Here is a 55173-nt window from a genome sequence, read left to right as displayed (position 1 = left end):
TTGATCAACTGCGGCAGCTCGTCCAGCGAGCTCGCCCGCAGGAACCGGCCGAACGGGAAGACGCGCGGGTCCTGGCGGATCTTGAAGAGCATGCCGTCGGTCTCGTTCTGGTCGACCAGGGCGGCCAGGCGGTCCTCGGCGTCGACGTACATGGTGCGGAACTTCCACACCCGGAACGTGCGGCCCTCGTGGCCGACGCGCGGCTGCCGGAAGAAGACCGGGCCCTTGTCGGAGACCTTGATCGCGATCGCGATCATCAGGAGCAGGGGCGAGAGGACCACCAGGCCGAGTACGGCCACCAGGCGGTCGATCACGTTCTTGGCCAGCAGCGCCGGGCCGGACAGCGTCGGCTCTTCGACGTGCAGCAGGGGCAGCCCTTCGATGGGGCGGATGTGCACCCGGGGGCCGGCGATGTCGGTGAGCTGCGGCGCGACGACCAGGTCGACCCCGCTGCCTTCGAGCTGCCAGGCCAGCCGGCGCAGCTCACCGGGCTCGGCGCTGGCGGAGCCGCAGACCGCGATCGTGTCGGCGCCGAGCTCGCGGACCAGGCCGAGGACGTCGCGGCCGGCGTAGACCGGGACCGGGGTCTCGATGCCGCGGGCGGCCGCGTAGCCGTCGGTGATGTGGATGCCGACCGGCACCAGGCCGGCGGCGGGGTTGCGGGTGACCGCGGTGTAGACCTCGAGCGCCTCGGGCAGCGTGCCGACCAGGATCATCCGGTGCCCGGCCTGGCCGGCCCGGCGACGGACCAGGTGCAGCGCCTGCCGGGCGAGGTAGCGGACGATCAGGATCAGCAGCAGGGCGCCGAGCAGGACGCCGCCGACCGTCATACGCGACAGGTCGGTCTTGGTGGCGAAGACCAGGAACGAGACGGTGGCCGCGATCACGAGGGACGCGCGCACGCACCGCTTGAACTCGTCGGTGCCGAGCCCCAGATAGCGCCGGTCGTAGGCGCCGTTGGCCCAGAGCACGAACAGCCAGGCGCACGGCAGGAAGACGTAGGCGATGAGGTTGAACAGCGTCGGGCGGTCCTGGAAGCCGGCGCGGGCCTTCTCGAACTCGGTGACCGCGATGTAGCTCGCCAGTGTGGCGGCGGCGAAGTCGAGGACGAGCAGGATCAAGATGAAGGGGCGGTGCCAGCGGGACACCCGCCGTCGGGCCCGGGCCCAGGCCGAGCGCGGCACGCCGTTGGGTGGCGGCGGCGGAGCGACCTGGATCTCGAAGCTCTCGACGTGGCGCACGACGCCCCCGCGGCCATTGCTGGTTAGCGGGCGCTCGAGGCTGGTCGTCACCTCACCCACGTCCTCCCGGGTAACGCGTGCCGCCCACTCGCCGTACGGGCTCCGGTCGCCCACCGCATCAGTCTCCCATGTCAACGGTCGTGAACCGTGGACGGAAGGAAGACATTACGCCCGGAGCCGCCGGAGCGGACGTCCCCGCGCCGTCGGTGCGGGACCGGGTCACTATACCGATTGTGGCGCGCGGCGGAAGGAGCGAGATGTGCGTCGAAAAAGGTTCGTACGCTGGGCTTCCGCGCGCTCACTCAGCGCACCAACCGGGACAGCCGTCGATCCGCCAGGGGCTTCCCGCCGGTCTGGCAGGTCGGGCAGTATTGCAGGCTCGAGTCGGCGAACGAGACCTCCCGGACGGTGTCGCCGCACACGGGGCACGGGAGCCCGGTGCGCGCGTGCACCTTCATGCCGGATCGCTTCTCGCCCTTGAGCTCCGCGGCCTTCTGCCCCACGGACCGACCCACCGCGTCGTTGAGCACCGTCTGGGTCGTTTCGTAGAGAGTGGTCATCTGTGCGTCGGTCAGCCGGTCGCTCATCGCGAACGGCGAGAGCTTGGCGGCGTGCAGGATCTCGTCGGAGTACGCGTTGCCGATGCCGGCCAGCACCGCCTGGTCCTTGAGCACACCCTTGATCTGACCCCGCTTCCCGCGTACGGCGGCGGCGAAGGTGGCCTCGTCGGCGGTGAGCGGGTCGGGGCCGAGCTTGGCGATGCCGGGCACGAGCGCGGGATCGGTCACCAGGTACGCGGCGAGGCGTTTCTGCGTGCCGGCCTCGGTGAGGTCGAAACCGGACCCGTCGTCGAGCCGCACCCGCACCGCGATCGGGCCCTTGCCGGCGGGCTTGAGCGGGTTGGCGTTGGGGAACGCGTCGCGGTAGTGCAGCCAGCCCGCGCGGGACAGGTGTACGACCAGGTGCACGTCGCCTTCGCTCGGCTGGTCTGAACCGAAGCTGATGTCGAGGAACTTGCCGTGCCGACCGGCTCCGACGATCTCCTTGCCGGCGATCGCGGACGGCGGCGGGTCGTAGGTCTTCAGTGCGCTGATCGCGGCGACCTCGAGCCGCTGGACCCGGTGACCGACGGCACGGTCACGCAGGTATGCGGCGAGTGCTTCCACCTCGGGCAGTTCGGGCACGTCGACAACGGTAGCCTGACGCCACCATGAAGGTCGTCGTCGCGCACAACAGATATCGCGAGGCCCAGCCCTCGGGCGAGAACGTGATCGTCGATCAGGAGATCGACCAACTCGCCGCGGCGGGCGTCGAGGTGCTGCCGTTCCTGCGCAGCTCCGACGAGATCCCGTCGATGTCGCCGGCCGCCAAGGCGCTGCTGCCGATCTCGCCGATCTACGCGCCGAAGGCGCAACGGGACCTCGCCGACCTGATCCGGGCGCACCGGCCTGATGTCGTGCACCTGCACAACCCGTACCCGCTGATCTCGCCCTGGATCGTCCGGACCGCCCACCGGTTCGGGGTGCCGGTGCTGCAGACGGTGCACAACTACCGCCAGGTCTGCGCATCGGGGCTCTATTTCCGCGACGGCGGCATCTGCCACGACTGCCGGGGCCGGGCGCTGCCGCTGCCGGCGATCAAGCACCGGTGCTACCGGGGCTCGGCGGCGCAGAGCGCGGTGATGGCGACCGCGCTGACCCTGCACCGGCCGACCTGGCGCGCGGTCGACGGCTACCTGGCCCTGACCGACGCGATCAAGGACCATCTGCTCGGGTACGGCATTCCGGCGGACCGGATCACGGTCAAGCCGAACGCGATCCCCGACCCGGGGCAGCCGGCGCCGCTCGGTGACGGCTTTCTGTTCTTCTCCGGCCGGCTCTCCGAGGAGAAGGGCATCCGGCTGCTGCTGGACGCCTGGCGCCGGCATCCGGACGGTGCGCACGGCACGCTGCGGGTGGCCGGCGACGGCGACCTGCGCCCCTTGGTCGAGGAGGCCGCCGCGCAGCGGCGCGACGTCGAGTTCCTGGGCCGGCTGGACCGCCCGGCGATCGACGCCGCCCTGCGCGCCACCGCGGTCGTCCTGGCCACCCCGACCTGGCACGACGTGCTGCCGACGGTGGTGCTGGAGGCCCTGGCGGCCGGCCGGCCGGTGCTGGGCACCTCCTTGGGCGGGGTTCCCTACGAGGTGGGCGACGCGGGCTGGACGGTCCCCGCGGAGGCGGCGGCGCTGGCGGCCGCGCTACCGGTGGCGGCCGCCGAGGCGGCGGCGAAGGCGCCGTTGGCCCGGGCCCGCTACGAGCGCACGTTCCATCCCGACGTGGTCACGAAGCAACTCCTCGACACCTACGCCCGCGTAACGAAAGGAACGGTCCGTTACTAACGGTTTCCGCATAGGAACGGCCCGCTATTAACAGCGTGGTCGGCGCGGAGTTAACAACGGACCGTTCCTATAGCGAAAGCGTTAACAACGGACCGTTGCTTCGTCAGGAGCGGAGGGCGGTGCGGCCCGTGAAGGCGATGCTGGCCAGGAGGAAGCCGCCGTTGACGATCGTGAAGGCGACCAGCAGCCAGATGGTCCACTGTGGAACGAGCAGGAGCACCAGGCCGGCCAGGAAGATCACCGCGCCGTAGTCGCGGACCAGCTTGACCACCCGCACTGGCAGCGAGGTCGAGGTGACCATGCTGCCCGAGTTGGGGCCGGCCTGCATGACCGAGGTGACCAGGTTGACCATCCAGGTGCCGGCGAAGAGGGCGACGAGCCAGGACGCGGTTAACGGGCGCTGGTCGACGGCGACCGCGGCCAGGGCGGCGACGAGCGAGATCTGCACCGCCACGTCGCAGAGCACGTCGATCCGCGCGCCGGCCGGGCTGGCCTTGCCGGACACCCGGGCGAGTTGGCCGTCGGCGCAGTCGAGTGCGTAGGCGAGCTGCCAGCCGACGAGTGCGACCAGACCCGCGACCCAGGCCGGCACGGCGGTCGACGCGAGCGCGATGACCGCGGCCGAGGTGGCCAGGCCGATCACGAGGCTGCCGGCGGTGAGCGCGGTCGGCGGCGCGCCGACGCGATAGGCGGCCGCGGCGAACAGCGCTCCCACCCGCTGGCTCAGGCCCTCGCTGAACAGGCCGCCACCCCGGTTGACGCGGTAGAACTCGGCCGGTCCGGGTGCCGCGGTCTCAGGCGCCAAGGTCGCGGAGCGCATCGGCGTACCCCTCCAACCGGGTCTCGATGTCGGCGGGCGTCAGGGCGAGGTGCTCGAGGATCGTGTAGCGGTCCGGCCGGGTCGACGGCGCGTGCGCGACCGCCTGGACGAACTGCGCGTCGGTGAGCCCGAGCTCGGCCGGGGTGACCGACAGGCCGTGCCGGCGCATCGCGGTCACCAACTGCGCCAGCCGTTCCCGCTCGCCCCGCAGGTAGGTGCAGAACAGCGCGCCGAGGCCGCACTGCTCGCCGTGCGACGACACGTCCGGGAAGAGCGCGTCGATGGCGTGCGAGATCTCGTGGCAGCCGCCGCTGACCGGCCGGGTGGTGCCGTGCACCGCGCTGGCCAGGCCGCCCATGATCAACGCCTCGGCGAGCGTGGTCAGGAACGCGTCGTCAGTGATCTTGCCCGGGTGGTTGACCAGTGCCTCGGCGCTGGACCGCGAGAGCGTCACGGCCAGCCCGTCGATCGGCTCGCCGCGCTCGCGGTGGGCCAGCTCCCAGTCGGCGACCGCGTTGAGGTTCGAGAGCGCGTCGCCGATGCCGGCCTGGGTCTGCCGGTCCGGGCCGTTCTCGACGAAGTCCAGGTCGACGATCACGGCGATCGGGATCTGCACGCCGTAGGAGTTGTGCCGGCCGCCGTGCGTCAGCGACGCGGTCGGCGAGGCGATGCCGTCGTTGGCCAGGCTGGTCGCCACGGTGACCATCGGGATGCCGAACCGGGTCGCCGCGTACTTGGTGGTGTCGATGGTCCGGCCGCCGCCGATGCCCACCACCGCGTCGTACGACCGCTCGCGCAGCCGGTCGCCCAGCTCGGCGGCCGCGTCCAGGCTGCCGCCGGTCACGGGGAAGACGTCGGCGTTGCCGAGCCCCGGTCGGACCATCTCGGCGATCCGGTCGCCCTGACCCGGGCCGACCACGATCGCGACGTCGCCGCCGCCCGAGATCCGCCGGTCGTGCAGCAGGCTGCCGAGCTCGGCAACGGCGCCGCGGCGCACCTCGATGGCGAGCGGGGTGGTGATCGTGCGGGCTAGTAGTGGCACGCGATCTCCCGGGCGCGGGCGAGGTCGGCGTGGTTGTCGACCTCGACCCAGGGGATGTCGCCGATGGTCGCCGCGCGCACCTCGCCGCCGCGGTCGGCGTACTCCTGGTAGCCGTCCTCGTAGTAGAGGCCCGGGTCGCGCCGCCAGGTGGCCTCGAGCGCCTCGGCGAGCCCGCCGGCGGCCGACGCCTCGATCAGCGTCGCGCCGATGTACTCACCGAACGCCGCCGCCGGGTCCATCAGCTTGGTGATCCGGGTGAGCTGGCCGGCGGCGTCGAAGGTCGTCTTCATCTCCTCGTCGGCGAGCGTCTTGACGTCGTCGACGGCGAGCAGCACGCCCGGCCCGCGGTTGCTGAGCAGCGTCTGCTCGACCGAGACCGGGTGCACGGTGTCGCCGTTGACCAGCAGCGCCCCACCCGCGAACCGGTCCCGGGCGAGCCAGAGGGAGTACGCGTTGTTCCACTCCTCGGCGCGCTCGTTGTGCACCAGGTCGAGCGAGACCCCGTAGCGGGACTCCAGGTCCGGCCGGCGCTTCTCGACGGCCTCGGCCGCGTAGCCCACCACGACGGCGACGTCGGTCAGCCCGACGGCGGCGAGGTTGCGCAGGGCGATGTCGAGGATGGTGGTCGCACCGTCGACCGGCACCAGGGCCTTGGGCAGGGTGTCGGTGTAGGGGCGCAACCGCCGGCCAGCGCCGGCTGCGAGCACGAGGCCGATCATTCCGGCGCTTCCTCCAGGGTGTTGCAGGTGTACGGAAAGAAAACTCTTCCCGTCAGGAGGATAGCGGTGTGGTGGCCTACAAGCCGATCTGGCGCAAAAGGGCGAAACCGCCCTCGATGATCTGCCGGACCAGACCGTCGTCGATGCCGCGGTTCTCGTCGAGCACGTCGACCTCGTCGGGGCCGATCCAGCGGAAGGCGGTGTGCTTGCCCTCCTCGAGGCGGGGCCGGGACAGGTCGCCGTCGACCCGGATCAGGTAGTCGGTCTCCAGCCGCTCGAGCCCGTCGTCGCCCCGGTAGCGGTGCTCGCCGATGGTGCCGAGCACGATCGAGACCTGCCAGCCGGTCTCCTCGGTGACCTCGCGGCGCAGCGTCTCCTCGAGGCTCTCGCCGGGCTCCACGTGGCCGCCGACGATGTCCCAGGTGTCCGGGAAGAGCTTGCGGGTCGCCGATCGGCGCTGGATGAACACGCGCCCGTCGTCATCGACGATCACACCTGCGGCGCAGAGCAACGGTTCGTCCGACACGCACCGAATTTAGCCAGCGCCATCGATCGCGGCTAGGGCGCGGTGGTGCCGTCGCGCTGGGTGCGGGCGCCGCCACGGCGTGGGTCGGGGGGCGTGACCTCGTCGAGGTGGGTGAGCACCTTGCCGGCGATCGTGGTCAGGGCCGCCAGGTCGGCGGGGTCCAGCAGGTCGATGAAGTGCCGCCGCACCGAGGCCACGTGCCGCGTGGCGGCCGCCTGGATCGTCGCCCAGCCCGCGTCGGTGAGCACCACGGTGGCGCCGCGGCCGTCGGTCTCGCAGTCGTCCCGGGTGACCAGGCCGCGCTGGTGCATCCGGCTGACGTGGTGCGAGAGCCGGCTGACCGACCAGCGGATGGACGCGGCGAGCTCACCGAGCCGCATCCGGTGGGCGGGCGCGTCGCCGAGCGTGGAGAGCACGTCGTAGTCGGCGTCGGAGAGGCCCGAGTCGGCGGCCAGGTCGCGGGTGATCTGCAGGTCGAGCAGCGTACGCAGGCGCCGGTAGCCGAGCCAGGCGCGCATCTCGTCGTCGGTCAGCCAGCGGGTCATGTCACCAGCGTAAACCTCGTGCTTGACATGTCAAACAAGCGCCGCCTAGTCTGTTTGACATGTCAAGCAGGTTGTTGCGGCTCTTCGCCGGTCTGGTGCTGTTCGGGATCAGCCTCGGGCTGATGGTCCGGGCCGACCTCGGCCTCGGCCCGTGGGACGTGTTCCACCAGGGCGTCGCGGAGCGGATCGGGCTCTCCATCGGGCTGGTCGTCAACCTCACCGCCGTCGCGGTGTTGTTGCTCTGGATCCCGCTACGCCAGCGTCCCGGTGTCGGCACCGTCGCCAACGTGCTCGTGGTCGGGCTCGTCACCGACGGCACGCTCTGGCTGCTGCCCGAGGTGCACGCGCTGGCGCCGCGGATCGCGCTGCTGGTCGCCGGCATCCTCGCCAACGCGGTCGCGACCGGCCTCTACGTCGGCGCGGGCCTCGGCCCGGGCCCACGCGACGGGCTGATGACCGGGCTGGCCGCCCGCGGCCACTCCATCCGGCTGGTCCGCACCGGCATCGAACTCGTCGTGCTCGCCATCGGCTTCGTGCTGGGCGGCTCGGTCGGCGTCGGCACCATCGCGTACGCCCTGGCCATTGGGCCCCTGGTCGGAGTCTTCCTGCCCCGGCTGACCGTCCCGAAAGGACAACCCGCATGAGCACGATCCTGTTCGGCCTCGACGTCCCGGCCACCACCGCGGCCGGCGAGCCCGCGATCGACCCGGTCGCCGCGGCCCGCGCCGCCGAGGCCGCCGGCTTCGACTTCGTCTCGGCCTCCGACCACCCCTGCGGCACCGACCCGAGCTTCGAGAACTGGACGATGCTGACCTGGCTGCTGGCCGGCACGAGCCGGCTGCGGGTGCTGCCGCGGGTGCTCGGGGTGCCCTACCGCAACCCCGCGCTGCTGGCCAAGATGGCCGAGACGCTGGACCGGCTCTCCGGCGGCCGGCTGCTGCTCGGCCTCGGCGGCGGCTCGGCCGACCACGAGTTCCGCGCGTTCGGCCTGGGCGTCCCGGCGCCGCGCGACAAGGTCGACGGCCTGGACGAGGCGATCCAGCTGATCCGGCGCCTGTGGACGGAGCCGGCCGTGACGTTCGAGGGCCGCGTCCACCGCACCGAGGCGGCGACCATCACGCCGCGCGCCGCCCGGCCGATCCCGATCTGGGTCGGCACGTTCGGGCCCCGGGCGCTCGCGGTGACCGGGCGGCGGGCCGACGGGTGGATCCCCTCGCTCGGCCACGCGCCGCCGGAGACGATCCCGGCGATGCGCGACCGGATCGCCCGGGCGGCCGACGCGGCCGGGCGCTCCCTCGACGAGATCACCCGGTGCTACTTCCTCGACGTGCCGCCCGGCGGCGCCGACGAGGTCGTCGAGACGCTGCTGGGCTACCGGCGGCTGGGCTTCACCGCCTTCAACTTCCGCCTCGCGGGAGCCGATCGGGACGAGCGGGTCGAGTGGCTCGCGACCGAGGTGCTACCGGGCGTACGACAGGCGGCCTGAGCGCGCAAGTCTTGTAGTTCTGTCCCGGCAGGACCACTATGTCCGTACCGTGACCTTCAAGGGGGATGTGTCATGCAGGTGCGCGATGCCATGTCCAAACAGGTTCTCGTGGTGGGCCCCGAGCACACGCTCCGGCAGGCCGCCAGCATGATGGCCACCCGCCGGGTCGGGTCAGCCGTCGTCATCGATCCCGACGCACAGGGGATCGGCATCATGACCGAACGCGACGTGCTCTACGCCATCGGCGGCAACCTCGACCCCGACGTCGAGACGGTGGGCGGCCACATCACCTGGGACGTGGTCTACGCCGGTCCTGACTGGACGCTCGAGGAGGCGGCGCTGGCGATGTCCCGCGGCGGCTTCCGCCACCTGGTGGTGCTCGAGGGCACCGAGGTGATCGGGGTGGTCTCGGTCCGCGACATCATGCGGGTCTGGGCGGCCGACCGCGAGCGCGTCTGAGATCTTCGCGGCAGACTGGGAGGCATGACGGGACGTACGGTCCACGGCTCGACCACGGAAATGATCCAGGCGGTCGCGGCCGGCCGTCCCGTGCGCCGCGACGAGCCCCTCGACCCGCCCGGCGACCCCGACCCGGCGCCGGAGACGCTGCTGATCGGTGACGAGCGGTTCCGCATCGAGCGGCTCGGGCGCCCCCTCGACTGGGTGATGCGCGCCCTGGGCGACGGCGCCGACGGCCGTGCCCCCTGGACGGTGCTCCTGTGGCAGGGCGGCCTGCTCGACCGGCTGCCCCGCACCGTCGACCACACGATCGCCGGGGTGAGCTGGGACCCGACCACGCAGATCGCCGACCTGCTCGTCCTCGACGAACCGCGGTCCAGCGTGCCCTGGGACATCGACCTGGAGACCCACCACCGGCTGCTCGACCACATGGCCGCGATGCACGCCCGGTTCTGGCACTTCACCGACCCGGTCGGGCTCGGGCCGCCGGGCGCCCGCTACACCGCGCTCGCCCCGTCGACCGGCATCCGCGAGGCCGGCTCCGGCGCCGACGGCCTGGTCGTCGGGTGGGCCGCGCTCGCCGCCGACCAGCCCGCCGCCCACGAGGCCGCGCTGGCCCTGGCGGTGGACCCGGCGCCGCTGCTGGCCGCGTTCGACGGGCTGCCGACGACCCTGGTCAACGGCGACTGGCGGGTGGGCAACCTGCGCCCGCTGGCCGACGGCCGCACCGCCCTGCTCGGCTGGGGTTGGGCGGGGGCGGCGGGCAGCGCCGTCGACCTGGCGGGCTACCTGGCGCTCAACGCCGGCAAGCTGCCCGAGAGCAAGAACGCGACGATCGACGCGTTCCGCGCCGCGCTGGAGCGCCACAAGATCGATACGGCCGGCTGGTGGGACCGGCAACTCGAGCTGGCGCTGCTCGGCGCGTTCGTACAGTTCGGCTGGTCGAAGACCACCGACCCGACCGAGTTGGCCTGGTGGATCGATCGGGTGCTGCCGACCGCCCGCACGTTGCCCGATTAGTCTGCCCGCCTACGCTTGGTGCTCATGACCGCCGCGCAGCTCATCTCGTTCGCCCGTGGGGCTCCCTCGCTCGACATCGTCGACGTCGAGGGGCTCAAGGCCGCCGCCGTCCGCGCCTTCGACGCCGACCCGGGTGGGGTCACCGCCTACGGCACGTCCGTCGGCTACCTGCCGCTGCGCAAGTGGATCGCCGAGAAGCACGGGGTCGCCCCGGAGCAGGTGCTGGTCACCAACGGCTCGCTGCAGGCCGACGCGTTCCTCTTCGACCATCTGGTCGGCCCCGGCGATGCGGTCGTGGTGGAGCGGCCGACGTACGACCGCACCCTGCTCAACCTGCGCGGCAAGGGCGGCGAGGTGCACGCCGTGACCACCGCCGCCGACGGCATCGACGTCGACGAGCTGCGCAAGCTGCTGGAGTCGGGCGTGCGGCCCACGATCGCCCACATCATCCCGAACTTCCAGAACCCGGCCGGCGTGACACTGTCCGAGGCCAAGCGGCACGCGCTGCTCGACCTGGCCGCCGAGTACGGCTTCACGATCTTCGAGGACGACCCGTACGCGGACATCCGGTTCCGCGGCGACGCGCTGCCGTCGATGCTGTCGATGGACGACCGCGGCGTCGTCGTGCACGCGTCGAGCTTCACCAAGACGGTCTGCCCCGGCGTGCGGGTGGGCTACCTCGTCGGTCCGGCGCCGCTGATCGCGGAGATCGCCAAGAAGGCCACGAACCTCTACATCTCGCCCGGCATGGTGGCGCAGGCCATCGTCTACCAGTTCTGCGTGGCCGGTGACCTCGAGCGGTCTATCGAGACCGTGTGCACCGCGCTGGCCGAGCGGGTCCGGGTGCTGGCCGCGGCGCTGCGCGAGCACATCCCGGGCGTCTCGTTCACCGAGCCCGAGGGCGGCTACTTCCTCTGGGTCGACTTCCCGGAGGACGTCGACGTCGACAAGCTGCTGCCCGCGGCGACCGCGCGCGGCGTGGCCGTGGTCAAGGGCAGCGACTTCCTGCTCGAGGGTGGCAAGCACGCGCTGCGGCTGGCCTACTCGGCGGTGACGGTCGACGAGATCGACGAGGGTGTGCGCCGGCTGGCGGCGGCCATCGAGGATATCCGCGGGTAAACAGGGCGACCAACGGCACTCTGTCGGATTTCCGACAGAGTGCCTCGTCCGTGTCATGCGGGGCTGCCCGGGCACTGGTCGACGGTGAACAATGCGAGCCACCGGTCGGCCGGTGCACAGCCGAGCCGACCCCTCAAGCACTACCCCGCCCCCGATGGCGCCGGGTGGGCCGCTCGCACCCCACCCCCCGACGCGGCCGGTCCACCCGGCGCCGCAGGGCTCTACTGCTGCCGATGCCTGGACTGTCAGTCGGCATGGAGAATCCGGGCGTCGGTGGTGCCGGTTCGTCGGTATGGGGATTCCGGGCGTCGGTGGTGCCGGTTCGTCGGTATGGGGAGTCCGGGCGTCGGTGGTGCGGCTCCGTGGGCGTGGGGGATTCGGGCGTCGGTGGTGCGGCTGCGTGGGCATCGGGAATCCGGGCGTCGGTGGTGCCGCATCGTCGGTCTGCCTCGATTACTGACGAGATCCTGACGGGCTCTGGCCATCTCTTCGGCGTAGCCTCCTCTACGGCCCATCCGGGTTGCCGGGTTCGGAGGGAGGCTGTCGATGGCTACTGACGCCGACAAGACCGGACACATGCGTCCGAAGACCAGATCGTGGAGCGACCCCGTGCGGGCGATGACCCGCATACTCGGTCCGACCGAGCCGAAACCGGCGCCCCCGCCGGGTTTCACGGGGCGCGACATGATCGTCGACTGTGCGCTCTACGTCGACGGCGTGCGCCAGCCCGGCGAGTGGACCCCCGAGGACGCGCTGCACGCCGCCCGTGCGGAGACCGGCAACGCGTTCGTCTGGGTCGGGCTGCACGAGCCGAGCCTGACCACGATGGCCGGCATCGCCGAGACCTTCGAGCTGCACGAACTCGCCGTCGAGGACGCGGTGCACGCCGAGCAGCGGCCCAAGCTGGAGCAGTTCGGCGAGATCAACTCGCTGGTGCTGCGGACCGCCCGCTACATGCGGCACGCCGAGCTGACCGAGAACACCGAGGTCGTCGAGACCGGGCAGGTCATGCTCTTCATCGGCCCGGAGTTCGTGATCACGGTGCGTCACGGCGACGCCTGCAAGCTCGCGCCGGTGCGGGCCGGGCTGGAGCAGCGCAAGGAACTGCTGGCCCAGGGTCCCTGGTCGGTGGCGTACGCGATCGCCGACCACGTGGTCGACCTCTACATCGACGTCTCCGACCAGGTCGAGACCGACCTCGACGACCTGGAGAACCAGGTCTTCGCCCGCCAGGTGCACGGCCGGATCCAGCGGATCTACCAGATGAAGCGGGAGCTGGTCGAGTTCAAGCGGGCCGTGGTCCCGCTGCTACGGCCGATCATGCAGCTCACCGAGTCGACCAACCGGCACGTACCCAAGGAGATCCGGCGCTTCTTCCGTGACGTGCAGGACCACCTGATCCGGGTCGCCGAGCAGGTCAACGGCTACGACGACCTGCTCAACTCGATCCTGCAGGCGCGGCTGGCCCAGGTCACGGTCGAGCAGAACAACGACATGCGCAAGATCGCGTCCTGGGCGGCCATCTTCGCCGTCGAGACGTTCATCGCGGGCATCTACGGCATGAACTTCACGAACATGCCGGAACTCAACTGGCAGTACGGCTACCCCGGCGTGCTCACCCTGATGCTGCTCGCCGCGATCGTCCTCTACCGCTGGTTCCGCCGCTCCGGCTGGCTATGAAGGAACGGTCCGTTACTAACGCTTTTCGCATAGGAACGGCCCCTTATTAACACGAGCGTTAATAACGGGCCGTTCCTTCGGACCGTCAGCTGCGGCCGTCGGGTGAGCTCATGTGGTCGCGGCTCGCCGTCGGGTCGGTGGTCTGCGGCGGCTGCCCGGTCGACGAGAAGCGCTCGCCGGCCTTGCTCCGCGCCGACGACGCCGCGCCGCGGGCGGTGGCGGCGGCGTTCTTCACCGAGTGGCGGGCCGCGTCGGCCGCGTCGCCGATCCGGCCGTGGCTGTGCCCGCGGCCACCTCCGCCGGCACCACCGCCGCCGGAGCGGGCGGCGTCCAGCGAACGGCTCGGGTCGTACTCGTCCCACTGCTGCTGGCGCCGCCGGCGCATGATCGCGGCGGCGCCGAACGCGGCACCCGCGACCACGATCGCCGCGACGATCGGCCAGCGCCGGCTGGTCACGCTCGTCTCGATCGAGCGCCCGAACCGCCGGCCGCCGCCCTTGGCTCCGCCGCCCTTCGATCCATTGCCGTTGGACCGGCGTACGGCCCGCGCGGCGTCCCGGGTCCGGTGACCCGCGGCCGACGCGAGCGGGCGGATCGAGGACTCCCAGCCGCCACGGGTGGACTGCCAGCCACTCCCGGCGAGGTCGCGGACCCGGACCGCCGACGGAGCGACGAAGTCGCGGGCCGTCCCGACCCGCGGCCGGACCGCCGTGTTGACCCCGCCCACCGCGTGGCCCGCGGCCGCCCTCAGATGCTCCAGGCTGTCGCCGAGCTCGGATCGGATCAACTCGGCATGAGTTCTCCGTCGGATACCAAACACCAGACCCCCACCTTCCTGGGCGTAGTTCCTCCTGCATCCTCCACCTTTGGACGTGTCCGCATTGCCGGAACGGGCACATGGGAGGATCGAACTGAAACTCACCGACGACGGAGGAGTACCCGTGGCCGAGACCCTTTACGCCACTCTGCATACCAACCGCGGCCCGATCCGCCTCGAGCTGTTCCCGAACCACGCGCCCAAGACGGTGCAGAACTTCGTGGAGCTGGCCGAGGGCACCCGCGACTACGTCGACCCGACGACCGGGCAGAAGGGCAGCGGGCCCTACTACGACGGCACCATCTCGCACCGGGTGATCTCTGGCTTCATGATCCAGATGGGTGACCCGACCGGCACCGGCCGCGGTGGCCCGGGCTACGAGTTCGCCGACGAGTTCCACCCGGAGCTCCGGTTCGACCGCCCGTACCTGCTGGCCATGGCCAACGCCGGCCCGGGCACCAACGGCTCGCAGTTCTTCATCACGGTCGGCCCGACGCCGCACCTGAACAACCGGCACACGATCTTCGGTCAGGTCGCTGACCAGGACTCGGCCAAGGTTGTCGACGCCATCGCGAACACCCCGACCAACCACGGCGACCGGCCGCTGGAGGACGTGGTCATCGAGCGGGTCGAGATCCAGCGGGTCAACAGCTGATAGCTGAAGCCAGGTACCTTTCTTGGCATGAATGAATCGCCCCCGACGGCGGCGCCTGTCTGCTATCGCCACCCGTCGCGGGAGACGTGGGTGCGTTGCACGCGCTGCGACCGCCCGATATGCCCGGACTGTATGCGTGAGGCCTCCGTCGGGCACCAGTGCCCGGAGTGTGTGGCCGAAGGACGCAAGACCCAGCGGTCGGCGCGCACTGCCTTCGGAGGCAGTGTCGCCGGCCGCGACGGGTTGGTGACCAAGACGCTGATCGGGCTCAACCTGATCGCGGCCGTGATCGGTCTCGCCCTCTACGGCATCGACACGCTCATCCCCCAGGGCGGCCTGTTCGGCCGCATCACGGAGTGGCAGATCGCGGGCGGGGTGCTCGGCCCGTCAGTGCTCGTCAACACCGACCAGGGCCAGGTCGTCTACACCGGCATCTACGACGGTGCCTACTACCGCCTGATCACGGCGATGTTCATCCACTACGGGATCATCCACCTGCTGTTCAACATGTGGGCCCTGTGGGCGGTGGGCCGCAGCCTCGAGGCCGTGCTCGGCCGCTTCCGGTTCGCCGCGCTCTATCTGCTGGCCGGCATCGGCGGCAACGTCGCGGCGTTCATCATCGACCCCAACGCGCCGACGGCCGGCGCCTCGACCGCGATCTTCGGCCTGTTCGCGGCGTTCTTCGTGATCGCCCGCCGGCTCGGCGGAGACACGCGGCAGATCCTCGTCGTGCTCGTGATCAACCTCGTCATCACGTTCACGCTGCCCGGCGTCTCCTGGGCCGGCCACGTCGGCGGCCTGGTCACGGGCGCGCTGGTGGGCGCCGTGCTCGCCTACGCACCACGCGACCGGCGCACCCTCGTGCAGGCGGTCGGGCTGGGCATCGTGCTGGTCGCGTTGATCGGCCTCACACTGGCGAAGGTGGCCAGCGTCACCGCCTGATCTCGCCGCCCGCCGCCGCGTTCAGGGCGGCGGCGACCTCCTCGGGCGGCGCGCCCAGGTCGTGCCTGCTGAAGATGTGCACCGCGTCGCCGGTGTCGATCTCCAGCGTCTCGCTGCGTACGCCGTTGTGCGACCGCCGGTCGACCGCGATCCGCTCCACCGCCGACCACGGGACGTGCCGGCGGCCGGCGAACCCCGTGCGGACCGTCAGCCCCGTCTCGTCGACGGCCAGCCGCTCCGGTGCGAGCAGATCGCGGAACCCCCAGACGACGAGGCCCGCGGCGGCCACCGAGGCGACGGCGATCGCCACGCTGTCGGTCGCGAACAACGCGGCGATCAGCAGCAACAGCACCGCACCGGTCAGCTTGAGCGTCGGCAGCGCGGGCCGGACCCGCCAGCGTGTGGTCACCGGACAAGCATCCCAGCCGGTTGGGGCCGTGGCACGACGTAGGATTCGGGCAAGGCTCACGTTACCGGGGAGTAATCATGCGGGACGCGGTCATTGTCGGTGCGGTCAGAACTCCGGTCGGGCGGCGCAACGGCGGCCTGGTCGGCGTACACCCGGTTGATCTTTCGGCGCACGCCCTGCGGGCGCTGGCCGAGCGGCTCGCGCTCGACCCGCGCGACGTCGACGACGTGGTCTGGGGTTGCGTCTCGCAGGTCGGCGACCAGTCGTGGAACGTCGCGCGCGGCGCGGTGCTCGCCGCCGGCTGGCCCGAGTCGGTGCCCGGCACCACCCTCGACCGGCAGTGCGGTTCGAGCCAGCAGGCGATCCACTTCGCTGCCGCCGCTGTCATCTCGGGCCAGAGCGACCTGGTGGTGGCCGGCGGCGTCGAGTCGATGAGCCGGGTGCCGATGGGTTCGAGCATCGGCGACGGCAACGCGTTCGGCGACCAGGTCCGCGCCCGCTACCGCGACCACGAGGGCTTCGCCGCCGACGACCCGGTGCCGTTCAGCCAAGGTGTTGGCGCCGAGATGATGGCGACGCGGTGGGGCTTCGACCGCACGAGGCTCGACGAGTACGCGCTGGCCAGTCACGAGAAGGCGGCGGCCGCGCAGGACGCGGGGCTGATCGACGCCGAGATCGCCCCGGTGGCCACGGCCGACGGCGGCAAGGTCACCTCCGACGAGGGCGTCCGGCGCGACACGTCGCTGGCCAAGCTCGGCGAGTTGAAGACGCCGTTCAAGGCCGACGGGGTCGTGACGGCGGGCTCCGCGTCGCAGATCTCCGACGGCGCCGCGGCACTGGCGGTGACCACGAGCGAGTGGGCGGCCGCGCACGGCCTGCGCCCGCTGGCCCGGATCCACACCGCGGTGGTCGCGGCCGACGATCCGGTGATCATGCTGACCGCGCCGATCCCGGCCACCGCCAAGGCATTGCGCCGCGCGGGCCTGGGCATCGAGGAGATCGGCGCGTACGAGGTGAACGAGGCGTTCGCCCCCGTGCCGCTGGCCTGGCTGGCGGAGACCGAGGCCGACCCGGCGCGACTCAACCCGCGCGGTGGAGCGATCGCGCTCGGTCACCCGCTCGGTGGCTCCGGTGCGCGGATCATGACGACGCTGCTGCATCACATGCGCGACAACGGAATCCGCTACGGCCTGCAGACGATGTGCGAGGGCGGCGGCATGGCCAACGCGACGATCGTCGAGGCGCTGTAGGGCATCCGTACCCCTATTGGGGTAATGATCCTAATGGAGGTTTAAGGAAGTAGGCGTGGGGTAACCCACGTCTCTTCAACGAGACGTGTCGTTGTGAACGACATGGACGTCTTCTCCCGTACGTTCCTGCCCGCCGCTGCCGAAGCCGGCGTGGCCATCCCCACCGTCAGCCGCCACATGCCGGTGTTCCGGCGTTGTGTCGCCGCCGACGACGCTGCCGCCCTGGTGGCCCGGTGCACCCGCGCCGACCGGCCCGGGCAGGGCGAATACCTGTTGCTGTTGACGTACCGCCGCCTGGTCGTGACCCACGAGTCGCGGATGCTGCACCGCCTCCGGCTGCATCTCAACACCGAACTGGGTCACCTGGGCAACGTGACGTGGAACCCCGATCCGCGGCTGTCCGCGGTTGAGTTGGCGGCCACGGCCGTCGACGGGGTGCGGGAGCGATTCTGGATCCGGGTCGGGCACCCCAAGCAGGTGTGGCACCTGGACGCGCTGCTCAGCCACGTCTTCCGCCCGCGCACGACCCGCGCGGGAGCCGGGAAGGCGGCCGGGGTTGGCGCCCCGGCCGCCACCCGGGACGCTCTGCGCCGCGAGACCGGGGCCTGGGAGTCGCTCGGGCGCTCCCGCCGGGACCTCGCGGTGGCTTTCTGACAGTCCTCTTACGTTCGGCGCCACGCCGGTCGGCCATGATGGCTGCGTGGCGGACGGCCTGGTGCTCGTCGTCGAGGACGAGCGTGCGATCGCGGACCTGGTCCGGCTCTACCTGAGCCGGGACGGCTTCGGCGTGCACGTCGAACACGACGGCGTGGCCGGCCTGGCCGCCGCCCGGCGCCTGCGCCCGGTGGCCAGCGTGCTCGACATCGCCCTGCCGGGCATGTCGGGCACCGAGATCTGCCGTCGGCTCCGCGAGGACGGCGACTGGACGCCGGTCATCTTCCTGACCGCCCGCGACGACGAGGTCGACCGGATCGTCGGCCTGGAGTTGGGCGCCGACGACTACGTCACCAAGCCGTTCTCGCCGCGCGAGTTGGTCGCCCGGCTGCGCGCGGTGCTCCGCCGCGCGGCGGGCGGTGTGGCGGCGGCGGCCGAGCGGCCCCGCACCCTCGGCCCGCTGACCCTGGATCCTGGCCGGCGCAGCGTCGCCGTCTCCGGCGCGCCCGTGCAGTTGACCTCCACGGAGTTCGACCTGCTGGCCCACCTCGTCGGGCGGCCCGGACGGGTGTTCACCCGCGAGGAGTTGCTCGCCGCGGTCTGGGGGTACGCGTCGCATTCGGGCACCCGTACGGTCGACGTGCACATCGCCCAGGTGCGCGGGAAGCTGGGCGCGGCCGGCGGGCTCATCCGGACCCATCGCGGCGTCGGGTACGCGATCGATGGTTGACCTGACCGTCCCGCTGCGGGTCCTCCGGCAGCCCCCGCCGCCGCGCGAGGGTCGGACGTTGACGTTCCGGGCCGTCGTCGTCGGCTGCGTGGTGGCCCTGGTGTCGGTGCTGGTGACGGCGCTGGTGGCGATCCCGCTCGCGGCGCGGGCGGTCGAGGAGCGCACCCGGGAGTCGCTGGCCACGGAGGCGACGGTGGTCGCGGCCGCGCTGCGCGCGACCCCGCGGCCGGCGGGCGACCAGAAGGTCATCGACGCCCTGCGCAAGCGCGACATCGAGCTCTACGTGCTGCGCCGGGGCGTGCCCGACCGCATCGGCCTCCCCGGAGCGGTGGTCGACCAGGTCGCCGCGGGCGGCTCGTTCTCGGGCCGCGGCCGGGTGGCCGGCGTTTCGTCCCTTGTGGAGGGACGGGCGCTGAACAACGGCAACGGCGTGGTGCTGACCCACCCGGTGGCCACCGGGATCTGGCGCGAGGTGGGCGCCAACCTGTGGCTCGCGCTGCTGGCGGGTCTGGCGGCCGGCGTGCTGGCCGGCGCGCTGCTGGGCCGCCGGTTGGCCCGCCCGATCCGCAACGCGGCGACGGCCGCGCTGCGCCTGCGGGGCGGCGACCGGGGCGTACGGGTGCCGGTGGAGCAGCCGCAGGAGGCGGCGGACCTGGCACACGCCATCAACGGCCTGGCGGAGGCGCTGTCGACCAGCGAGGGCCGGCAGCGGGACTTCCTGCTGTCGGTGTCGCACGAGCTGCGTACGCCCCTGACCGCGATCCGTGGTTACGCGGAGGCCCTGGCCGACGGCGTGATCGAGGGCGACGGCACGACCCGGGCGGGCCGCACGATGCTGGAGGAGGCGTCCCGCCTGGACCGCCTGGTCACGGACCTGCTGGCCCTGGCCCGCCTGGACGCGGTCGACTTTCCGTTGACGCCGCTGGAGGTGGACCTGGCGGCGCTGGTCGAGGAGGCGGCCCAGACCTGGCGCCCCCGCTGCGAGGCGGCCGGCGTCCGCCTGGTGGTGGAACTGCCGGGCGGCCCGGTGCGGGCCTTCACGGACCCGGGCCGCACCCGGCAGATCATCGACGGGCTGCTGGAGAACGCGCTGCGGGTGGTCCCTGCTGGCGCGCCGATCGTCCTGGCGGCCGGCCCGGGCCCGCTGCTCGAGATTCGCGACGGCGGCCCGGGCTTCACGGACGACGACCTACGGGTGGTCTTCGAACGCGGCGCCCTACGGCAACGCTACGAGGGCATCCGCCAAGGCGGCAGCGGCCTGGGCCTGGCCCTGGTCCACGGCCTGGTCCGCCGCCTCGGCGGCCACATCGAGGCGGGCCACGCCCCGGAAGGCGGGGCCCGCTTCACGATCGCCCTGCCCCGAGAGCCTTACCAACCTCTTACGTTCGCCTGATCGATCCCACGTGGTCATGGCCGATCGTGGTCTCCAGTTCCAGCGAGGAGAGGGTGACCATGAGGCGTTGGCTTGTGGGAGTCGGGTTGGCCGCGGTCGTCGGAATCGGCCTGACGGGGTGCGGCGCCGTCGGCGGCGATGTGACCGGCAGCGACCAGGCGGGTGTCGAGGTGTCGGCCGGCATGGGGGTCGAGGGGCAGGCGTTGGCCGCCATGGGGTTCGATCCCAACGAGATCACGCCCGCTGAGTTCGCGCAGATGGCGATCGCGAAGGGTGCTCCAAGTGCGTCGCCCGCGCCCAAGGAGAAGGACCGTGAGCGCGGGAAGCTGCGTAAGGCGCGGGTGCTGCTGCGGAAGAACACGTTGCACGGTGAGGCCGTCGTCAAGAACAAGGACGGTGCCACGCAGACCGTGCTCGTGCAGCGCGGGCAGGTGACCGCTGTCGACGGGGACTCGATCACCGTCAAGAGCAGCGACGGGTTCACCATCAGCTGGGGGTTCGCCGACGATCTGCGGGTCGTCGAGCGGCGTGACTCGATCCAGGCGGATCAGCTCGAGGTCGGCGACCAGGTCGGGGTGGCCGGCACCAAGGACGGCGATCGTGGCGAGGCCCGGCTCGTGGTCGTTCCGCGAGCGAAGTGAGGAGCGGTGGGGCCCCGGACAGCGCGGGGCCCCACCAGAACGGTCAGTACACCCGGCTGCCGATGAAGTCGTCGTGGCCGTAGCCGACCGGGTTCGGGAAGGTACGGGACTCGAACGACCACTGCTGCCGGCTGCTCGACCCGCAGGTCGCCAGCCGCAACCGCGGCGTGCCCAGGAGCGGGTTGTCGAACGCCAGGCAGAGCGCCTGGTTGCCGGCGGCCTTGAGCTGTGTGCCGGCGAAGACCCACTTCTGGTTGGTGCCGCCCGTGCAGTTGTAGATGTTGACCGTCGTGTTCACGGTCAGCGAGCCGCCCGAGACGTCCAGGCAGCGGTCGTGCGACAACTCGCTGTGCAGCGACTGCCGCGCCGGGTCGTACCAGAAGCCCTGGTTGCGGCCCCCGTGGCAGGCGTACGACTGCTGCACCGTGCCGTTACGCGAGTCGTACCCCTTGCCGTCCACGCATTTGCCCGTGCCCGCGTTGCGCAACTGCTTGAACTCCAGCAGCCCGCCGATCAGCGTGCCCCGGCCCGTGCTCGCCTGGTCGACGCACGTCGCCTGCGGCAGACCTGACGCGTAGAAATCGGTCATGCACGAGGCGAACATGCCGTGGCCGCGGGCGTTGGGGTGGAACGACTGGCGGGCGCCGTTCTCGTTCCAGATCCCGACCTCGATGTAGAGGCCGCGCACGCTGGTGCTGTCGGTGCACACCTCGTGACCGTGGAACAGCCGGCTGGCGTCGAGATAGCGGGTGCCGGTGTTGGCCGCCGCCTGGCGCAGGGCGCGTTCGAACAGCGGCACGGCCTTGTTGCGGGCGAACGCCTGGTCGGCCAGGTAGAGCAGGCAGCCGCCGGAGTACCAGCCCGGGAAGTCCGGGTTGTCCTCGACGTCGGGACTGGCCGGGCTCGGGTAGGACTGCAGCACGAGCTCGTAGTCCGCGGCCAGGTAGCCGGCCGCGGTCATCGTCGCCCTGATGCTGCGCAGCGCGTCCTCGACCGCCACCCGGGAGCCTTCGACCCGGGTCGTCCAGACATCGGTGTACGTGGGCCAGCAGGCGCCCTGGAAGAACACCCGGCGGATCGCGCAGTCGGTCGCCACCGGGCCGAACTGGATCGTGCCGTCGCCGTTGGCGCCCACCACCACCCAGATCAGCTTGATGCGCGTGTTCCGGGCCTTGATCGAGAGGTGGTCGCCCTGGTTGAGGTCGTTCCACTGGGTCGGGCCACCGGCGATCAGGTTCCACGGGGTCGCGCCCGAGCAGGCGATGTTGTACTGCGTGTCGGACGCGATGCCGGTGCGGAACACCGCCTGGTCGTAGGAGCGGTCGCACCAGTTGCCGTCCTGGTGCGTACCGGGGACGTAGTTGCCGACGCCCTCGCCGGAGATCTCGCTGTCACCCATGGTGACCAGCGCGGTCCGCCGTTCTTCGAGGGGTCGGATGCCGGGGGAGCCGTAGAGCGCGGTCGCCTCGGCGGCGCGGATCGCCTCGAGGTTGGCCGGCAGCGGCTGGACGGGGGGGCGGTCGGCCGCGCCGGCGGGGGTTCCGGTCGCGACGAGGAACGGGAGGACGAGGCCCGCGACGAGCGCCGCGGCGGCGAGGGTACGCCGCTTCGGCGCCCGGAGCACGGCCGATGAGGAATGGGGCATCGACGCACTCCTTCCAATCGATCGGAATATATCGATCGAGTTACTGGAGGGTAACCTGCTCCGAGCACATATGTGAATAGTCCTCAGGTGATCGCGCGGGCAGCCGCGAGCCATCCACCGGATGGTGGAACACGATCTTCGGACGGACCGAGTACGCTGATGCCGATTTGTCGCCTGCCCAGGAGATCCCCCGTGAAGCTCTCGATCCTCATGCCGGTCTACAACGAGGAAGAACGCATCGCGGAAGCGCTCAAGCAGGCGCTCGCGGTCGAATACCCGTGCGAGATCGAGCTCGTCGTGGTCAACGACGGCAGCAAGGACGGCACCGGCGCCATCCTTGACGCCGCGGACGACGCGCGACTGCGGGTCATCACCCACCCGAAGAACGCCGGCAAGGGCGCGGCCATCAAGACCGCGGTCGACAGCGCCGAGGGCGACTACATGGTTATCCTCGACGCCGACCTCGAATACGACCCGATGGACATCCCGCGGCTGCTCGTTCCGGTGCTCGACGGCCGGGCCACGGTGGTCTACGGCAATCGCACCTTCGGCAGCCACAGCGCCTACAGCTTCTGGTACGTGATGGGCAACAAGGCCGTCACCACCGCCGCCAACGTGCTCTACAACTCCTACATCGGCGACCTCGAGACCTGCTTCAAGCTGCTGCCGGTCTCGCTCTACCGGTCGCTCGAGGTCAAGTCGCGCGGCTTCGGCATGGAGGCCGAGGTCACCGGCAAGCTGCTGCGCCAGAAGATCCGGCCCTACGAGGTGCCGATCAGCTACCGGGCCCGTGGCCGCGAAGAGGGCAAGAAGATCACGTGGAAAGACGGCGTCGAGGCGCTGTGGATCCTCACCCGCGAGCGCGCCCGCAAGCAGCGCTGAGCACCGACTCGCTCACCATCGGTGAGCTTTCCGCGCGATCCGGCGTAGCGCCTTCGGCGCTGCGCTACTACGAGCGCCTCGGTCTGATCCGCGCCGGTCGTACCAGCGGCAACCAGCGCCGGTACGACCGGGCCGAGCTGCGCCGGGTCGCCTTCATCCGGATCGCCCAGCAGGTCGGCGTCGCCCTCGACGAGATCGCCGCGGCGCTGGCCTCGTTGCCCGACAACCGGACGCCGACCCGGGCCGACTGGAGCCGGTTGTCGGCGCTCTGGCGCACCCGGCTCGACGAGCGCATCGCGCTGCTCGAAGAGCTGCGCGACGACCTCGCCGAGTGCATCGGCTGCGGTTGCCTGTCGATGCAGCGCTGCCACCTCTACAACGCGGGCGACCGGTTGGCCGCCGACGGTGCCGGCCCGCACCTGTTGCTGCGCCGGGCCGGCCGCCGGGTCACGGCTGATTGATCAGCAGCACCTTGCCGATGTGGGCGTTCTCCTCGACCAGCCGGTGCGCCGCGGCCGCCTCGGCCATCGGCATCCGCCGGTCGATCACCGGACGGATGTGACCCGCTTCGATCAACGGCCAGACCTCCGCGCGTACGCCCTCGATGATCTCGGTCTTCTCCGCCTCCGGACGGGCCCGCAGGGTGGTCGCGGAGATGGTGCCCCGCTTGGCCATCAGGCTGCCGAAGTTGAGCTCGGTGCGCCGGCCGCCCTGGGTGCCGATGATGGCCAGGCGACCGTTCTTGGCCAGCGCGGCGATGTTGCGGTCCAAATAGGACGCACCCATGATGTCGAGGATCACGTCGGCGCCGCCGAGCTGTTCGGTGATCGCCGCGAAGTCCTCGGTGGAGTAGTCGATGACGTGGTCCGCGCCGAGGGCGAGCAACGCCTCGTGCTTCACCTTGCGGGCCGTGGTGACGACCCGTGCCCCGAGGGCCTTGCCGAGTTGGATGGCGAACGTGCCGATGCCGCTGGATCCACCGTGGACGAGAAAGGTCTCGCCGGCGCTCAGCCGGGCACCACGCACCACATTGGACCAGACAGTGCAGGCGACCTCGGGGAGCCCACCGGCTTCGTCGAGCGCGATGCCGGCCGGCACGGGCAGCACGTGGTCGGCGGGCACGGCGACCCGCTGCGCGTAGCCACCGCCGGAGAGCAGCGCGCACACGGGCCGCCCGTCGAGGAGCCCGGCGCACTCGAGCCCGGGATAGGGCGACGACCCCGCCGGCGGCGCGTAGTGCCCCTGGCGTTGCAGCAGGTCAGCCCGATTGACCGCGGACGCGACGACGTCGATCAGGACCTCGCCGGGCCCGGGCACGGGATCGGGCACCTCCGCCCAGGTGAGCACGTCGGGTCCGCCGGCCTCGGGGATGGTGATGGCACGCATGCCCTTTCTTACCCCGTGCCCGCCAACATGGCAGACTTGACCCCGCGTCCAGGAGGGTTCGCCTAGTGGCCGATGGCGCTGGTCTTGAAAACCGGTAAGAGGGCAACCTCTTCGTGGGTTCGAATCCCACACCCTCCGCTTTCTACTTCGGTCGGCGGGCCACCGCGAAGACCGACTGGCCGAACGGCGGCCGGACCCGGGTCTCGACCGCCTTGGTCGCCGGGAGCACCAGCTTGTCGTAGAACTTGACCATCGCGCCTTCCTTCGGTGTCAGGCGGAAGACGCTCGTGGCCATGTAGTAGCCGATCAGGCCCAGCGCGTTGGTGTAGTTGATCCGCTCCACCCGCAGGCCCGCCCGGGACATCACGCGGCCGAGCGAGCGGACCGTGTAGCGCCGCACGTGGCCCGTCGCGATGTCGACCGGGCTCATGGCGAACGGGAACGCCGGCACGATGATGATCACCGCTCCGCCGGGGCGGACGAGCGCGCCCATGCTCTGCAGCGCGCGGCGGTCGTCCTCGATGTGCTCGAGCACGTTGTACGAGACCGCCGCCGTGTAGGCGCCCTCGTCCTGGCTCGGCAGCAGCATCTGCCGTACCTCGATGTCGGTGTGCCCCGCGAGCCGTTCCTTCAAGGCGATCAAGCGGTCGGGGTCGGCCTCCGTGGCGGTGAACCGGGCCGTGTGCGGTGCCCACTCGAGCGCGTAGTCGCCCAGGCCGCTGCCGATCTCGATCGGAAACATGCCCAGGTAGGGCTGGGCCAGTTCGGCGAACCAACGCCGGTGGTTGACCGCGGTCGCCAAGCCTTCGAGCACCTCGGACTGAACCTGTTGATCCCCGGTGATCTCGGCCATCTGCCGCCTCCCCCCGGTAGGGACAGTTACCTCGATGGAACGTGAGAGACCTTCCCTATTGGTTACGGTATGAGAGCCCAGGTCGGATGTTCCGGAGATCCAGTGAATTGCCGGTCTTCTGTGGATCCCCTTGACAGGCCCTTGGAGGAGCCGATGGCGGTGGGTGGGAAAGGGGAGACCGACACGTCGGATCTGCCGCGGGTGACCCGTGCGCCGGAAGTGACGACCGCGCCGAACCGGCTGTGGATACGCGACCTCGCGGCGACCGCCAGCTATGTCCTGCTGGCCGGCTGGGTCACCTACCGGATCTGGCTGCACCCCACCTGGGGCCTGGAGGCGAACCGCGCCGACCAGGCCTTCTTCGAGTGGATGCTCGGCCACGGCGCGCTGGTCGCCACCGGCCAGGCCGCACCGTTCTTCTCCGACCAGATGAACGTGCCGCTGGGCATCAACCTGATGGCGAACACCTCGGTCCTCGGCATCTCGATCCCGATGGCCCCCGTGACCCTGCTGCTCGGGCCGCAGGTCGCCTTCAACGTCTTCCTCACCGGCGCGCTGATCCTGACGGCGGTGAGCTGGTACCTGGTGCTCTGCCGCTACCTGGTGCACCGTCGGTTCGCCGCCTGGGTCGGCGCCGGCTTCTGCGCCTTCGCGCCCGGCATGATCTCCCAGGCCAACGCCCACCCCAACCTGGTCGCCCAGTTCCTCGTGCCGGTGCTGATCTGGCGGACGCTGGAGTTGCGGCGCGACCCGCGCTGGCTGCGCAACGGCGTCCTGCTCGGCCTGGTGGTGATCTGGCAGGCGTTCATCAACCTGGAGATCCTGTTCATGACCGCCGTGGGCCTGGTGATCTTCCTGATCGTCGCGGGCGCGCTGCGCTGGCGGGAGACCCGGGCGACGTGGCGGCTGTTCCTGCGCGGCGGCCTGGTCGCGGTCGGCGTGGCGCTCGCGGCCCTCTGGTATCCGATCGGCCTGCTGCTCACCGGGCCACAGTCCTACAGCGGCCTCCCGTACGAGGTCCGTGGCTACGGCGCGGATCTCGCCGCGTACGTGGCCCTGTCCCGCGAGTCGCTGCTCGGCAGCATGGAGACCGCCCGCGGGCTGGCGCAGAACGCCGCCGAGGAGAACTCGTTCTTCGGCTGGCCGATGGTCGCGCTGGTCCTGGTCGTGGTGGTCGCACTGCGCCGCAGCGCGGCGGTGCTGGGCCTGTTCGCGGTCGGCGTGGTCTTCGCCTACCTCTCCCTCGGCCCGGTGGTGCGGCTGCACGGCGAGCCGACGGGGCTGCCGTCACTGTGGGCGTCACTGCACGACGTGCCCGTGCTCAGCTCGGCGGTGCCGACCCGCTGGGCGCTCGCCGTGACGCCGATCGTGGGGTTGTTGCTGGCGTGCGGCGTCGCGGTCGGCCAGAAGACGTTCACGGCGCCCGCGTGGCGGGCGGTGGGGGCGGCCGCGCTGGTGGTGGCGCTGGTGCCGATCGCACCGACCGCGCTGCCGGCGACCAAGCTGTCGAACACCCCGACGTTCGTCTCGTCGGGCGAGTGGCAGCGTTATGCGGCGGGCGGCCGGAGCCTCGTCTTCGTGCCGATGCCGACCTCGGGCGTCAACGACCCGATCCGCTGGTCGGCCAAGACGCTGACGCGGATGCCGCTCGCAGGCGGCTATTTCCTCGCGCCGGTCGGGCCGGAGCGGATCGCCAGCTTCACGTCCGAGTTCCGTCCGACCAACTACTACCTGCGGTACGTGAGCCGCACGGGCAAGATCCCACCGGCGTCCCCGGCCACCCGCGCGAACGCGCGCGCCGACCTCGCCTACTGGAACGCGGGCGCGGTCGTCGTCCCGAAACGCCGCGACTCCGAACTGTGGATCAAGACCATGACCGAGTTGTACGGCGTACCGCCGGAAAAGGTCGGCGACGTCTGGCTCTGGGACGCGACCAAACTGCGCGGGTGACCTCCGCGCTCGAGCGCGAACTCGGCGTCGACCTGCTGATCCGCAGCAGCACCGGCGTACGCCCGACCGAGGCCGGCCGGACCCTGCTCGTCGAGGCCCGCGCCGTGCTGGCCCGCTACGAGCGGGCGGTCTCGGCGCTGTCCCGGCACACCGAGCCCGGTGGCAGCCTGCTCCGCCTGGGCATCCCGCTCGAGCTGCCCGAGGACCTCCTGGTTGGTCCGTTGGCCCGGGTCGGCGAGCGGTTTCCCGAGACGCGGGTGCGGGCTCGGCACCTGTCGACCGCGGCCCAGTTCGCCGCGTTGCGGACCGGTGACCTCGACGTCGCGCTGGTCCGGGAACACCCGATCGGTGGCGGACTGGACGCGAGCCTGATCGTGGCGGAGCCCCTCGGGGTGCTGGTCACCGACGAGATGGCCGGGCGGGTGGCGGGCCCGGCCGGCGTGCGTCTCGAGAGACTCGTCGGGGTGCACTGGGTCGGCTTCCCACGGACGGCGAGCCCGGCCTGGTACGACGAGGTCACCGCGATCCTGCGCAGCCACGGTCTCGACCTCGGCCCGCCCGCGCCCGAAGGGCAGGAGCTGATCCCGGAGGTCAAGTTCACCGCGGTGCTCTCCGGGCGCGCGTTCGCGCTGGCCCCACCGCACTGGTCGGCGCCGCTTCCCCCGGGCGTCACCTGGCTGCCGCTGCTCGAACGGCCGCTGGTCCGGCGCACCTGGGCGGTCTGGCCGGCCGAGTCCCGCCGGCGTGACCTCGGCGCCCTGGTCGCCGCGCTGGAAGACGCTTATGGCGGCCATAACGACGGCGAAGAGCCTGGTGGGAAAGGCTGAGCGGGCTCCGGGCTTGAACCCGTCGACCGGCCGGGACGTCCCCGCCGGGCGCATGAGATGGGTGAACTGATGAACGATCTGACAGGTAAATCCGCGTTGGTGACCGGTGCACGAGCGGCATCGGCCGGGCGGCGGCGCTCGCCCTGGCCGACCTCGGCGCGTACGTCCTGGTCTCGGGCCGGGACCCGGTGCGGGGCGCCGCCGTGGTGGCCGACATCCGGGCCCGCGGCGGCAAGGCCGACTTCCTCGCGAGCGACCTGCGCGACGAGGCGACCGCCCGGTCGCTGGCCAGGCAGGCGCGTGACCTGACCGGCGGGTGGACGTGCTGGTCAACAACGCCGGGATCTACCCCGCGGTGGCCACCGACGCGACCAGCGAGGAGGACTTCGACGCGGTCTACGCGATCAACGTCAAGGCGCCGTACTTCCTGGTCGCCGAACTGGCGCCCGAGATGGCCCAGCGTGGGGACGGGGCGATCGTCAACGTCTCCACGATGGTCGCCGAGTTCGGCCTGCCGGGCATGGGCCTCTACGGTTCGAGCAAGGCGGCGCTGGTCCTGCTGACCAAGGCCTGGGCCGCGGAGTTCGGCCCGCGCGGGGTGCGGGTGAACGTGGTCAGCCCGGGCCCGGTACGCACCGCCGGCACCCAACCGATGGGCGACGACCTCGACGAGTTGGCCTCCGGCGCGCCGGCCGGCCGGGTCGGGCTGGCCGAGGAGGTGGCGGAGGCGATCGCGTTCCTGGCGACGGGCAGGTCGAGCTTCGTACACGGCGCCCTCCTACCGGTCGACGGCGGCCGAATCGCCGTCTAACGGCGCTGCTGCCTGGCCCGGCGGGAGTGCCGCCCCGCCCCTACCCCCGCTTGTTGACCGGTGGCCGTTGCATCGCGCGGACCACCTCCGCTGCTGGTGGTGGGTCGGGTAGTGGGCTCGGGTTGCGCGTGTGCAGCGCGTCGAGGGCGAGCGCGAGGAACCGGGGTGCGCTGCCCGGCAGGTCGGCGCCGAGTTGGCGGACGATGGCTCCGTTGGCGATCAGGAGCAGGACGATGTCCTCCGGTGTGAAGTCCGCCCGGAGCGTGCCCTGGCGTTGCGCCGCGCGGATCAGCCGGTTCTGGGTCGCGTACAGGCGGTTGCGCACCTGCTCCAGCGCGCCCGGTGCCGGCATGGTCAGGGTGAGCACGTCGGTGACGGTGACGTCCTGTGCCTGCATGGCGCCGAGCTGCTCGAGGTACGTGCGGAACGCCAGCCACGGGTCGTCGATCTTCCGGGCCTCCTCGGCAGCGGCCAGGTAGCCCTCGACCCGGTCCAGGAAGACGGCCTCGACCAGTTCGATGCGGTCCGGAAAACGCCGGTAGAGCGTGCCGATCCCGACCCCGGCCTCCTTGGCGATCTCCTCGACCGGGGCGTGCACACCCTGGGCGGCGAACACCCGGCGGGCGGCGTCGATGATGCGCTGCCGGTTGCGTTCGGCGTCTGCCCGGAGCCGCGTTGCCACGCGTGCCATGCTACCGAAGCGGAACTTCGTGCTCCTGTTAGCCGATGACCCGGCTCACGATCCGGGCGGATCGGCGGTCCGCCATGGCACAGTTCCATTGGATCTTCGAAGGGTGGCACGACATATGGGCACGGCAATCGTCATCGGTGGGACGGGTGGGCTCGGGCTCGCCGTCGCGACCCGGCTCGTCGCGCGCGGCGACGAGGTCGTCGTGACCAGCCGCGAAGTGGAACGGGCCGTGGCCACGGCCGCGGAGATCGGGCCCGGCGTACGCGGCCTCGGTGTCGACCTGGCCGAGCCGGAGACGATCGCGCAGTCCCTCGCCGAGATCACCGAGGTCGACCACCTGGTGGTCACCGCGACCAGCCAGGTGCCGAACACGCTGGACAACTTCGACCTGGCCGCCGCGATCACGGCGCACACGATCAAGCTCGTCGGGTACGCCGAGGTGGTCCGCGTGCTCCGCGACCGGTTCCGCGCCGGCGCGTCGGTGGTGCTCTTCGGCGGTGTGGCGAAGGACCGGCCGTACCCGGGCTCGACCGCCGTCACCACCCACAACGCCGGCCTGGGTGGCCTGGCCCGGACGCTGGCCGTGCAGGTCGCCCCGCACCGGGTCAACGTGCTGCACCCGGGCATCGTCGGCGACAGCCCGAAGTGGCGCGACACCCCGAACCACCCGCACCTGCCCCGCACCCCGCTGGGCCGCCTGGTCACCACCGAGGAGATCGTCGACGCGACGGAGTTCCTCCTCCGCAACGGCGGCGTCAACGCCCAGGAGCTCTACATCGAGGGCGGCGTCCTCGCGAACTGACGGGTGCGCTTCCGGCGGCATGGGTAAAGCGACCGGATGCTGGTCGCGACCGTCGGTTGCCGGGTCTGCGCGAACGGCCTGATCGTGTTCACGGTCGGCTCGGGCCTGTTCCTGGAGTGCGTCGAGTGCCTGACCGGCTATCGCGATCCCGCCGACCTGACGGCGTCGTTCCGCGTCGAGGATCTTCGCGAACCGACCCGGCCGGCGACGGCGGCCGAGGTCGCGAACCGGGGCTGGGCGGCCTATCTGGACCGCCGGTCATGACCGACGCCCTGACCGCGAGCCCAGGCGGACCTGGCAGCGCAGCGAAGCGGAGCGTTGTCTGGCGGGAGCGACGGTCGTGACCACCGCGGGCCCGAGCCCGGATGCTGCCTTAAGAAGGCTTGATGACGCAGCCCGAGCAGAGCTTCGGCTGCGGGAGCGTGAAGGCGAGGCAGCACGTCTTGCGCTGCACGTTGAGTTGCCCGCCCGGCCCGTCGACGAGTTCGATCAGATCGTCGAGTTCCAGCGCGGTCAGGAGCGTCGCGATGTTGTCGCGGGTCGAGCCCGGCAGCCAGTCGGCCGCGCGGAGCAGGCCGTAGGCGACGCCCGAGGCGACCGAGCCCAGCAGCGTACGGGTGCCCACCCGGACCTGGCCGTGGATCGCGTCCAGCAGCGGGTTGACGTGCTCGTCGAGCAGCGTCGCGCGGAACGTCTCCAGCAGCGCCGCCTCGTCGGGGACCACCACGACCTCCGGCAGGCCAGAGATCGCCAGCGGGTCCGACGGCAGCACCGCGACGTCGATCGTGCGGCGGTAACCGAGCGTCAGCAGGGGCCGGTGGTCCTCGAAGTGCACGAGCACGTCGTCGGCGCGCAGCAGCGGCACCCGGCGGGCCGACGCCCAGCCCAGCACGGCCGGCAGGGCCAGCCAGTAGCTGTAGGACTTCCAGGCCAGCGCCGCGGCGGCGTGCGGTGAACCGCGCCAGCGGCGGGCGGCCGCGTCGAGCAGTTGGGGCAGGTGGGTGCCGTCGGAGAGCGACGAGGCCGGGATCCAGCCGGCCGGGTCGTGCACCAGCAGCCCGCGGGTGAGCCCGGGGAGATCGTCTGTGCCGAACATCGACCGCAGCGTGGAGCTGATCGGGTCGAAGGGTGCGCCGGCCATCGCGCGGAAGTCGATGGTCGCGGTCACGTTGACCACACCGCCAACTTCGTTCGTGCCGTCACGGAGTCCCACCCATCGTCGCGGAATCGCCCATGGCTAGCCGGTTACCTCTGGCTCGCCAGCCGAAACACCATAGCGTGCTAAGGCTAGCCTAACCAGAGAAACTCGAGCCCGGGTGGGCAAGTACTCATCTGGGGTGACCCCCACAATTCGCGGCGTATCGACTAGGTCGCACTGCGCGACGATTGTCAAGGCATTTGTCGGTAACGCGGCACTTCTGGTCGGGTTTCCGATCGGCGCAGCAGACTGGATTTCCGGGCCTTCTAGGGGAGTTCCGGCCCCAAAAGGGATGCGTGATGCCGAGCCCACCGCCGCCGACTTCACCAATCTCGCCGATAGAACGCGCCGCCGAGTCGTTCGCGGCCGAGCTGTCGCGCTGGCGGGTAGAACGCGGCCTGACGAAGAAGCAGCTGGCCACGCAGATGGGCTTCGACCCGTCGTACGTCAGCCACGTCGAGGGCCGCCGCCACCGCCCCACCGAAGATTTCGCCCGCCGCGCCGAGGCCGTGCTCAGCGCCGGCGGCGCGATCTGGCTGCGCTTCCAGGACTACGACGAGCTGCGGCACGCCCGCGGCGCCGGCCAGCCGCAGCGCGACCCGCCGGTGCCCGAGCAGTGGATGCCGCCCGGCACCGGGTTGATCGTCGAGCACGAGGTCGCCACGCTCGAGTTCGTCGACGACGCCTACCGGACGGTCGTCCGCCGCTCGCTCTACAACGCGGGCAAGGAGCCGGTCACCCGCTACCTGGTGCGGGTCGCCGTCGACCGCTACCCCGAGGACCCGGAGCTGTCCAACAAGCACCACCGCGACCACCCGCTGACGTTCGAGGAGCTCGACCTGCGGGCCTGGTGCGACGACCCGCCGGCGCGCGAGCCGATGGAGTGGCGCAAGAAGCACGACCGGGACGCGTTCAAAGAGGTGTGGCTGCTCTTCGAGAACGAGAACGGCCGGTTCCCGCTCTATCCCGGGGAGAGGGTCACCATCGAGTACGCGTACACGGTGAGCCCGGAGAAGTGGGGTCGTTGGTTCCAGCGGGCCGTCCGCCTGCCCACCCGGCGCCTGACGGTGCGCCTCGACTTCCCGACCGCGCTGGACGCGCAGGTCTGGGGCGTGGAGACGTCGCTGTCGGCGGAGGAGGCACCGCTGCGTACGCCCGTGGCCCGGCGCGCGGAGGGCGACCGCACGCTGTTCGAGTGGACGACGGACGCGCCGACGCTGAACGCCCGGTACCGGCTGGAATGGCGCTTCCGGGCCGTGTCCGGGTCGCTGGGCACCAACGGCCGGAAGCTGTGGGAGCCGGCCCGCCCGGCGATCGTGCCGGCGCAGCGGCAGGCGCCGCGGGCACCGAGCGAGCGGATGCGGTCGGTCGGCGTCGTGCAGCGGGGCAGTGCCCTGCTCGCGCACCCGGCGGTCCCGCTGCGCCTGCCGTCGGACGCGGCCGCGGGCCGGGACGTCGTCGACCGGCTGTTCGCGGCCCTCGAACGCATCGAGGAGATGCACATCTTCAGCAAGGGCGTGGGCCTGGCGGCGCCGCAGGTAGGCCTCTCGGTCGCGATCGCGGTGGTCCGCCCACCCGACCCGGCCGCCGAGCCGCTGGTGCTGGTCAACCCGCGGGTGGTCGACGCGTCACCGGAGTCGGACGAGCGCTACGAGGGCTGCCTGTCCTTCTTCGACGTCCGCGGCCTGGTGCCCCGGGCGCTGCGCCTAGTGGTCGAGCACGCCGACTGGAACGGGTCGCGCCGCCTGACGACCTTCGAGCGCGGCCTGGCCCGGCTGGTGGCACACGAGATCGACCATCTGGAGGGCCGCCTCTACGACTCGCGCATGCCACCGGGAGCGCCGCTGGTCCCGATCACCGAATACCGCGAGTCCGGGGTGCCCTGGAGCTACTGAACCTGCCAGAGCGCGCTGATGGGGATCGCGCGGAGCTTGTCCCCGAACGGCAGGGTCGAGGTGCCCGTGTAGAGGACGACGCCGGTGACGAAGTCGTCACCCAGCCGTTCGGCCAGCCGGCGCAGGCCCCGGAAGTCGTCCGGTCCGACGGTCGACGCCGCCTTCACCTCGACGCCGACGACCCGGCCGGACCGGTTCTCGAGCACCGCGTCGACCTCGAACTTGCTGTGGTCGCGGTAGTGCGAGAGCTCGACCGGTTGGCTGGACCAGGTCAGCTGCCGCGCTATCTCGGAGAGGACGAAGGACTCGAGCAGCGGCCCGAAGGGCGCACCGGGGCGGAGCAGCGACCGCGCCTCGATCGCGAGTTCGTTGGCGGCAATGCCTGAGTCGACGAAGACGAGCTTCGGGGCCGCCGTGGCCCGGGTGCCGAGGTTGCGCGACCAGCCCGGGACGCGCTTGACGAGGAAGATCTCCTCGAGGGCGCGCAGGTAGCGGGCGACCGTGGGCCGGCTCAGCCCGAGTTCCCGCTCCAGCGAGTTGGCCGCGATCGTGGTTGCCGACCTCGCGGCGAGCAGGCGTACGAGCGTGCGCAGTTCGGCCTTGCGGTGGATGTCGGAGAGCTGGCGGACGTCGCGGTCGATCAGGGCCTGGACGTATCCGTCGAAGAAACGTGCGCGGCGCTGGGGGTCATCGCGTCCGGTGGCTTCCGGGAGCCCGCCGCGGACGATCCGGGCGGCGTAGTCGGCACGGGTGACCGTCGACTCGTGCGCGACGTCGGGGCCGGACGCGAAGACGGCGTCCACGAAGCCGTCCGGCGTGCCGTCCAACTCCCCCTGCGAGAACGGCCAGAGTTCGACGGTTTCCATGCGGCCCGGCAGCGCGTCCGGGGCGGCGACCATCCCGAACAGCCGGGAGGAGCCGGTGAGGAGGTAGCGGCCGGGACGTGGATCTTCGTCGACGGATGCCTTGATGGCCAGCAGCAGTTCCGGCGCGCGCTGGATCTCGTCGATCGCCATCAGCTCGGTCGTGTCGACGAAGCCGACCGGATCAGCGAGGGCCGCCGCCCGGTCCTGCGCCCTGTCCAGATCTCGGCGCTCGGCGAGGCGGTCCTGGGCGACCAGCCGGACGAGCGTGCTCTTGCCGACCTGGCGTGCCCCGCTGATCAGGACCACGCGGGTGTCGGCGAGCGCGGCGCTCACCTGGGCCGCTGCCCGCCGTGGCACGAGCCGGGTCGTGGGCACCCGATCAGGCTAGGCCGTTTTTCGATCTGCGACGAGCAAACTTTCGATTTGCGGCGTGTCGGCGTTCCATTCGCGGAGCTGCGATGTGCCTTCTGCGGCTAGATGTCGCCGAAGGTGTCGTACTTGATGCGGACCGCGGGGACCTTGAGCTCGGCCAGCGTACGCAGGGTGTTCTTGACCATTGAGGACGAGCCCGAGACGAAGAAGTCGTGGTCGCCCCAGGGGCCGTAGCGGGCCACCACGTCGCCGACGTTGCCCTGTTCGCCGACGAAGTTCTTGTCGTCGCTGCAGGCCGGCACCACCGACAGCCACGGGTAGCGGGCCGCCAGCTTGTTGAGCTCCGGTAGGTCGTACAGGTCGTCGCGGTCCTTGGCGCCGAAGAACACGTGCACCCAGCGCGTGCGGTTGTAGCGGGTCAGCTCCTCGATCAGCGCCTTGATCGGAGCGAGGCCGGTGCCGCCGGCGACGCAGACGATGTCGCGGGTCGACTTGCGGTCGAGGGACATCGTGCCCATCGGCGCCGCGACCCGGAGCAGGTCGCCGACCTGGACGCGGCGGACCAGGGCGCTCGACACCCAGCCGGCGCCCAGCGCGCGCACGTGGAACTCGATCGTGCCCTCCTTGTTGGGGGCGTTGGCCATCGAGTACGTGCGCCAAAGGCGGGGCTGGTAGCGCGGTGCCTCGACGCTGACGTACTGGCCGGCGCGGAACTCGAGCGGATATTGCAGCGGCCGGCACGTGATCACCGCGATGTCCTTGGCGCGGCGCTCGTGGGTGAGCACCTCGGCGTGCCAGTACGCCGGGTTCGTGTCGGCCTCGGCGCCGGCGATCATCTTCTTGGCGATCACGTTGTACGCGTCGCCCCAGGCCTGGTCGTACTCGATGCTCCAGGCCTCGCCGGCGAAGGTGCGCAGGGCCTCCAGCAGGGCACCGCCGACCACGTCGTAGTGCTCCGGTTCCACGTGGAACTTGCGGTGGTCCTTTCCGAGCTGCCGCAGGTATTCCTCGAACCGGTCGGGGTCGTCGAGCGACTGCACGGCCGTGACGATGGCGCCGAGCAGACGCGCCCGCTGCACGTCCATGGTCACCGGGAACAGGTTCCGCAAGTGCGGGTTGGACAGGAAAATGCGTGCGTAGAAGTAACCGGCGACCTTGTCCTGCTGCTCCTCGACGAGGGTCCAGCTTTCCTTCAGTAGCCGTGAAAGGTTCCCCATTGACGCCCTTTTCGCTTGTCTGACGCGCCTTGGCCTCCACCCGGCCCGCCGTGCCTCTGGTTGATCAGGGTGTGTGTGGTCGCGCTGTGCACGTCTGACCAGCGTGAGCACTCTGCGTCGAGGTCCATCGCACAGAATGTGCGACGAACGCGATCCCACCCTGTCTATGGATCACTCGTTGTGGAACTCTGAACCGCGTGTGGTAAGGCGCTGCGCGTTCCGGCTGGTCGCAATCGGTTCTGGAGTTCGCATGGAGCGCACCGTCATCCCGGCCCCATCAGGGTCGTTCGCTCGTAGCCGGCGGGCCGCCGGTCGGCGATCGAGTGCGCCCGCAACGGTGGACCCGCCACGTGCGCGGCTCGACGACCGCATGGTCGGGTTCATCTCGGCGCAGGAGATGGTCTTCGTCACCGCGGCGCGCGGCGGGCGCACGGCGTGTCGGGGTGTCCCCGGGTTCGTCCAGGCGCCGTCGCGGCGTTTGATCACCTGGCCGGAGCCGCGGGTCTCGCCGATCTCCGGGCCGGTACGGCTGCTGTTCCTCGACCTCCTGCGGGAACGTACGGGTCTGCACGTGTCGGGCACGGCGTCTGTGGTGGCGTTCGCGCCGCCGCACCTGGCTTCCCCGGCCGGCGCGCCGGCTCAGGCGTCGCCTGACGCTGCCTGCTGGGTGCGGGTACGCGTTGATCAGGCGTGGTTCGCCGACCAAGGTCCGCTGGCTTGATGCGCGCGCCCAGGTTCATCCGGCACAGTTAGCGCGTGGCAGTCGATCTCTCGCCTTCGCAGGACCCGGTGGTTCGGGACGACAGGCGCCTGCGCCCGGAGATCTTGATCGTCCTGGGTCTCTCGCTGGGCCAGTCGGCTGTCTACTCGCTGGTCACGATCGTGGCCCGACTGACGGCGTCACAGCCGCTGTCGCAGCAGACGGCCACGCTGAACCCGTCGCAGTCGGTGCGGCCGTACCTGGATCTGACGTACCAGTTGCTCGGGATCCTGTTCGCCCTCGTACCCGTGGCCCTGGCGCTGTATCTGCTGCGGTCGCCGCGGTCGCTGCTGGGTCTGGATGTTCGGCGGCCCTGGTTCGATCTTGGCTGGGGGGTGGCGCTGGGGGCGGCGATCGGGCTGCCGGGCCTGGGCCTGGTCTGGGCGGCGTCCGCTCTGGGCATCAACGCCAACCTGGTCCCGGCCGCGCTGCCGCCGGTGTGGTGGGCCGTCCCGGTCTTGATCCTGTCAGCGCTGCAGAACGCCATTCTGGAAGAGATCATCGTCGTCGGTTACCTGGTCACGCGGCTGCGCGAACTCGGCTGGCGGCTGCCGTGGGTGATCGCGGCGTCCGCGGTGCTGCGCGGCTCGTACCACCTTTATCAGGGTTTCGGCGGCTTCATCGGCAACGCCGTGATGGGGGTCGTCTTCGCGCTGTTCTTCATCCGGACGAAGCGCGTGCTGCCGCTGGTGGTGGCGCACACGCTGCTGGATGTGGTGGCTTTTGTCGGGTACGCGCTGCTGCCGCGCGAGTGGTTCAGCTGGCTCTGAACCGCTGGATCGCGCGGGCGGCGACCCGCTCCGAGTTGAGGCTCGCGGCCGCGGCGCCACCGGCGAGGGCGATGCCCGGCCAGGCCCGGGCGAGGAGTTTCAGCGCGGCCCAGGTGGCGGTCCTGCTCGCGGCCGTGATGGGCGCGCGGCTGGCGCTGTGACCGGGCTCCTGGTTGATCGCGGCCGCGGCGGACTCGTGGTCCTGGTGGATACCGGTCAGGACCAGAATGTCCTCGGGCGTGGCCTGCTTGCCGTAGGCGGCGGCGATGTGGGCGACGAGCTCGGCGTTGGCCCACCCGGTGGCGGCGAGGTCGGCGGGGGCGGACCAGCCGTTGGCGAAGCTGACCATCGCGCCGGCGAGGGTGGCCTTGCGGGTGAAGCGGCGCTGAGCGAGCCGGGCGAGGGCGTCGGGGGTGGCGGTGGGGTAGGTGGCGCGGATCTCCTGGGCCCAGACCTCGGCTTGCGGGGCGAACCGCTTGACGGCGGCGATGGCTGCTTGTTCTGGGAGGCGGGTGAGGGAGCGGGCGACCTCCGCGCCGCCGGCGGCGGGGGCGCTGGTGACCGGCGCCGTCCTGGGCTCGTGCGTGGTGGGCGTCGCGGCTGGCGCGCTTGTGGCCGGGCTCGCCGTGTCGAGCTGGGCCACGGCGGCGGTGTCAGGGCTCTGATCGGTGGTCGACACCGCTTCCTCCGGGTCTTTCTTCGGGGCGGGCGCCGCCTTCTTGGCCGCGGCCTTCCTGGCTCGCGGAGTCGTTGTCGCGGTTCCAGCTTCGGCTTCGGCTTCGGCGGAGATCGCCTTCTTGCGCGGCCGAGGCGCCTTGGTCGGGGGTGCGGCGTCGCCAGGCGCCGGATCCTTCACGGCGTCCGGCTCGTCGCTGCTCTTCCGTGCAGCGGGAGCCCGCTTCGCCGGAGCGGCCTTCTTGTCCGGGGCCGCGGCTGCCTTGACCGGCTCCTCGGAGCTGGCGGTCCGCCCAGCCTGCCGCGGCGTCGTTGGCGACGCCGAGTCGGTGGGCTTCGCGTCCGTACCCGAAGACACCGCGGCAGGCGATCCCGGGTTGCCTGGGGATGCGGGCTTGGGCGACGGCGAATCCGGGGCTGTTGGCCTCGCGCTGGCGGTCGCTGTGCCGTCGGTCGGCGCCGCGGACTCACCTGCCGGCTTCGCGGTGCCGGTCGCAGCGGGCGTCGCCGCGTCCTTGGCCTCCGGCTTCCTAGCGGCGGGCGCAGCGGCCTTGGCCGGCGGCGTGGCCGTAGCCGGCTTCGCGGTGGCGGGCGGAGCGTCGGCAGCGAGAGGCGCCTCGGTGGCGGCCGGCTTCCTCGTAGCGGGGGCTGCGGCCTTGGCCGGCGGCGAGGCCGTAGCCGGCGTCGCGCCAGCTGGCGCGTCTGTGTCTGACGACTTCTGGGCGGACTTCTTCCGCGGCCGAGGCGTCTTCGTATTTGTGGCGTCCGTCACCGGAGCGGCTCCACCCTCGGCCGGCTCGCCTATAGACGGACTGTCGCCATCCTTCGACGGCGAGGATGCGGCCGCCCGAGCCGGCCGCGGCGCAGGCGGGGTCGGCGGGACATCAGCGGGCGCCTGAAAGAGCATCGCGGGGGGTTGCTTGGCGACCCGAGGCTGCGGCGGCGTACGAGGCTTGTCCTGCTCGGTCGGCGCGGCAAAGTTGGCCTTCGCAGGCCGCGACCGCGGCCGCCGCTGTTCAGCCGGCGGCTCCGGCTCCGTAGCACCGGTTCCCATGGTTTGCCAGCCTAGTCCCGCGACTGGGGGTTCACAGGTTGCCAGAGCCGCAAGTCTCCTCGATCGCGCTCCAGAGGCCGCTTTGCCCGGTCCACCAAGAGCCCTGTATCCTCGACCGGCGGTGGTCTGCAGGCGGACCACCGAGGAGACTTCGCCTAGTCTGGTCTATGGCGCCGCACTGCTAATGCGGTTGGGGTTTACCGCCCCTCCCGGGTTCGAATCCCGGAGTCTCCGCGCCAAACCCAGCGTGTATGCTGGCGTGGCACCTGCGCCCGTAGCTCAACGGATAGAGCATCTGACTACGGATCAGAAGGTTAGGGGTTCGAGTCCCTTCGGGCGCGCAATGAAGCTCCTGAGCTGCTGCTCGGGAGCTTTTCTGCATCTCTCGCTGGTCGCGGACGAGCCTCTTGGTGATCTTGTCCGAGGACGGCTGGCCATATAGTGCCGCTGTGGACGACCCCGAGCTATATGTGCCCTTCGACGCGCTGAGCGACGCCGACCTCATGGTGGACGCCATCTATCGTGGAGGGTCCGCGGGTTCGGTGGCCGATGATCCCCTTGGCCGGCTGCTGCCGGTCGGCAACCAAGGTGGGTTCCGGTACAAGGGCTCGGTCCTGGACAAGACCGTACGGCTGGCGGTGCTTTACACCTCCGGCTTCGAGCCGGACTGGCCCGACGAACTCGACGAGCAGACCGGGGTGTTCACCTACTACGGCGACAATCGCCGTCCTGGTCAAGAGCTGCACGTAACCCGGCGGCGCGGCAACATGCTGCTTCGGGATGTCTTCGCTGCTTGCCACGCGAGCGCCGCGGACCGGGCGAAGGTCCCGCCTATCCTGCTGTTCGCGAAGGCGGGTAGCGGCGGCCGGGACGTGCGCTTCCGCGGTCTGCTCGCGCCTGGAGCGGCAACGCTGACTGCGAACGACGATCTACAAGCGATCTGGCGTAGCACCGCAGGCAAGCGTTTCCAGAACTATCAGGCACGGTTCACCGTGCTGGACCAGGCGGTGATCCGCCGTAGCTGGCTCGACGAGGTTCTCCGTGGCAGTCCGCTTGGCGAGGCGTGCCCCAAACCGTGGCGTGAGTGGGTGAATGGCCGCTCCTACCACCCGCTGGTGGCACCGTCGACCAAGGTTGTGCGCACGCGCGACGAGCAACTGCCCTCCGACGGGCCGGGCCAGCGAATGCTGGAGACCATTCATCGGTTCTTCGCGCCCAACCCGCATGGGTTCGAGCGGTGCGCGGTAGAGCTTTGGCGGATGATGTCGCCGGCCACCGGCGCGGTCGACGTCACTCGGGCCAGCCGCGACGGCGGTCGCGATGCAGTTGGCGTGTATCACCTTGGGCCGGCCGCCGACCGTATCGCCATCGACTTTGCCCTGGAAGCTAAGTGCTACGCGCGGACCAACTCGGTAGGGGTCACCGATATTTCGCGATTGATCTCTAGGCTCCGGCACCGGAATTTTGGTGTCTTCGTGACGACCTCGTACTTTCACCACCAGGCGTATGGCGAAATCCGTGCTGACCAGCACCCGATCGCGCTGATATGTGGTGGCGACATCGTCGATATCCTGCGCCGTCACGGCCACGGCACTCCAGAGGCCGTGCACACGTGGCTGTCCACGAACTTCGCCGATGACAAGGGGGAGGCCCAGGCCGCGATCAGGTCAGCGAATCGCGGAAGGCCGTAGCGACTTGCTTGCCAGCGGTCGTGTCGTACACCGCGAAGGTGACCGTGCGGAACAAGCCGCGGTAGTCGGTGCGTAAGGCATGGGCAAAGATGTCGGCGATCAGGGTTGGATCGTTGGCGAAGACGCCGCATCCCCAGGCGCCGAGGACGAGTGCTTCTAACCCGTGGTAGGCGGCCACGTCGAAGATGCGGGCCGCGCGGTGGCGCATGGTGGGCTCGATGTCCGCGACACGAGCGGCGTGCTGGCGGCGGACCACCGCCGCGTTGACTGCTGGGCTGGTCACGATCGAGCAGGTGAAAGGCTCGTTGAGCAGCGCGCCCGGGTCGTCGCGGAAGAACGGGACGTCGGGGCTGAAGATCATGTGGTCGCTGTAGAACGGGTCGCGGACGCGGTTGTGGTGGGCGTACATCGGGTTGCCTTCGAGGCAGGCGACCAGCGCTGACGAGCGGGCCAGGGACTCCTCCTGGGCCTGGGCTCCGGTGCGGAAGCCCCCACCGGGGTGGCGGGCGGACGCGAAGTTCAGAGCGCCGGTTCGTAGCCCGGACGCGGACAGCCTCCGCGCGGCCGTGATCGTCGTTTCGTCGGTCACCGTGATCTCGGTCGTGCTGCCCAGCGAAGCACTCACTGACGGTGGCGGTGCCTGCGGCGGGTATGACGTCGTGCCGCTTACCGCCGCGGCGGTCGCAGCCGCGATGTCCACCCAGGACCCGTCGTCGCGGGCATACCCACCCGCGGCGATCACCTCGAGCGTCTGCTGAGCGACCGCGATCCGTTCGGCTCGGTTCACGCTGACGATGCTAGGAACGATCTTCGACCCGCGTCTGCCGAATTAGGTCGGCGAGCGGTCCGGTGGGCAACGCGATCCAGCCTTCAGTGGTCGCGGCGGCCAGTTGCGCCGGCGACGGGCGGCTGGCTTGGCCGATCGCCGCCGCCCGTGCGGCCAGGGCCGCCACCACCGCATCCAGCGCGTCGTGGCTGCGGCGGCACAACGTCTCGAACGGGCCGAGCGAGAGCCAGGGCGCCGACTCCAACAGTGCGGAAACCAGGTCCGACGCCAGGCCAGCACGCTTGTAGCCGCGATGGGTCAACCCCCAGCAGAACAGCGACGCCGCCGGATAGACCTCCACCACCACATCGTCACCGGCTCGGGACAGAGGTGCACCAGAAGGAGAGAGCAGAGCCAGCAACCCAGCTGCGCGGAAGGCGGCGTGGCCGATGCGGTCCGCGGAGACGCTCATCGGGATCAAGCCCGTCGTCGACCGGACCACCTCATCGGTCATCCGGTACGCCAACCGCCGCCGCCACGCGGCACCGTCGCCAGATGATGGCGGCGTCACCGAGCCGGACTGATGTGTGGTCACGAACGACACGAACGCCGACGGCCAACCCAATGGGCTGTCGATACCCGCCTTGTCCGATCCACGAACAGCCGCCACGATCGATGCGTCGGTGACGCCGACCGACAGCGACGAAACCACCGCGCGACCTGCCGACCACGTCACGACCGCCAAGCCCGAGCGCTCGTCCGCAGCCGCCAGATCGACTCCGACGGTGATCACGTCAGTGCCGACAGGATGACGTCGCGGTGGCAGTGGGACTGGTCCGCTTCGAAGCAGAGCAGCGCTATCCGTTCGTGCGAGGCGAGCAAAGCCACCTCGGTGAGTGCCGACATCGGCATCAGGTCCGCGTACGCCGCGCGGGCCGACGCCGCGTCCGGACTTCGGAAACCCGCCTGGTTCCACGGCGGGTTACCCAACGCGGGCACGTGCGTATAGCCAAGACCAGCCGAAGCGTCCAGCGAACGGAGCCGCGAAAGGAAATCAGGGAGGGTCAGTCCCTCGTACCCGATGCCGACGATGTTCATCTGAGAAAGAGTGCCACGGCCGGCCTCCGCAGCTCCGGGACGAGCTGCGGAGGCCGGCCACCTACCCCCAGCGAGAAACGACACCCTCGAAAGACAGGTACAACGTTCCCAGATCGGGGCGTACGGACCTATCGGGAACACGTCCCATCACCCGGCGTCGGACCGGCTTAATCACGCGGAGTGAAAACGCCGAAATCCGACAGGGGTGAGTGCGGCAGAAACGGGAAGCAGGCAACAGCATGAGGATCGGGATTGTCGGCTCAGGCAAGGTCGGCGGTGCGCTCACGCGGCGTTTCCGCGAACTCGGACATGACGTCACCGTCGCGAACTCGCGTGGGCCACAGTCGCTGCGGCCCCTCGCGGATCAGACCGGTGCCGTCGCCGCCACCGTGACCGATGCGGCCGAAGGCGCCGATGTGGTCGTCCTCGCCATTCCGACGTACGCCGTCGCCGATCTTCCGAAAGACGCCTTTCGCGGGAAAATCGTCGTCGACGCCATCAACTACTACCCGGAACGCGACGGCGAGATCGAGCCGCTCATCGACCGGGCGGTCACCTCGAGCCGCTGGCTCGCCGAGCAACTCCCCGCGGACGTGCACGTCGTCAAGGCGTTCAACAACATCAGCGCACCCCGCCTCGACCGCAACGGCAGGCCCGCCGGCGAGAAACGAATCGCGCTCCCGGTCGCCGGCGACGACACCGCCGCCAAGCGCGTCGTCGAGGGACTGGTCGACGAACTCGGCTTCGATCCCGTCGATGCCGGCACGCTCGACGCGAGTTGGCGTCAACAGCCGGGTACCGCCGTGTACCTCACCGACCTCGACCGGGCCCGGTTGAGAAACGCACTCCACGTTTGACGGACAGACCACCGCCAGGCCGGGCATAAAGCGACCCGGCAAACGATTCCGCATCCCGTACGACACCGCCCGTTGGTTTTCCGGACGAGTAAAAGCCAGAGCAGGCGACTAAGCAGATCACGTCCGCTAAACCAGGGAGTTTCAGCATGCCCGTTCCACGCGCGACCGGCCGGTTCGTCCGGACCGCAATGGTCGCCGGCCTCATAACCGTCCCGGCAATGGTCGGGCAGGCCGCGTTCGCCGCGCCGGCCGACAAGGACCCCGGCTTCGCCCGGCTCGCGACCTTTCCGGTCTATCTGAACAGCGCCGAGGACCAGGAGACCGTCGCCGAGATCAGCGCGGTCAGCGCCGACGGCAAGACCGTGATCTCCACCGACAGCCCCGGAAAGCGCCTCGGCTTCACCGACATCTCGGACCCGGCCAAGCCGAAGCCGCTCGGCACGTTCGCGCTGCCCGGCGAGCCCACCTCCGTGGCGGTCCACCAGAACTACGTGCTCGCGGTCGTCAACACCAGCGAGGACTTCGTCAACACCTCCGGCGTGCTCGTGGTCATCGACCTGAACACCCGCAAGGAGGTACGCACGATCGCGCTCGGCGGCCAGCCCGACTCCGTCTCCGTCGCGCCGAGCGGCAAGTTCGCGGCCATCGCGATCGAGAACGAGCGCGACGAGGACCTCAACGACGGCCAGCTCCCGCAGAAGCCCGCCGGTTTCCTGCAGATCGTCGACCTCAAGAAGAACCCCACCAACTGGACGCTGAACCGCGTCGACCTCAAGGGCCTCGCCAAGGTCGCCCCGAGCGACCCGGAGCCCGAGTACGTGTCGATCAACAGCCGCGACGAGGCGGTCGTCACGCTCCAGGAGAACAACCACATCGCGATCGTCGACCTGGCCAAGAAGAAGGTCGTCAAGGACTTCAGCGCCGGCCAGGTCAAGCTGTCCGGTGTGGACACCGAGGAAGACGGCACGATCGCGCAGGACGACAGCGTCACCGTCAAGCGCGAGCCCGACGGCGTCACCTGGATCGACGACGACACGTTCGCGACCGCCAACGAGGGTGACTACGAGGGCGGCTCCCGCGGCTTCACGATCTGGAAGCGCAACGGCGAGGTCATCTTCGACGCCGGCAACTCGTTCGACCGGCTCGCCGCCGCGCACGGCCTCTACCCCGAGGGCCGCTCGGACGCGAAGGGCACCGAGCCCGAGGGCGTCGCGTTCGGCAGGTTCGGCGGCAAGCCGGTGCTGTTCGTCAACTCCGAGCGTGGCAATTTCGTCGCCGCGTACGACGTCAGCAAGCCGAAGAGCCCCGAGTTCCTGCAGATCATGCCGACCACGAACGGCCCCGAAGGCGTCACCACCGTGCCGTCGCGCGACCTGCTCGTGGTCTCCAGCGAGGAGGACCTCCCCGACGACGGCATCCGCGCGTCGGTGACGATCTTCAAGTTCGGCAAGGACAAGGGCGCGTTCCCGACCATCCGCTCGGCGTACGAGCCTGGTCAGAAAAAGGCTCCTATCTCCTGGGGCGCGCTCAGCGGCCTGTCCGCGGTCCCGGGCCAGCCGGCCCAGGTCGTGTCGATCACCGACAACGTCTACACCCCCACCCGCCTGCTCACGATCGACACGGCGCAGCAGCCGGCGCTGGTCAAGTCGGAGCTGACGGTCACCAAGGGCGGCCAGCCGATCGGGTACGACGCCGAGGGTGTCGCGGCCCGCGCCACGGGCGGCTACTGGATCGCGATCGAGGGCGACGGCACCGCCGCGAAGCCCAACATGATCGTCCGGCTCGACGCGAAGGGTGCGGTGCAGGAGGAGATCCCGCTGCCGGCCGACGTCGCGGCGAACGTGACGAGCAACGGCCTCGAGGGCGTGGCGATCACCGGCGCCGGCAACAGCGAGCAGGTCTGGGTCGCCGTGCAGCGCGAGCTCAAGGGCGACGCGAAGGGCACGGTCCGGATCGGCCGCTACTCGGTGGCCGACAAGAAGTGGGCGTGGCTGGGCTACCAGCTCGACGCCGCGCCGGCGGGTGCCTGGATCGGCCTGTCCGAGCTCGTACCCGTCGACAACGACACCTTCGCGGTGATCGAGCGCGACAACCAGCGCGGCCTGAAGGCGACGGTCAAGAAGGTCTACACGTTCGACGTACCGGCTGATCTCGGTGTTGCGCCCCTGCCGACGGTTTCGAAGAAGCTCGCGGTCGACCTGCTGCCGCTGCTCGAGGCGGACAACGGCTGGGTGCAGGACAAGGTCGAGGGCCTGACGATCGCGGGCAACGGCGAGGTCTTCGCGGTCACGGACAACGACGGGGTCGAGGACGCGACGGGCGAGACGGTCTTCATGCGCCTGGGCCAGGCGAAGAAGGTCTTCAAGCCGGGCGGCAACGACAACGGCGGCGGCACGGGCGGCGGCACGGGCTCCGACGGTGGCAGCCTGCCGCTGACCGGCGCTCCGGCCCTGCTGATCGCGGGCACCGGCGCGGTCGTGGTCGCGGCGGGTGCGGCGCTCTTCCTGCGCGCCCGACGCGCGAAGCTCCGCTTCACCGCATAGCTGTTTGTTTCGAGAGGAGGGCTCGCGTCGGTTGCCGGCGCGGGCCCCTTTCAATCTTTCTTGCTCGGGTCCGCCGTGGGCGCGACCGTCGCTCCCGCCAGACACCGCTCGCTCCGCTTCGCTGCCACGTCCGCGGTGGTCAAGGACGCCCTATCGTCCGTTTTGCTGCGTTCCGCCGGTATTCGACGCTAGGTTTCGGCCCATGGCGGGGCTGAGGCGACACGCGGCGGAGTTCGTCGTTGCTTGTCTTCCTCGGCGCGGCTCCGCGGTAGCCGCCCGCACCGACGGCGGCGTGGTCGCGGTGGCCCTCACCTTCGGCTTCACCCTGCTGGTCCTCGTCTACGCGATAGGCCCGATCTCGGGCTGCCACGTGAACCCGGCGGTGACGATCGGCGCCCTGCTGGCCGGCCGGATCTCCCTGCTGGGCGCCGCGGGCTACTGGACGGCCCAGTTCGGCGCCGCGACGTTGGCGGGCCTGGGCTTGTGGATCCTCACCCGCCACGGAGGCGTAACGGACCAGACGGGCTCGCTGGCCACGAACAGCTACGGCCCCCACATCAACCTGGGCGTCACGTTCCTGCTGGAGATCGTCCTGACCTACCTGCTGGTCCTGGTCGTCCTGGTGGTGACGAGCCGCTCGGAACAAGCAGGCTTCGCCGGCTTGGCAATAGGCCTGGCCCTGGCGGCGACCAACCTGGCCGCGATCACCTTGGACGGCGCCTCGATCAACCCGGCCCGCTCACTGGGCCCGGCAATCTTCGAAGGCGGCGAACCCTTACGCCAACTCTGGGTTTTCATCGTCGCGCCGCTGGTCGGCGGCATCCTGGCGGCGGCCACGGCCCCACTCCTGACCACGACCCACGCCCGCTACCGCCGCCACACCGAAAGCGCCGACTGAAGGCCGTCGCTCACCGCAGGGGCGCATCGCCCGCCGGGAAGTCTTCCGTGCCCAGCACGCGGAGCAGGTCCAGGCGCTCCCGGGCCTCCGTGTCCGCCGGGGTGAGGACCAGGAGTTGTTGGCCCAGGTCGGGCGTCACGAGCGTTTCGCAGTCCATCGTCAGGCGGCCCACTCGTGGGTGCAGGAACGTCTTGCGGTCCGCGCGCCGCACCGCCACCTCGTGCTCCGCCCACAGAACACGGAACTCCGGGCTCGCCGCCCGCAACCGCGCGACGAGGCCCTCCACCACCGGGTCGCCCGATCGGCGGCCCGCGGCCGCGCGCAGGTCCGCGACGATCTCGCGGGCATGCCGCGACTGGTCCGCAGGATCGTGAGCGGCCCGCGCGGCCGGATCAGTAAACCACCGGTAGGCGATAAAACGCCGGTCCCCCGAGAACCCCGTCAGGTCGCCCCCCAACAAGACGGCGGTCCGGTTCTGGGCGAGCACCTCGCCGAGATCGGAGAAGACCAGCGCCGGCGTATCGCCCAGCAGGTCCAGCAGGCGAATCAAGCCGGCGCGGGCCAGGCGGGCCACCCCGTCCGCCGGCGCGGGCTGATGTCCGGCCAGGCGGAACAGGTGGTCGCGCTCGTCCTCCGACAGGCGCAGCGCCCGGGCCAGCGCGCCCAGCAACTGGGTCGACGGCTGGCTGCTGCGGCCCTGTTCGAGGCGTACGACGTAGTCCACCGACATGCCCGCCAGCATCGCCACCTCCTCGCGCCGCAGGCCGGTGGTGCGCCGGCGCGGGCCGTCCGCGATCCCCACCTCGGCCGGGCGGATCGCCTCGCGGCGCCGGCGCAGGAAGTCGGCGAGCTGGTCACGCTGCATCAACCCATGCTGCCTCGCGGCCCGCGCGCCGATCCAGGGAGCGGCACTCCCACGATGAACGCTCCCTTCCCAGCCGCACGGAGGAGAAGCAGCGTGGAGCACATGCAGACACGAACCTTGGGCACCACCGGACCGGCCGTCTCCGCGCTCGGGCTCGGCGCGATGAGCATGTCCGGCGCGTACGGGGCCGCCGACCGCACCGAAGCCATCGCGACCGTGCACGCCGCCCTGGACGCCGGCGTCACACTGGTCGACACCGGCGACTTCTACGGCATGGGCCACAACGAGTTGCTCCTCGCCGAGGCCCTCCGCGGCAGCCCGCGGGACAGCTACCAGCTCAGCGTCAAGTTCGGCCAGCAGCGCGGGCCCGGTCACGAGGCCGCCGGGCAGGACAGCCGTCCCGAAGCCGTCCGGAACTTCCTCGCGTACTCCCTGACCAGGCTCGGCACCGACCACATCGACATCTACCGGCCGGCCCGGCTCGACCCGACGGTCCCGATCGAGGACACGATCGGGGCGATCAAAGAGATGATCGACGCCGGGTACGTGCGACACATCGGCCTCTCCGAGGTCGACGCCCGGACGATCCGACGCGCCCACGCCGTGCACCCGATCGCCGACCTGCAGATCGAGTACTCGCTGCTGTCCCGCGCGGTCGAGGCGGAGGTGCTGCCCACGCTGCGGGAGCTGGGCATCGGGCTGACCGCGTACGGGATCCTCGGCCGCGGCCTCCTCTCGGGCCACTGGACCGCCGGCCACACGGCCGGCCCGGGCGACTACCGCGTCCTGAGCCCGCGTTTCGCGGCCGGGAACGTCGAACACAACCTGGCCCTGGTCGACGCGCTGCGCCGGGTCGCCGAGGCCAAGGGCTGCACCGTGGCCCAGTTGGCCATCGCCTGGGTCGCCGCCCAAGGCGACGACATCGTGCCGCTGGTCGGCCCGCGTACCCGTGAGCGCCTGACCGAAGCCCTGCCCGCGATCGAGCTGAAGCTGACCGCGGACGACCGCGCGGAGATCGAAGCGGCGGTGCCGGCGGGCGCCGCCCGCGGCGACCGCTACCCGTCGGCGTGGATGTCCACCCTCGGCGTCGGGAACTAAACGCCAAACGGGCGGATTCCGCCCGTTTGGCATCAGACCAGCTCGACCAGCGCCTCCGCGATCAGCCAGATGCCGAAGATGACGAACAGGGCGGCCGCACCCCACTTGATGGCCTTCTCCGGAAGCCGCTTCCCGAGCATGCGGCCGACCACGATCGCCAGCGCGTCCGCCGCGACCATGCCCACCGTCGAGCCGATCCACACCCCGAACCAGCCGTGCTGCGTCGCCAGCGTGATCGTCGCCAGCATCGTCTTGTCACCGAGTTCCGCCAGGAAGAAGGCGCCACCGACGGCGAACACGGCCGACCGGCCGGACCGCTGCGCCTTCGACTTCTCCTCCTCCGTCAGCGAGTCACCCCGTAGGGTCCACGCCGCGAAGGCCAGGAACGCCACGCCCGCCGCCAGGCTGATCCAGTCGGTGGGCAGCGTGGCGCCCAGGCCGTACCCGACCGCCACCGAGACCAGGTGGACGATCGCGGTGGCCGCGGTGATGCCGATCAGCACCGTCAGCGCGCGATAGCGCGTCGCGAACGTCATCGCCATCAGCTGGGACTTGTCGCCCAACTCGGCCACGAAGATGACGCCGAAACTGATGGCGAGTGCGGCCATGAAGCCTGACACGGAAAGACCCTCCCCGGGTGCGGTCACCGGGTCGAGGACAGCGCGAGACTTCGACCCGGCAATTGATCAACTGCCGTAGTCGAAGGTCTCGCTCACCCCAGGAAGCCTGAGGTCGGGTGGCCGGGCGTCCGGAGATGCCAGTGTGTCGACCACCGCGTTGGGAGCTACTCCCCTTCGCAGAGGCCTACGTTACTGGGTGAGCACCCAGATCGGAAGATCATCCAGGTGTGTGCTGCCGCTCACCCGCCAGCCGGCCCGCTCGTAAAGCGCGACGTTCGCCGGGTTGGTCGTCTCCAGGTAGGCGGGCAACCCGGCCGCGGCGGCCGCCGCCAGGCCCGGCTTCATCACCGAGCGGCCAAACCGGCGACCCGCCTGTGACGGGTGGGTCGCGAGCACACCGAGGTACCAGAACGGTTCGGGCCGCCGCGGGAACAACCCCTGGACTGCCCGGTGATAGTCGTCGAGCCGAGCCAGCGCGTCGTCGGAGACAGTCAACTTGGGCTCAGGGTTGTCGGACCACCCCGCGGGCGAGTCCCACATCGCGAGCGACAGCCCGCCCTCGACGACCCAGGTCGTCCCCGGTCCGACGCGCATGTCGAACAGGTGCCCGGCGAACTCGGCCGCCTCGGCGTCCCTGGTCACGGGGTCGCGGAAGAAGTAGCGGAACGCCGGATCCTGGTCGAACGCGGCGACGACGGTCTCGACCACCTGCTGGCGGTGAGCCGCCGTCGCCTGTTCCACGTGAATCATGCGAGGGACCCTAGCGTTGTGCCGGTGCCCCCGCGAGCGCGATTCCCCCGTCGGCGGACCCGGAATCAAGGTCAACCGCCGCCTGGGTGAACTGCGCGTCATGCAGCCGCCGGTACGCGCCACCGGCCAACAGCAGTTCCTCGTGCGTACCCTGCTCGACGATCCTGCCCTTCTCCATCACCAGGATCAGGTGCGCGTCGCGGATAGTGGAGAGCCGGTGCGCGATCACGAAGCTCGTGCGGTCGGACCGCAGTGCCGCCATGGCCCGTTGCAGCAAGGCCTCCGTACGCGTGTCGACCGAGCTCGTCGCCTCGTCCAGGATCAGCAGCGACGGATCCGACAGGAACGCCCGCGCGATCGTGATGAGCTGCCGCTCACCCGCGCTGACGTTGCTGCCCTCCTCGTCGATCACCGTGTCGTAGCCGTCCGGCAGGCTGCGCACGAACCGGTCCACGAACGTCGCCTCGGCCGCCGCCTGGATCTCCCGATCCGAAGCGCCAGGATTCCCGTACGCGATGTTGTCCCGGATCGTCCCCCCGAACAGCCACGTGTCCTGCAGGACCATGCCGATCTCGCCGCGCAACGTCGAACGCTTCATCGTCGTGATGTCGACGCCGTCGAGCGTGATCCGCCCGCCGTCCAGCTCGTAGAACCGCATGACCAGGTTGACCAGCGTGGTCTTGCCGGCCCCCGTCGGTCCGACGATCGCCACGGTGTGCCCCGGCTCGGCGACCAGCGACAGGTCGTCGATCAGCGGGTTGTCGGGCGTGTAGCGGAACGAGACGTGCTCGAACTCGACCCGCCCGTGCGGCTGCTTCACCTCGACGGCGGGCGACGGGTCCGGCACCTGCTCGTCGGCGTCCAGCAGGTCGAACACCCGCTCGGCCGACGCGACACCCGACTGCAGCAGGTTGGCCATCGACGCCACCTGGGTCAGCGGTTGGGTGAACTGCCGCGAGTACTGGATGAACGCCTGCACGTCGCCGAGCGTCATCGAGCCCGACGCCACCCGCAGGCCGCCGAGCACGGCGATCACCACGTAGCTCAGGTTCCCGATGAAGAACATCGCCGGCATGATGATCCCGGAGATGAACTGGGCGCCGAACGCGGCCTTGAACAGCTCGTCGTTCTTGGTCTCGAAGTCGGCTTCCACCTCGCGCCGCCGGCCGAAGACCTTGACGATCTCGTGGCCGGTGAACGCCTCCTCGATGTGCGCGTTGAGCCGGCCCGTGTGCGTCCACTGCGCGATGAACTTCTTCTGCGACCGCTTGCCGATCTGCTGCGTGACCACCACGGACAGCGGTACGGCGACGAGCGCGACGACCGCGAGCAGCGGCGAGATCACGAACATCAGCGTGACGACGCCGATCACGGTGAGCAGCGAGGTCAGCAGCTGCGACAGCGTCTGCGACAGGCTCTGCGAGACGTTGTCGATGTCGTTGGTGACCCGGCTGAGCAGCTCACCGCGCGGCTGCTTGTCGAAGTAGGGCAGTGGCAGCCGGTTGAGCTTGTCCTCGACGTCGGCGCGCAGCTTGCGGGTCGCGCTCTGCACGACACCGTTGAGCACCCAGCCCTGCAGCCAGCCGAGCACGCTGGCCACCACGTAGATGCCCAGCACGAGCATCAGGATCCGGCCGAGCTGGTGGAAGTCGATGCCGACACCCGGGATCGGCCGCGTCTTGAGCAGCAGTTCCGCGAAGTTGTTCTGGCCGGAGGCGCGCGCGGCCGCGGCGGCCTGCTCGAGCGTGGTGCCGGCCGGCAGCCGCCGACCCAGCACGCCGCGGAAGATCACGTCGGTCGCGTGACCGAGGATCTTCGGGCCGATCACCGACAGCGCCACGCTCGCCACCGCGAGCAGGATGACCAGGGACAACTGGGCACGGTACGGGGAGAGCCGGCGCAACAGGCGCTTCGCCGACGGTACGAACGTCATGGACTTCTCGGTCGGCATGCCGGCCGACATCCACGGTGGACCACCACCGGCGGGCCGGCGTCCGGCGGCGGGCAGCCGGCCGGGGGTCGCCTTCGCGGGCTTCTCGGGTGCGGTCATGCTGCGGCTCCCACGGTGAGCTGGGACTCGACGATCTCCGCGTACGTCGGGCAGGTTTCCAGGAGTTCGGCGTGCCGCCCACGGCCCACGACGGCGCCGTCCTCGAGCACGATGATCTCGTCGGCGTCGATGATCGTGGAGACCCGCTGGGCCACCACGACGACGGCGGCGTCGGCCGTCACCGGCCGCAGCGCGGCCCGCAGCCGGGCGTCGGTGCCGAGGTCGAGCGCGGAGAACGAGTCGTCGAACAGGTAGATCTCGGGTTGGCGGACCAGCGCCCGGGCGATCGCCAGCCGTTGCCGCTGGCCACCCGAGACGTTGGTGCCGCCCTGCGCGATCGGCGCGTCGAGCCGCTCGGGCATCTCCTCGACGAAGTCCCTGGCCTGCGCGATCTCGAGCGCGGCCCAGAGTTCCTCGTCGGTGGCGTCCGGGTTGCCGTAGCGCAGGTTGCTGGCCACGGTGCCGGTGAACAGGTAGGGCCGTTGCGGCACCAGCCCGATCCTGCTCCACAGCAGGTCGGCGTCGAGGTCGCGGACGTCGACCCCGTCGACCAGCACGGCACCGGCCGTCGCGTCGAACAGCCGCGGCGCCATCGAGATCAGCGTCGTCTTGCCGGCGCCCGTACTCCCGATGATCGCCGTTGTCCGCCCGGCCGACGCGGTCAGGTCGATGTCGCGCAGGACAGGCGCGGCGGCACCCGGGTACTGGAAGGTTACGCCGCGGAACTCCAGGCTGGCGCGCTGGCTGACCTCCTTGACCGGGTCGGCCGCGGGCACGACGGTGCTGTCGGTCTCGAGCACCTCGGTGATCCGCTCGGCGGCCACCGCGGCGCGCGGCACCATGATCAGCATGAAGGTCGCCATCATGACCGACATCAGGATCAGCACCAGGTAGTTGAGGAACGCGGTCAGCGCGCCGATCTCGATCTGGCCCGAGTCGACCCGGCTGGCGCCGAACCAGAGCACGCCGACGCTCGACACGTTCAGCACGAGCATCACGGTGGGGAAGATCAGCGCCATCAGCCGGCCGGCGCGCAGCGCGGTCCCGGTCAACTGGCCGTTGGCGTCGTCGAACCGGTCGGTCTCGAAGGGCTCGCGGACGAACGCGCGGACCACGCGTACGCCGGTGATCTGCTCGCGCAGCACCCGGTTGACCACGTCGATCCGGGTCTGCATCCGGCGGAACGTGGGGACCATCCGGCGGATGATCAGGCCGATGGCGATCGCCAGCACCGGCACGCAGACGAGCATCAGCCAGGACAGGCCGACGTCCTCGCGCAGGGCCAGGATGACGCCGCCGACCGCGGTGATCGGGGCGGTGACGAGCAGCGTCGCGCTCATCACGACGAGCATCTGCACCTGTTGCGTGTCGTTGGTGGTGCGGGTGATCAGCGATGGCGCGCCGAAGTGGTTGACCTCGCGGGCGGAGAACATGCCGACCCGGTGGAAGATCGCGCCCCGGACGTCGCGGCCGAAGCTCATCGCGGTGCGCGCGCCGAAGTAGACGGCCCAGATCGAGCAGCCCATCTGCACGACGGTCACGGCCAGCATCCAGCCGCCGATGCGGACGATGTAGCCGGTGTCGCCGCGCGCGATGCCGTTGTCGATGATGTCGGCGTTGAGGCTGGGCAGGTAGAGCGAGGCCATCGTGCCGACGAACTGGAAGGCGACAACGGCCAGGAGCGGTTTCGAGTACGGACGCAGAAAGCGCCGCAGAAGTCTGATCAGCAACGTTCCCCCGGGTTTTCTGGGCGGCGCAGGACACCGTCGAGCAGGACGGCGACGACCTCGTCGGTGGTGAGCGGGTGGTTGTCGGTGATGATCCGGTGCGTACCGGCGAAAGTGATCAGCCGGAGCATTCGCGCGACCTCGGCCGCGGGCAACCGAAATTCCCCGGCGTCGGGCGCCACGACCCGCTCGATGGCGTCGAGCATGGGCTGGTGGCTGGGCCGCTCTTCGGCCTTGTGATGCTGCGGCCCGTCCATCCGCAGGGCAGACATCACAGCGAACGCGGTCTCCAACCGCTTGCGCAGAATGTCGACGGCCTGGGCCAGCCGATCCCGAACGGGCAGTTCAAGATCGATACTGTTGAGTGCGGCGACGGTAGGCAACGGATCCAGAACGGTGGCGATGGCCTCCTTGACCAGGGTCTCCTTATCCGGAAAAACACGAAAAATCGTGCCTTCAGCAACCCCAGCGGCCTCGGCGATCTGCTTGGTAGTGACCTTGGTGCCGTGCTGGACAACCAGAGGCAAGGTAGCGGCCACGAGCGCGGCCCGCCGCTCTTCAGGCGGCAGAGGCCGAGCCCGCCCCCCACCGGCGGCGGTCGACGTCATCACGGAGGGAAGGCTAACTGAGTGAGTGACTCACTCACAACCGAATTTGGAACCCGTTCGCTGCGAGCGAAAGCACCCCGCCAGAGCGCGGGCAATGCGGTATGTGCCTTGCCTGACCGGCGCGATCTTGGTCGCGGCTCGCGGGGCCGCGGGTCCTTCAGCGGCGGTGGTGGCCAGGCGCGGAGCCGCCGGGCGGGCGGTCACCGCCTGGCCGCGTCGTCGGCCCTGGCGCCGCTTGTCTGTAGCGCGATACGTCGCGCCTGCCGCCTACCGGATGCGCTGATTGCCTGACGGCCGGCGAAGCGTGAGGCCTCGCTTTTGCCGCCCTGCGGGCCGCCCCGCCCCGCGCCGCCCCGCGCCGCCCCGCGCCGCCCCGCGCCGCCCCGCGCCGCCCCGCGCCGCCCCGCGCCGCCCCGCGCC

The 55173-nt window shown here is 70.7% G+C and carries 55 protein-coding genes, 3 tRNA genes and 1 pseudogene (1 of these 59 only partly in view); 33 read left to right on the top strand and 26 right to left on the bottom strand.

From position 1 onward, the window contains the following. Positions 1-1301, bottom strand: the 5' portion of a protein-coding gene (locus Asi02nite_RS02955; protein WP_239126442.1) for a sugar transferase. Its footprint begins 262 nt before the window's first position; only the first 1301 of its 1563 coding nucleotides appear in the window; it begins with the start codon at positions 1299-1301; its stop codon lies beyond the left edge, outside the window. 242 nt (positions 1302-1543) lie between these two features. Beyond that, positions 1544-2425, bottom strand: a complete 882-nt coding sequence (locus Asi02nite_RS02950) for an Fpg/Nei family DNA glycosylase (RefSeq protein WP_203710548.1) — start codon at positions 2423-2425, stop codon at positions 1544-1546. A gap of 26 nt (positions 2426-2451) precedes the next feature. Between Asi02nite_RS02950 and Asi02nite_RS02945 the strand changes: the two genes are divergently transcribed. Then, positions 2452-3621, top strand: coding sequence for a glycosyltransferase family 4 protein (locus tag Asi02nite_RS02945; RefSeq protein ID WP_203710547.1), 1170 nt, complete (start codon positions 2452-2454; stop codon positions 3619-3621). Positions 3622-3724: 103 nt separating this feature from the next. Here Asi02nite_RS02945 and Asi02nite_RS02940 read toward each other — a convergent pair whose 3' ends face one another. The 5 genes from Asi02nite_RS02940 to Asi02nite_RS02920 all read right to left on the bottom strand — a co-directional run bounded on the left by Asi02nite_RS02940 (position 3725) and on the right by Asi02nite_RS02920 (position 7273). Next, positions 3725-4441 (bottom strand): CDP-alcohol phosphatidyltransferase family protein, encoded by a 717-nt coding sequence (locus tag Asi02nite_RS02940; protein WP_203710546.1) that lies wholly within the window; start codon positions 4439-4441, stop codon positions 3725-3727. Further along, on the bottom strand, positions 4416-5483 hold the full coding sequence (locus Asi02nite_RS02935; protein WP_203710545.1) for an iron-containing alcohol dehydrogenase family protein: 1068 nt from the start codon (positions 5481-5483) through the stop codon (positions 4416-4418). Before Asi02nite_RS02935 ends, Asi02nite_RS02940 begins: the two co-directional genes overlap by 26 nt. Beyond that, positions 5471-6202 (bottom strand): phosphocholine cytidylyltransferase family protein, encoded by a 732-nt coding sequence (locus tag Asi02nite_RS02930; protein WP_203710544.1) that lies wholly within the window; start codon positions 6200-6202, stop codon positions 5471-5473. Before Asi02nite_RS02930 ends, Asi02nite_RS02935 begins: the two co-directional genes overlap by 13 nt. A 76-nt stretch (positions 6203-6278) precedes the next feature. Further along, positions 6279-6728, bottom strand: a complete 450-nt coding sequence (locus Asi02nite_RS02925; RefSeq protein WP_203710543.1) for an NUDIX hydrolase — start codon at positions 6726-6728, stop codon at positions 6279-6281. Between the two features lie 32 nt (positions 6729-6760). Next, positions 6761-7273: a MarR family winged helix-turn-helix transcriptional regulator gene (locus Asi02nite_RS02920; protein WP_203710542.1), complete on the bottom strand. Its 513-nt coding sequence runs from the start codon at positions 7271-7273 to the stop codon at positions 6761-6763. A 59-nt stretch (positions 7274-7332) separates the two neighbouring features. Here Asi02nite_RS02920 and yczE point away from each other — a divergent pair, with 59 nt between their 5' ends. The 6 genes from yczE to corA all read left to right on the top strand — a co-directional run bounded on the left by yczE (position 7333) and on the right by corA (position 13037). Then, entirely contained in the window at positions 7333-7917 is a 585-nt protein-coding gene (gene yczE, locus Asi02nite_RS02915; RefSeq protein WP_203710541.1) for a membrane protein YczE, read from the top strand. Then, entirely contained in the window at positions 7914-8759 is an 846-nt protein-coding gene (locus Asi02nite_RS02910; protein ID WP_203710540.1) for an LLM class flavin-dependent oxidoreductase, read from the top strand. Before yczE ends, Asi02nite_RS02910 begins: the two co-directional genes overlap by 4 nt. A gap of 72 nt (positions 8760-8831) precedes the next feature. Further along, positions 8832-9218 (top strand): CBS domain-containing protein, encoded by a 387-nt coding sequence (locus tag Asi02nite_RS02905; RefSeq protein WP_203710539.1) that lies wholly within the window; start codon positions 8832-8834, stop codon positions 9216-9218. Positions 9219-9242: 24 nt separating this feature from the next. Further along, positions 9243-10238 (top strand): hypothetical protein, encoded by a 996-nt coding sequence (locus Asi02nite_RS02900; RefSeq protein WP_203710538.1) that lies wholly within the window; start codon positions 9243-9245, stop codon positions 10236-10238. Positions 10239-10262: 24 nt separating this feature from the next. Beyond that, positions 10263-11357, top strand: coding sequence for an aminotransferase-like domain-containing protein (locus Asi02nite_RS02895; RefSeq protein WP_203710537.1), 1095 nt, complete (start codon positions 10263-10265; stop codon positions 11355-11357). A 546-nt stretch (positions 11358-11903) separates the two neighbouring features. Further along, positions 11904-13037 carry a magnesium/cobalt transporter CorA gene (gene corA / locus Asi02nite_RS02890; RefSeq protein ID WP_203710536.1) on the top strand — a complete coding sequence of 378 codons (1134 nt, stop codon included), beginning with the start codon at positions 11904-11906 and terminating at the stop codon, positions 13035-13037. Positions 13038-13122: 85 nt separating this feature from the next. On the opposite strand, the gene Asi02nite_RS02885 is transcribed toward corA, so the two are convergent. Then, positions 13123-13824 carry a hypothetical protein gene (locus Asi02nite_RS02885; RefSeq protein ID WP_203710535.1) on the bottom strand — a complete coding sequence of 234 codons (702 nt, stop codon included), beginning with the start codon at positions 13822-13824 and terminating at the stop codon, positions 13123-13125. A 154-nt stretch (positions 13825-13978) separates the two neighbouring features. On the opposite strand from Asi02nite_RS02885, the gene Asi02nite_RS02880 reads away from it, so the two are divergent. Further along, on the top strand, positions 13979-14509 hold the full coding sequence (locus tag Asi02nite_RS02880; RefSeq protein ID WP_203710534.1) for a peptidylprolyl isomerase: 531 nt from the start codon (positions 13979-13981) through the stop codon (positions 14507-14509). A 27-nt stretch (positions 14510-14536) separates the two neighbouring features. After that, positions 14537-15451: a rhomboid family intramembrane serine protease gene (locus Asi02nite_RS02875; protein WP_203710533.1), complete on the top strand. Its 915-nt coding sequence runs from the start codon at positions 14537-14539 to the stop codon at positions 15449-15451. Here Asi02nite_RS02875 and Asi02nite_RS02870 read toward each other — a convergent pair. Then, entirely contained in the window at positions 15441-15860 is a 420-nt protein-coding gene (locus tag Asi02nite_RS02870) for a PH domain-containing protein (RefSeq protein WP_239126428.1), read from the bottom strand. The two genes, Asi02nite_RS02875 and Asi02nite_RS02870, sit on opposite strands and share 11 nt — an antisense overlap. Positions 15861-15937: 77 nt before the next feature. Between Asi02nite_RS02870 and Asi02nite_RS02865 the strand changes: the two genes are divergently transcribed. The 5 genes from Asi02nite_RS02865 (at position 15938) to Asi02nite_RS02845 (ending at position 20528) form a co-directional block, all read left to right on the top strand. Continuing rightward, positions 15938-17110, top strand: coding sequence for a thiolase family protein (locus Asi02nite_RS02865; RefSeq protein ID WP_203710532.1), 1173 nt, complete (start codon positions 15938-15940; stop codon positions 17108-17110). Between the two features lie 102 nt (positions 17111-17212). Further along, positions 17213-17764 (top strand): hypothetical protein, encoded by a 552-nt coding sequence (locus Asi02nite_RS02860; RefSeq protein WP_239126441.1) that lies wholly within the window; start codon positions 17213-17215, stop codon positions 17762-17764. A gap of 46 nt (positions 17765-17810) precedes the next feature. Further along, positions 17811-18494 (top strand): response regulator transcription factor, encoded by a 684-nt coding sequence (locus Asi02nite_RS02855; protein ID WP_203710531.1) that lies wholly within the window; start codon positions 17811-17813, stop codon positions 18492-18494. Beyond that, complete coding sequence (locus Asi02nite_RS02850) at positions 18487-19887, top strand: HAMP domain-containing sensor histidine kinase (RefSeq protein ID WP_203710530.1); 1401 nt, start codon at positions 18487-18489, stop codon at positions 19885-19887. The genes Asi02nite_RS02855 and Asi02nite_RS02850 overlap by 8 nt, the downstream gene beginning before the upstream one ends. Positions 19888-19946: 59 nt before the next feature. Beyond that, positions 19947-20528 (top strand): hypothetical protein, encoded by a 582-nt coding sequence (locus Asi02nite_RS02845; RefSeq protein ID WP_203710529.1) that lies wholly within the window; start codon positions 19947-19949, stop codon positions 20526-20528. Positions 20529-20571: 43 nt separating this feature from the next. Here the strand turns inward: Asi02nite_RS02845 and Asi02nite_RS02840 are convergent, their stop codons facing one another. Further along, positions 20572-22173, bottom strand: coding sequence for a ricin-type beta-trefoil lectin domain protein (locus Asi02nite_RS02840; RefSeq protein WP_203710528.1), 1602 nt, complete (start codon positions 22171-22173; stop codon positions 20572-20574). Positions 22174-22365: 192 nt separating this feature from the next. Here Asi02nite_RS02840 and Asi02nite_RS02835 point away from each other — a divergent pair, with 192 nt between their 5' ends. Then, complete coding sequence (locus Asi02nite_RS02835) at positions 22366-23055, top strand: glycosyltransferase family 2 protein (RefSeq protein WP_203710527.1); 690 nt, start codon at positions 22366-22368, stop codon at positions 23053-23055. Continuing rightward, positions 23016-23516, top strand: coding sequence for a redox-sensitive transcriptional activator SoxR (gene soxR, locus Asi02nite_RS02830; protein ID WP_373312121.1), 501 nt, complete (start codon positions 23016-23018; stop codon positions 23514-23516). Before Asi02nite_RS02835 ends, soxR begins: the two co-directional genes overlap by 40 nt. Here soxR and Asi02nite_RS02825 read toward each other — a convergent pair. Further along, positions 23503-24441, bottom strand: a complete 939-nt coding sequence (locus Asi02nite_RS02825) for an NAD(P)H-quinone oxidoreductase (RefSeq protein WP_203710526.1) — start codon at positions 24439-24441, stop codon at positions 23503-23505. The genes soxR and Asi02nite_RS02825 overlap by 14 nt on opposite strands. A 51-nt stretch (positions 24442-24492) precedes the next feature. Between Asi02nite_RS02825 and Asi02nite_RS02820 the strand changes: the two genes are divergently transcribed. Then, positions 24493-24579 (top strand) — tRNA-Ser (locus tag Asi02nite_RS02820). A gap of 4 nt (positions 24580-24583) precedes the next feature. On the opposite strand, the gene Asi02nite_RS02815 is transcribed toward Asi02nite_RS02820, so the two are convergent. Beyond that, the gene (locus tag Asi02nite_RS02815; RefSeq protein WP_203710525.1) at positions 24584-25294 is read right to left on the bottom strand and encodes a class I SAM-dependent methyltransferase; all 711 of its coding nucleotides are present in this window, start codon (positions 25292-25294) and stop codon (positions 24584-24586) included. A 153-nt stretch (positions 25295-25447) separates the two neighbouring features. Between Asi02nite_RS02815 and Asi02nite_RS02810 the strand changes: the two genes are divergently transcribed. The 3 genes and pseudogenes from Asi02nite_RS02810 (at position 25448) to Asi02nite_RS02800 (ending at position 28882) form a co-directional block, all read left to right on the top strand. After that, complete coding sequence (locus Asi02nite_RS02810) at positions 25448-27244, top strand: DUF6311 domain-containing protein (protein WP_239126427.1); 1797 nt, start codon at positions 25448-25450, stop codon at positions 27242-27244. Beyond that, positions 27241-28071 carry a LysR family transcriptional regulator gene (locus Asi02nite_RS02805; protein ID WP_203710524.1) on the top strand — a complete coding sequence of 277 codons (831 nt, stop codon included), beginning with the start codon at positions 27241-27243 and terminating at the stop codon, positions 28069-28071. The genes Asi02nite_RS02810 and Asi02nite_RS02805 overlap by 4 nt, the downstream gene beginning before the upstream one ends. A gap of 89 nt (positions 28072-28160) precedes the next feature. Next, positions 28161-28882: pseudogene (locus Asi02nite_RS02800) on the top strand (SDR family NAD(P)-dependent oxidoreductase). Between the two features lie 40 nt (positions 28883-28922). Here Asi02nite_RS02800 and Asi02nite_RS02795 read toward each other — a convergent pair. Further along, positions 28923-29564, bottom strand: a complete 642-nt coding sequence (locus tag Asi02nite_RS02795) for a TetR/AcrR family transcriptional regulator (protein WP_203710523.1) — start codon at positions 29562-29564, stop codon at positions 28923-28925. Positions 29565-29688: 124 nt separating this feature from the next. Here Asi02nite_RS02795 and Asi02nite_RS02790 point away from each other — a divergent pair, with 124 nt between their 5' ends. Then, positions 29689-30375: an SDR family NAD(P)-dependent oxidoreductase gene (locus Asi02nite_RS02790; RefSeq protein ID WP_203710522.1), complete on the top strand. Its 687-nt coding sequence runs from the start codon at positions 29689-29691 to the stop codon at positions 30373-30375. Positions 30376-30411: 36 nt separating this feature from the next. Next, positions 30412-30639 (top strand): hypothetical protein, encoded by a 228-nt coding sequence (locus tag Asi02nite_RS02785; protein ID WP_203710521.1) that lies wholly within the window; start codon positions 30412-30414, stop codon positions 30637-30639. A gap of 109 nt (positions 30640-30748) precedes the next feature. Here the strand turns inward: Asi02nite_RS02785 and Asi02nite_RS02780 are convergent, their stop codons facing one another. Beyond that, positions 30749-31516, bottom strand: a complete 768-nt coding sequence (locus tag Asi02nite_RS02780; protein ID WP_203710683.1) for an IucA/IucC family C-terminal-domain containing protein — start codon at positions 31514-31516, stop codon at positions 30749-30751. Positions 31517-31872: 356 nt separating this feature from the next. Here Asi02nite_RS02780 and Asi02nite_RS02775 point away from each other — a divergent pair, with 356 nt between their 5' ends. Next, complete coding sequence (locus tag Asi02nite_RS02775; protein ID WP_203710520.1) at positions 31873-33468, top strand: peptide deformylase; 1596 nt, start codon at positions 31873-31875, stop codon at positions 33466-33468. Here the strand turns inward: Asi02nite_RS02775 and Asi02nite_RS02770 are convergent. Together Asi02nite_RS02770 and Asi02nite_RS02765 are read right to left on the bottom strand one after the other, a co-directional pair. Next, positions 33462-34709: an ATP-binding protein gene (locus Asi02nite_RS02770; RefSeq protein WP_203710519.1), complete on the bottom strand. Its 1248-nt coding sequence runs from the start codon at positions 34707-34709 to the stop codon at positions 33462-33464. The genes Asi02nite_RS02775 and Asi02nite_RS02770 overlap by 7 nt on opposite strands. Positions 34710-34807: 98 nt before the next feature. Then, a complete protein-coding gene (locus Asi02nite_RS02765) occupies positions 34808-35923 on the bottom strand; it encodes a globin domain-containing protein (protein WP_203710518.1) in 1116 nt (371 codons plus the stop codon). 337 nt (positions 35924-36260) lie between these two features. Between Asi02nite_RS02765 and Asi02nite_RS02760 the strand changes: the two genes are divergently transcribed. Both Asi02nite_RS02760 and Asi02nite_RS02755 read left to right on the top strand, forming a co-directional pair. Continuing rightward, positions 36261-36644, top strand: a complete 384-nt coding sequence (locus Asi02nite_RS02760; protein ID WP_203710517.1) for a hypothetical protein — start codon at positions 36261-36263, stop codon at positions 36642-36644. A 68-nt stretch (positions 36645-36712) separates the two neighbouring features. Next, the gene (locus Asi02nite_RS02755) at positions 36713-37453 is read left to right on the top strand and encodes a CPBP family intramembrane glutamic endopeptidase (protein WP_203710682.1); all 741 of its coding nucleotides are present in this window, start codon (positions 36713-36715) and stop codon (positions 37451-37453) included. Here Asi02nite_RS02755 and Asi02nite_RS42245 read toward each other — a convergent pair. Next, positions 37440-38132 carry a hypothetical protein gene (locus tag Asi02nite_RS42245; RefSeq protein ID WP_203710516.1) on the bottom strand — a complete coding sequence of 231 codons (693 nt, stop codon included), beginning with the start codon at positions 38130-38132 and terminating at the stop codon, positions 37440-37442. The genes Asi02nite_RS02755 and Asi02nite_RS42245 overlap by 14 nt on opposite strands. A 391-nt stretch (positions 38133-38523) precedes the next feature. Here Asi02nite_RS42245 and Asi02nite_RS02745 point away from each other — a divergent pair, with 391 nt between their 5' ends. From Asi02nite_RS02745 to Asi02nite_RS02730, 4 genes are all read left to right on the top strand, one after another. Then, positions 38524-39027 carry a hypothetical protein gene (locus Asi02nite_RS02745; RefSeq protein ID WP_203710515.1) on the top strand — a complete coding sequence of 168 codons (504 nt, stop codon included), beginning with the start codon at positions 38524-38526 and terminating at the stop codon, positions 39025-39027. 299 nt (positions 39028-39326) lie between these two features. Continuing rightward, positions 39327-39416, top strand: a tRNA-Ser gene (locus Asi02nite_RS02740). A gap of 34 nt (positions 39417-39450) precedes the next feature. Continuing rightward, positions 39451-39523: transfer RNA gene (locus Asi02nite_RS02735), tRNA-Arg, on the top strand. 108 nt (positions 39524-39631) lie between these two features. Beyond that, on the top strand, positions 39632-40873 hold the full coding sequence (locus Asi02nite_RS02730; RefSeq protein WP_203710514.1) for a restriction endonuclease: 1242 nt from the start codon (positions 39632-39634) through the stop codon (positions 40871-40873). Here the strand turns inward: Asi02nite_RS02730 and Asi02nite_RS02725 are convergent. The 3 genes from Asi02nite_RS02725 to Asi02nite_RS02715 are packed head-to-tail and all read right to left on the bottom strand — an operon-like array spanning position 40845 to position 42737. Then, on the bottom strand, positions 40845-41660 hold the full coding sequence (locus Asi02nite_RS02725; protein WP_203710513.1) for a TIGR02452 family protein: 816 nt from the start codon (positions 41658-41660) through the stop codon (positions 40845-40847). The two genes, Asi02nite_RS02730 and Asi02nite_RS02725, sit on opposite strands and share 29 nt — an antisense overlap. A 10-nt stretch (positions 41661-41670) precedes the next feature. Then, entirely contained in the window at positions 41671-42432 is a 762-nt protein-coding gene (locus Asi02nite_RS02720; RefSeq protein WP_203710512.1) for a DUF429 domain-containing protein, read from the bottom strand. Beyond that, the gene (locus tag Asi02nite_RS02715; protein ID WP_203710511.1) at positions 42429-42737 is read right to left on the bottom strand and encodes a DUF488 domain-containing protein; all 309 of its coding nucleotides are present in this window, start codon (positions 42735-42737) and stop codon (positions 42429-42431) included. Before Asi02nite_RS02715 ends, Asi02nite_RS02720 begins: the two co-directional genes overlap by 4 nt. Positions 42738-42976: 239 nt before the next feature. Here Asi02nite_RS02715 and Asi02nite_RS02710 point away from each other — a divergent pair, with 239 nt between their 5' ends. From Asi02nite_RS02710 to Asi02nite_RS02700, 3 genes are all read left to right on the top strand, one after another. Further along, positions 42977-43594 carry an NADPH-dependent F420 reductase gene (locus Asi02nite_RS02710; protein WP_203710510.1) on the top strand — a complete coding sequence of 206 codons (618 nt, stop codon included), beginning with the start codon at positions 42977-42979 and terminating at the stop codon, positions 43592-43594. 146 nt (positions 43595-43740) lie between these two features. After that, positions 43741-46137 carry an esterase-like activity of phytase family protein gene (locus Asi02nite_RS02705; RefSeq protein ID WP_203710509.1) on the top strand — a complete coding sequence of 799 codons (2397 nt, stop codon included), beginning with the start codon at positions 43741-43743 and terminating at the stop codon, positions 46135-46137. A gap of 202 nt (positions 46138-46339) precedes the next feature. After that, positions 46340-47035: an MIP/aquaporin family protein gene (locus tag Asi02nite_RS02700; RefSeq protein WP_203710508.1), complete on the top strand. Its 696-nt coding sequence runs from the start codon at positions 46340-46342 to the stop codon at positions 47033-47035. Between the two features lie 10 nt (positions 47036-47045). On the opposite strand, the gene Asi02nite_RS02695 is transcribed toward Asi02nite_RS02700, so the two are convergent. Further along, positions 47046-47900 (bottom strand): helix-turn-helix transcriptional regulator, encoded by an 855-nt coding sequence (locus tag Asi02nite_RS02695; RefSeq protein ID WP_203710507.1) that lies wholly within the window; start codon positions 47898-47900, stop codon positions 47046-47048. 102 nt (positions 47901-48002) lie between these two features. Between Asi02nite_RS02695 and Asi02nite_RS02690 the strand changes: the two genes are divergently transcribed. Next, a complete protein-coding gene (locus tag Asi02nite_RS02690) occupies positions 48003-48998 on the top strand; it encodes an aldo/keto reductase (protein WP_203710506.1) in 996 nt (331 codons plus the stop codon). Positions 48999-49030: 32 nt separating this feature from the next. On the opposite strand, the gene Asi02nite_RS02685 is transcribed toward Asi02nite_RS02690, so the two are convergent. From Asi02nite_RS02685 to Asi02nite_RS02665, 5 genes are all read right to left on the bottom strand, one after another. Continuing rightward, entirely contained in the window at positions 49031-49618 is a 588-nt protein-coding gene (locus Asi02nite_RS02685) for a TMEM165/GDT1 family protein (protein ID WP_203710505.1), read from the bottom strand. A gap of 189 nt (positions 49619-49807) precedes the next feature. Next, positions 49808-50368 (bottom strand): GNAT family N-acetyltransferase, encoded by a 561-nt coding sequence (locus Asi02nite_RS02680; RefSeq protein WP_203710504.1) that lies wholly within the window; start codon positions 50366-50368, stop codon positions 49808-49810. A gap of 10 nt (positions 50369-50378) precedes the next feature. Then, positions 50379-52418, bottom strand: coding sequence for an ABC transporter ATP-binding protein (locus Asi02nite_RS02675; RefSeq protein WP_203710503.1), 2040 nt, complete (start codon positions 52416-52418; stop codon positions 50379-50381). Then, positions 52415-54148 carry an ABC transporter ATP-binding protein gene (locus tag Asi02nite_RS02670; protein ID WP_203710502.1) on the bottom strand — a complete coding sequence of 578 codons (1734 nt, stop codon included), beginning with the start codon at positions 54146-54148 and terminating at the stop codon, positions 52415-52417. The genes Asi02nite_RS02675 and Asi02nite_RS02670 overlap by 4 nt, the downstream gene beginning before the upstream one ends. Continuing rightward, positions 54142-54753, bottom strand: a complete 612-nt coding sequence (locus Asi02nite_RS02665) for a TetR/AcrR family transcriptional regulator (protein ID WP_239126440.1) — start codon at positions 54751-54753, stop codon at positions 54142-54144. Before Asi02nite_RS02665 ends, Asi02nite_RS02670 begins: the two co-directional genes overlap by 7 nt. Between the last annotated feature and the right edge of the window lie 420 nt (positions 54754-55173).

It is taken from the genome of Asanoa siamensis, assembly GCF_016862555.1.
GTDB classification, from domain to species: Bacteria; Actinomycetota; Actinomycetes; order Mycobacteriales; family Micromonosporaceae; genus Asanoa; species Asanoa siamensis.
The sequence above is the reverse complement of the archived record's forward strand: the minus strand, read 5'-3'. Positions and strand labels throughout refer to the sequence as shown.

Bases quoted from the DNA above. Each gene is read 5' to 3' on its own strand.
- Asi02nite_RS02945 (WP_203710547.1), top strand. From the start codon at position 2,452: ATGAAGGTCGTCGTCGCGCACAACAGATATCGCGAGGCCCAGCCCTCG.
- Asi02nite_RS02940 (WP_203710546.1), bottom strand. From the start codon at position 4,441: ATGCGCTCCGCGACCTTGGCGCCTGAGACCGCGGCACCCGGACCGGCC.
- Asi02nite_RS02930 (WP_203710544.1), bottom strand. From the start codon at position 6,202: ATGATCGGCCTCGTGCTCGCAGCCGGCGCTGGCCGGCGGTTGCGCCCC.
- Asi02nite_RS02920 (WP_203710542.1), bottom strand. From the start codon at position 7,273: ATGACCCGCTGGCTGACCGACGACGAGATGCGCGCCTGGCTCGGCTAC.
- yczE (WP_203710541.1), top strand. From the start codon at position 7,333: ATGTCAAGCAGGTTGTTGCGGCTCTTCGCCGGTCTGGTGCTGTTCGGG.
- Asi02nite_RS02910 (WP_203710540.1), top strand. From the start codon at position 7,914: ATGAGCACGATCCTGTTCGGCCTCGACGTCCCGGCCACCACCGCGGCC.
- Asi02nite_RS02905 (WP_203710539.1), top strand. From the start codon at position 8,832: ATGCAGGTGCGCGATGCCATGTCCAAACAGGTTCTCGTGGTGGGCCCC.
- Asi02nite_RS02900 (WP_203710538.1), top strand. From the start codon at position 9,243: ATGACGGGACGTACGGTCCACGGCTCGACCACGGAAATGATCCAGGCG.
- Asi02nite_RS02895 (WP_203710537.1), top strand. From the start codon at position 10,263: ATGACCGCCGCGCAGCTCATCTCGTTCGCCCGTGGGGCTCCCTCGCTC.
- corA (WP_203710536.1), top strand. From the start codon at position 11,904: ATGGCTACTGACGCCGACAAGACCGGACACATGCGTCCGAAGACCAGA.
- Asi02nite_RS02875 (WP_203710533.1), top strand. From the start codon at position 14,537: ATGAATGAATCGCCCCCGACGGCGGCGCCTGTCTGCTATCGCCACCCG.
- Asi02nite_RS02865 (WP_203710532.1), top strand. From the start codon at position 15,938: ATGCGGGACGCGGTCATTGTCGGTGCGGTCAGAACTCCGGTCGGGCGG.
- Asi02nite_RS02860 (WP_239126441.1), top strand. From the start codon at position 17,213: ATGGACGTCTTCTCCCGTACGTTCCTGCCCGCCGCTGCCGAAGCCGGC.
- Asi02nite_RS02850 (WP_203710530.1), top strand. From the start codon at position 18,487: ATGGTTGACCTGACCGTCCCGCTGCGGGTCCTCCGGCAGCCCCCGCCG.
- Asi02nite_RS02845 (WP_203710529.1), top strand. From the start codon at position 19,947: ATGAGGCGTTGGCTTGTGGGAGTCGGGTTGGCCGCGGTCGTCGGAATC.
- Asi02nite_RS02840 (WP_203710528.1), bottom strand. From the start codon at position 22,173: ATGCCCCATTCCTCATCGGCCGTGCTCCGGGCGCCGAAGCGGCGTACC.
- Asi02nite_RS02825 (WP_203710526.1), bottom strand. From the start codon at position 24,441: ATGCGTGCCATCACCATCCCCGAGGCCGGCGGACCCGACGTGCTCACC.
- Asi02nite_RS02815 (WP_203710525.1), bottom strand. From the start codon at position 25,294: ATGGCCGAGATCACCGGGGATCAACAGGTTCAGTCCGAGGTGCTCGAA.
- Asi02nite_RS02810 (WP_239126427.1), top strand. From the start codon at position 25,448: ATGGCGGTGGGTGGGAAAGGGGAGACCGACACGTCGGATCTGCCGCGG.
- Asi02nite_RS02790 (WP_203710522.1), top strand. From the start codon at position 29,689: ATGGGCACGGCAATCGTCATCGGTGGGACGGGTGGGCTCGGGCTCGCC.
- Asi02nite_RS02785 (WP_203710521.1), top strand. From the start codon at position 30,412: ATGCTGGTCGCGACCGTCGGTTGCCGGGTCTGCGCGAACGGCCTGATC.
- Asi02nite_RS02780 (WP_203710683.1), bottom strand. From the start codon at position 31,516: ATGGCCGGCGCACCCTTCGACCCGATCAGCTCCACGCTGCGGTCGATG.
- Asi02nite_RS02775 (WP_203710520.1), top strand. From the start codon at position 31,873: ATGCCGAGCCCACCGCCGCCGACTTCACCAATCTCGCCGATAGAACGC.
- Asi02nite_RS02765 (WP_203710518.1), bottom strand. From the start codon at position 35,923: ATGGGGAACCTTTCACGGCTACTGAAGGAAAGCTGGACCCTCGTCGAG.
- Asi02nite_RS02715 (WP_203710511.1), bottom strand. From the start codon at position 42,737: ATGAACATCGTCGGCATCGGGTACGAGGGACTGACCCTCCCTGATTTC.
- Asi02nite_RS02710 (WP_203710510.1), top strand. From the start codon at position 42,977: ATGAGGATCGGGATTGTCGGCTCAGGCAAGGTCGGCGGTGCGCTCACG.
- Asi02nite_RS02705 (WP_203710509.1), top strand. From the start codon at position 43,741: ATGCCCGTTCCACGCGCGACCGGCCGGTTCGTCCGGACCGCAATGGTC.
- Asi02nite_RS02700 (WP_203710508.1), top strand. From the start codon at position 46,340: ATGGCGGGGCTGAGGCGACACGCGGCGGAGTTCGTCGTTGCTTGTCTT.
- Asi02nite_RS02695 (WP_203710507.1), bottom strand. From the start codon at position 47,900: ATGCAGCGTGACCAGCTCGCCGACTTCCTGCGCCGGCGCCGCGAGGCG.
- Asi02nite_RS02690 (WP_203710506.1), top strand. From the start codon at position 48,003: ATGCAGACACGAACCTTGGGCACCACCGGACCGGCCGTCTCCGCGCTC.
- Asi02nite_RS02680 (WP_203710504.1), bottom strand. From the start codon at position 50,368: ATGATTCACGTGGAACAGGCGACGGCGGCTCACCGCCAGCAGGTGGTC.
- Asi02nite_RS02675 (WP_203710503.1), bottom strand. From the start codon at position 52,418: ATGACCGCACCCGAGAAGCCCGCGAAGGCGACCCCCGGCCGGCTGCCC.
- Asi02nite_RS02665 (WP_239126440.1), bottom strand. From the start codon at position 54,753: ATGACGTCGACCGCCGCCGGTGGGGGGCGGGCTCGGCCTCTGCCGCCT.